Genomic DNA, 56829 nt, shown 5'->3' on the forward strand with positions numbered 1-56829 from the left:
GCGGCGGCGGGCTCGGCGTGCCGGGCGGCGCCGGACGGGGCGGGCAGCAGCGCCCAGCCGCCGAGGAGCCGCGCCAGCCGCGCCACGAGCGCGGCCGGGCCGGTGAGTGCGGCGCGGGTCAGCTCGCGCTGCGCCTGGAACGCGCGGGTGACGTCCTCGTACCACTCGGCGGCCAGCATCCGCGAGACCGCCTTGCCGATCGCGATGAACGGCGTCGGGCGCGGCACCTCCAGCAGCGCGAGGCCCCGGTCGCGGGCGGCGGCGAGCAGCTCGGGCGGGACGCCGGGGTGGATGACGCCGACCGCGAAGCCGAGCCCGGCGACGCCGCGCCCGACCAGCCGGTCGACGTAGCCGGCGGCGCCGCCGGGGGTGAGCCGCATACCGGTGGTGAGGACGAGCTCGCCGCCCTCCAGGAACGGGGTCGGGTCCTCCAGCTCGCTGACCGCCACCCACACGACGGGGGCGTCCGGGAGCGGGCCGGTCAGCGAGCGCAGACCGAGCTGGGGGAGGGCCGCCACGGCGGCCAGTGTCGGCGGCACGCGCACCCCCTTGTGTTCACCGCGTCCAGATCTTTGACCGGATTTCGCCGTCCCGTACGGTTCATCGTAGGGGGCGTTCGGCTTATGTTCGCGCCATGACCAGCCAAGATCTGAGCGGCGGCGAGCGCCTGCCGCAGGAACGACGCGTCGTGACCGAGATCCCGGGCCCGCGGTCCAGGGCGTTGCAGGAGCGCCGCACCGCGGCGGTGGCGCCCGGCGTCGGCAGCGTGCTGCCGGTGTACGTGACGGACGCGGGCGGCGGGGTGGTCGTCGACGCCGACGGCAACTCGCTGATCGACTTCGGCTCCGGCATCGCGGTGACGAGCGTCGGCAACGCCAACCTGCGGGTCGCCGCGCGGGTGAAGGAGCAGGCGGACCGGTTCACCCACACCTGCTTCATGGTCGCGCCCTACGAGTCGTACGTGGCGGTGTGCGAGAACCTGAACCGGATCACGCCGGGCGGCCACGAGAAGCGGTCGATCCTGGTCAACAGCGGCGCGGAGGCGGTGGAGAACGCCGTCAAGATCGCCCGGTACGCGACGGGGCGGCAGGCGGTCGTGGTGTTCGACCACGGCTACCACGGCCGGACGCTGCTGACGATGACGCTGACCGCGAAGAACATGCCCTACAAGCAGGGGTTCGGCCCGTACGCGCCCGAGGTGTACCGGATGCCGCTCGCCTACCCGTTCCGCTGGCCGACCGGGCCGGAGAACTGCGGCCCGGAGGCGGCGGCGCAGGCGATCGACCAGATCACCAAGCAGATCGGCGCCTCGAACGTGGCGGCGGTGGTCGTCGAGCCGATCCAGGGGGAGGGCGGGTTCATCGAGCCGGCGCCGGGGTTCCTGCCCGCGATCGCCGAGTTCTCCCGCGCGAACGGCATCCTGTTCATCGCCGACGAGGTGCAGACGGGGTTCGCGCGGACGGGCGACATGTTCGCCTGCGAGCACGAGGGCATCGTCCCCGACCTGGTCACGACGGCGAAGGGCATCGCGGGCGGGCTGCCGCTCGCGGGCGTCACCGGGCGCGCCGACATCATGGACAAGGTGCACGGCGGCGGGCTCGGCGGCACCTACGGCGGCAATCCCCTCGCCTGCGAGGCGGCGCTCGCCGTGCTGGAGGAGATCGAGGAGGGCAGGCTCACCGAGCGCGCCCGCCGGATCGGGGAGGTCATGCTGCCCCGGCTGCGCGCGCTCGCCGAGAAGCACGAGGCGATCGGGGACGTCCGGGGCCGCGGCGCGATGATCGCGATCGAGCTGGTCAGGCCCGGCACCAAGGACCCCGACCCCGAACTGACGGCGGAGATCGCGCGCCGCTGCCACGCCGAGGGCGTGCTGGTGCTGACCGCCGGGACGTACGGGAACGTGCTGCGCTTCCTGCCACCGCTGGTGATTCCCGAGCACCTGCTCAACGAGGGCCTGGACGTCATCGAGGAGGCGTTCGCGGGCTGACCCCTCCTGCCGGGAGACCGCCGGCGCCCGGTGCGGCGCCGGCGGTCTTCGCGTGCCCGCGTGCCCTGTGAGGCGGCTCACACCGTTACCCGCCCGTTATTGACCGCTCATCGTTTGGCCCCGTACGTTCACCAATACGTTTGGGCCCGAATGAAGAGGCGCACATGCACGCGAACCCCGATCCCCAGGCAACCCCCGACCTGGTGCTGCTGGACGGCGAGGTCCTCACCGCCGACGCCGCGTTCGGCACCGCCCGCGCGCTGGCCGTCACCGGCGGGACCGTCACCGCGGTCGGCGCGACCGACGCGGTCCGCGCGCTGGCCGGCCCGCGCACGCAGGTCGTCGGCCTGCGCGGCCGGACCGTCCTTCCCGGCATCAACGACTCGCACCTGCACGGCTGCGCGTTCGGCTCGACCCGCCCGCCCCTCGCGCTGGACGTCGGGTTCCCCGCCGTGCGCTCCATCGCCGGCATCCAGGCCGCCGTGCGGGACGCCGCGTCCCGCCTCCCCGACGGCGAATGGATCCGCGGCGGCGGCTGGGACACCGGATACCTCGCCGAATGCGCCGACGGGCGCCGGACCCCCGACCGCGCCGACCTCGACGCCGTCGCGCCGCGCCACCCCGTCTACCTCCAGGACTTCAGCGGCCATCTCACCTGGGCCAACTCCCGCGCCCTCGGCCTCGCCGGCGTCACCGCCGACACGCCCGTCCCCGAGGGCGGCGTCATCCACGTGGACGGCGCCGGAAACCCGACCGGCCTGCTCGCCGAGGGCGCGCAGGCCCTCGTCCAGCGGCACCTGCCCGCCTACACCCGCGACCAGATCGAACGCGCGATCCGGGAGGCCGTCGCGACGCTGCACCGCGAGGGCATCACCAGCTTCACCGAACCCGGCCTCGGCCCCGGCGGCAAGAGCCTGTTCGCGGGCGCGTCCGGACAGCTCACCCTGGACGTGTACGCCGACCTCGCCCGCGCCGGCGACCTCGGCGCCCGCGTCAGCGTCCTGCTGCTGCTCACCGGGATGGGCGGATCCGCCGCAGAGATCGCCGAAGGGCTGGCGAGCGCCGAGATCCCGGACGGCGTCGACCCGCACCTCCTGCGCGTCCTCGGCGTGAAGCTGTTCGCCGACGGCATCCCGCCCAACAAGACCGCCTGGATGAGCGAGGAGTACACCACCGGCGGCCACGGCTGCCTGTGCGTGCACGGCGCCGCCGACGCGCTGCGCACCCGCGAGCTGACCGAGATGATCCGGCTCGCGCACGCCGCCGGGCACCAGCTCGGCGTGCACGTCACCGGCGACCTCGCGATCGACGCCGTCGTCGACGCGTTCGAGGCCGCGCAGGCCGAGCACCCCCGCGACGACCCCCGGCACTACATCATCCACGCCGACCTCGTCGGCCGGCGCAGCCTGCGCAAGCTCGCCGCGCACGGGTTCGGCGCCAACATGAACCCGGCGATCAAATGGACGATCGCCGACATGATGGAGGAGATGCTCGGCCCCGACCGGGCCGCCTACCAGTGGCCGGTCCGGTCCGCGCTCGACGCGGGGATCCCCGTCACCGCCAGCTCCGACGCCCCCGTCACCTACCCGAACTGGCGGCAGGGCATTGCCGCGATGCTGCTGCGCGAGTCCAAGGCCAGCGGCCGCACGTACGGGCCGGAGGAGCGGGTCGGGCTGCCCGAGGCCGTCCGCGCCTACACCGCCAACGCCGCCTGGCAGGACTTCGCCGAGGACTGGAAGGGCACCCTCGAGCCCGGCAAGGCCGCCGACATCACCGTCCTCGACGGCACTCTCACTGGGATCGACCCGCACGACCTGCCCGACACGCCCGTCGCGATGACCGTGTTCGACGGCACCGTCGTCCACGCCGCCGAAGGCCTCTGAGATGCGCCTCGGCAAGCTCCTCACGGCGGCGTCCCTGCTCGTCGCGGCGACCGGCTGCGCGGCCGGCGCCGACGCGGGCACCGGGCCGATCCAGATCGGGTCGGTGTCGACGCTCAGCGGCCAGGTCACCTTCCCCGAGGCGTCGCAGGCCGCCCGCGCGGTGTTCGACGACGTCAACGCGCACGGCGGCATCCGCGGACGCAGGATCGTGTACACGGCCGGGGACGACAAGGGCGACCCGGCCACTGCCGCGCTCGCCGCCCGCGACGTCATCCAGAACAAGCGGGCCGTCGCCCTCGCCGGCGGCGCGAGCCTCGTCGACTGCCAGGTCAACGGCCCGCTCTACGACCGCTACGGGATCGCCGACGTCCAGGGCACCGGGGTCGACCCCGGCTGCTTCCGGTCGCCGACGATCTCGCCGACCAACGTCGGCCCGTTCCTCGGCACCACGCTGACGCTCTACTACGCGTCCGAGCATCTGAAGCTGAACCGGCTCTGCGCGTTCTTCTCCATCATCGGCAGTACCGGGCGCGCGTACCACGACGGCGTCGCCCGCTGGACGAGGCTCACCGGCAGGCGCCTGCTCATCGAGGACCGCAGCCTGTCCGCGCAGACCACCGACTACACCCCCTACATCCTGCGGGCCCGCGCGGCCGGCTGCCAGGCCGTGTTCTACAACGGCACCGAGCCGATGGACGTCGGCTGGATCAAGGCCGCGCACGCCCAGAACGTCACCGGCATCACCTGGCTGTTCCTCAGCTCGACCTACACCGACCAGGCGGCCAGGGCGTTCGGGCCCTCCGGCGCGGACGTGGTGGCGCTGTCGGAGTTCGAGCCCTACACCGACGTCCGCTCCCCGGCCAACCAGGACTGGAGGGCCACGATGACCAGGCACCATGTGCCGCTCACCTCGTTCGCCCAGGGCGGCTACCTCGCCGCGACCCATCTGGTCACCGTGCTGCGCGGGATCGAGGGCGGCATCACCCGGGCGTCCGTGCTGCGCGCCCTGCGGAACCTGCGCCCGCTCCCGACCGGCATGACCGGCGCCCCGTTCGCGTTCGGCCCGGGCGACCGGCACGCCTCCAACCTCGCGGGCAAGTTCGTCCGGCCGGACGGCGACGGCTGGCGCGTGCTCACCCCCGACTGGGTGAGGCTGCCCGATGCTTGAGGGAGCGATCGCCGGACTCGCCGGCGGCGGCGCCTACGCCGCGCTCGGGCTCTGCCTCACGCTGATGTTCCGGCTGGTGCGCGTCGTGAACTTCGCACAGGTCGCGATCGGCGTCATCGGCGTCTACACGATGGCCGTCGCCGCCGGGCACGGCTGGCCGTACGGGCTCGCTGCGCTCGCCGGGCTGCTCGCCGCCGCCCTCGTCGCCGCCGCTCTCGGCTGGGTGATGGGGAGGTGGTTCGGGGAGGCCGGCACCGACCAGCGTTCCGCGATCTCCATCGCGTTCCTCGTCGGCCTGCTCGCCGCCTCCTACCTGGCCTTCGGCACGCACCCGCGCCGCATGCCCGGCGAGTTCGGCGGCTCGCTGCTCACCGTCGACGGCATCACGGTCACGCAGGCGTCCGCCGTCTGCGTGCTCGGCTCGGCCGTCGTCGCGGGCGCGGCGTGGCTCGTGCTGGCCCGGACCGTCCTCGGGCTGCGGCTGCGCGCCCTGTCGGAGCGCCCGACGACCGCCGAGCTGCACGCCATCCCGAGCCGGCGCCTCGGCGTCGGCATGTGGGCGGTCACCGGGCTGCTGTCCGCCGCCGTCCTGCTCGTCATCGCGCCGCAGCAGACCAGCGACCAGACGTCGCTGGCGCTGATGGCGATCCCCGCCTGCACGGCGGCCCTGGTCGGCGGGTTCCGCAGCCTCGGCCTCACCGTCGCCGGCGGCCTCGGGCTCGGCGCGTTGCAGGGCGCGCTCGCCCACGTCGGCGAACTCGCGCAGTACCGGGACGCGGTGCCGTTCCTGGCGATCCTCGCCATCTTGATCTGGTCGCAGCGGCGGGAGGTGTGGGATGCGGCGCGTTGAGCCCTTCAAGCAGCCGCTGGCGGCGCTGGCCGTCATCGTGGTCGCGGCCGTGGCCGTCCCCGAGTACTGGCTGTTCCTGGCGACATCGGCGCTGGTGTCGGCGGTGGCGCTGCTCGGCCTCGGCGTCGTCGGGCGCGCCGGGATGAACTCGCTGTGCCAGCTGTCGTTCGCCGCCGTCGGCGCGTGGACGGTCGCGCGCCTCAGCGTGTGGGACGTCCCCGGCTCGATCATCGTCTGGGTGGTCGCCGGCGGGATCGCGGCGATGCCGTTCGGCATCGTCGTCGGGCTGCCGGCGCTGCGGCTGCGCGGCGTGCACCTCGCCGTCGTCACGCTCGGGTTCGCGGCGGCGGCCGACGTCGTGGTGTCCGCGGTCAACTTCCCCGGCGTCGACTCCTACCAGCAGGTCGGGCGGCCCGCGTTCCTCGCCACCGACCGGCAGTACTTCATCTGCGCGGGCCTGGTGTTCGTGGTCGCCGGCATCGGCGTGGAACTGCTCGGACGCACCCGGATGGGCGCGGCGTGGCGGGCCGTCCGGTTCTCCGAGCGCGCCACCGCCGCGTCCGGGACGAGCGTCGCCCGCGCGAAGCTGTCGGCGTTCGCCGTCAGCGCGTTCGCCGCCGGCGTCGCGGGCGGGCTGCTCGCCGGCCAGGTCGGCATGGTCACCGCGCAGAACTTCACCACGATCGGCTCGCTCGCCCTGTTCGTCGTCGCCGTCATGGCCGGCACCGAGTACGCCGCCGGCGCGCTGTTCGGCGGCGTGCTGATGACGTTCGTCCCGGAGGCGTTCCGCCGCGCCGGGATCTCCCAGGACTGGGCGAACGTCCTGTTCGGCGCGGGCGCCGTGCAGGCGCTGTCGCAGGGCAGCAGCGTCAGCGAGGGGCTCGCCCGCCGGCTGCGCGCCCGCCGTCCCGCGCCCGTCCCACCGCCGCGCGCCGGGACGTCCGGCGGCGAACCGCCGCTCGGCACGGAACCGCTTCTCGAAGTGCGCGGGCTCAGCGTCCGCTACGGGCAGGTCACCGCGCTGCAGGACGTCGACCTCGTCGTCCCCGAGGGCACCGTCATGGGGCTGATCGGCCCGAACGGCGCGGGCAAGTCCACCCTCACCGACGCGCTGTCCGGCTTCATCGCCTCCGCGACCGGCACCGTCACGCTCGCCGGGCGCCGCCTCGACGGGCTGCCCGTGCACCGCCGCGCCGCCGCGGGCCTGCGCCGCACGTTCCAGCAGGACCGCGTCCCGACCGGCCTCACCGTCGGCGCCTACCTGCGGTTCGCCGCGCACCGCCGGGTCGCCCCGGAGGAGCTGGACGAGGTCCGCGCGTTCCTCGGCTGCCCGCCGGACCGCGCGCACGTCGCCGACCTCGACGTCGGCAGCCGCCGCCTGCTGGAGGTCGCCGCGGCGCTGCTGGCCCGCCCCAGGGTCGTCGTCCTGGACGAGCCCGCCGCGGGCCTCGCGCACGCCGAGTCGCTCGCGCTCGCCGACCGGCTCGTGGAGGTGCCCGCCCGGTTCGGCGCGTCCGTCCTGCTCATCGAGCACGACCTGGACATGGTGCGGCGGGCGTGCGCGCGGGTCGTCGTCCTCGACTTCGGCGAGGTCATCGCGTCCGGCCCGCCCGCCGAGGTCCTCGCGCAACCGGACGTGGCCCGCGCCTACCTGGGAGACGAGGTGGCCCTGACATGAAGGAACTCGCACTCGACGGCGTGTCGGTGGGGCGGGGCGGCGCCCCGATCGTCCGGGACGTCAGCCTGACCGTCCCGGCGGGCGAGGTGACCGTGCTGCTCGGCCCGAACGGCGCCGGCAAGACGACGCTGCTGGAGGCCGTCGCAGGGGTACTGCCGATCGCGTCGGGGCGGCTCACCGGCGACGGCGGCGACATCGGCGGCCTCGACCGGGTGCGGCGCGCCAGGCGCGGGATCGCGCTGGTCGAGCAGGGCCGGACGGTGTTCGCGCAGCTGACCGTGGCCGAGAACCTGCGGGTCGTGCGCCGCGGCCCCGCGGCCGACCGCGCGCTCGAGCCGTTCCCCGAGCTGCGCAAGCGGCTGGACGTGCGGGCCGGGCTGCTGTCCGGCGGCGAGCAGCAGATGGTGGTGCTGGCGCGGGCCCTCGCGATGTCGCCGTCGGTACTGCTGATCGACGAGATGTCGCTCGGCCTCGCCCCGGTCATCGTGAAGCGGCTGCTGCCGGCCGTGCGGTCGCTGGCGGACGAGGGGGTCGCGGTGCTGCTGGTCGAGCAGTTCGCCACGCTGGCGCTGGAGATCGCCGACACGGCGCACGTGCTGGCCGGCGGCCGCCTCACCCACAGCGGTCCCGCCGCCCCCCTCCGCAAGACCCCGCAGAAACTGCAAGCCGCCTACCTCGGCGGAACCTGAACACGTCCACTTGCGGCGAGTCGTCGTTATGAGCAGCGTCATGACGACGACTCGCCGCAACTCAACGGAGGAAGCGCATGGGACGGGTTCTGATCGTCACGGGCGGAGGGAGCGGGATCGGCGCCGCCGTCGCCGAGCTGGCGGGGGAGCGGGGCGATACCGCCGTGATCTGCGGGCGGCGCAAGGACGCGCTGGAGCGGGTCGCCGCCGCGACCGGCGCCGAGCCGCGGGTCTGCGACGTGTCCGAGCCGGACGCGGTCGCCGAGCTGGTGGACGGCGTCGTCGCCGCGCACGGACGGCTCGACGGACTGGTCGCCAACGCCGGGGTGATGCGGGCCGGCGCCGTCCTCGACCTCAGCCCAGAGGACTGGGACGTCACCCTGCGCACCAACCTCACGTCGGTGTTCCTGCTGGCGAAGGCGGCGCTTCCGCACCTCATCGAGGCGAAGGGCGCGATGGTCGCGGTGTCGTCGGTCGCGGCGCTGCGCGCGCCGGCGGAGAGCGCCGCGTACGCCACGTCCAAGGCCGCGCTGACCATGCTCACGCAGACGATCGCCGCCGACTACGGGCCGCGCGGCGTCCGCGCGAACGTGGTGTGCCCCGGCTGGGTCCGCACGGAGATGGCCGACGCGGAGATGAGCGGGTTCGGCGGGCCGCTCGGCCTCGACCGCGAGGAGGCCTACGCGGAGATCACCCGGCTCGTCCCGCAGCGCCGCCCCGGCACCCCGGAGGAGGCCGCGGCGGCGGTGCTGTGGCTGCTCGGGCCCGAGGCGTCCTACGTCAACGGCGCGGTGCTGTCGGTGGACGGCGGCACCGCGCTGCCCGATCCCGGGACCGTTCCCTTCACCTTCGAGGTCAGAGAACGCTGACGGCGGGCGGCTCGACGGTCTTCAGGTCGTACAGCCCGGCGACGATCTCGTAGGAGCGGATCCGGTCGGCGTGGTCGAACACCTGCGTCATGACCATGACCTCGTTCACACCGGTCCTCTCGATCAGCGCGTCCATCTGCCGCCGGACCGTGTCCGGGCCGCCCATCACCTGGTCGCCGAGCCGCGCGTCGATCATCTGGCGCTCCAGCGGCGTGTACGGGTGCGCGGCGGTCTCCTCCGGCGTCGGCATCTTCCCGGGGCGGCCCTGCCGCAGCCGCAGGAACGCCAGCGCCTGCGGCGCCGCCAGCTCGCGGGCGCGCTCGTCGGACTCCGCCGCCGTCACCGACACGCCGATCATCGAGTACGGCTCGTCCAGCATCCCCGGGCGGAACGAGTCGCGGTAAAGCGCCAGCGCCGGGAGCGTGTTCTCCGCGCTGAAGTGGTGCGCGAACGCGAACGGCAGCCGAGCAGCCCGGCCAGCCGCGCGCTGTAGCCGCTGGACCCGAGCAGCCACACCGGCGGCTCGTTGCCCGCCGCCGGCGTGACCGTGCTGTCCTCGGCGAAGTAGTTCCGCAGCTCGATGACCTGCTCGGGAAAGTCGTCCACCGACAGCGCGTCCGGAGAGCGGCGCAGCGCCCGCGCGGTCGCCTGGTCGGTGCCGGGCGCCCGGCCGAGGCCGAGGTCGATGCGCCCGGGGAACAGCGCCTCCAGCGTCCCGAACTGCTCGGCGACCACCATCGGCGCGTGGTTCGGCAGCATCACCCCGCCCGACCCGACCCGCATCCGGGACGTGGCCGCCGCGACCTGGCCGATCAGCACCGAGGTCGCGGAGCTGGCGATGCCCGGCATCGTGTGGTGCTCGGCCAGCCAGTACCGGTGGAAGCCGAGCCCCTCGGCGCGCCGGGCCAGGTCGAGGGTGTTGCGCAGCGCGTCGCCGGACGTGGCGCCGCTCACCACGGGCGCCAGGTCGAGGACGGAGAAGGGAATGCTCATAGACAGTGCAAACCCGCAGGGCCCCCGCCCTCTTCCCGGGTCAGCCGGTCAGCGCCGCCACCGCCGCCCCGGCGGCGACCGCGAGGACGACGGGCACGGTGATGCTGACCCACGACCAGGTCACCAGCCGGCGCGCCCGGTCGGCGTCCGCCGGGAAGATCCCCTCGGCCTTGGTGTACAGCACGGCGCCGACCACGACGAGCGGCAGGAACGCGAACGTGGTGAGCAGGCCGAGGACGAACGCGACGGTCTGGCCGACCCGCGTGTAGGTCCCGTCGGGCCCGATGCCGAACGCCAGTCGGGGAGCTGCTTCGTTCATGCGCGCACCGATCACTAGAAGTGTGATCTGGATCATACGCTCGGTGAGCGGCGGCGCAAGGGGCCCGGACGTCTCGATTCGGACGCCCGGGCCCCGGGGTCTCAGCGCAGGCGCAGGCCGATCAGAACGGGGTCGTGGTCGGACGAGCGGAACGCGTCCGGGTGGTAGAAGCGCGGCTGGTTGTACTCGGTGTTGTAGTCGAGGAACGTCGGCTCGTCGCTGTTGACGTGCCAGATCGTCGCGCCCGTCACCCGCCGGGACAGCGCCGCGCCGGCCAGCACGTGGTCGAGCTCGCCCGACATGCCGTCGAAGACGTAGGAGTAGCGCTGCTCGGGCCGGACGAACCGCTCGGTCTGCCCGACCAGCCCGGCGCCGGTCAGCACCTTGATCGGGTCCTCGGCGGTGTAGCTGTTGAGGTCGCCGACGACGAGCGGGTTCTCCTCCTGCGCGGCGAGCGCGGCGATCGCCTTCGCCTGGGTGACGCGGCGGGCGTTGAAGCAGCTCTGCCCGTCGCCCTGGTCGGTGTCGGCGCCGGTCGCGCCGGTGCAGCCCTTCGACTTGAAGTGGTTGACGATCAGCGTGAACGCCGCGCCGCCGCCCGCCGGCCGGAACGCCTGGACGAGCGGCGGGCGCTCGAACACCGCCTGGCCGGAGGAGTGCGCCGCGCCGACCGGCGTCACCTTCGCCGGCTTGTAGATGATCGCCACGTGGATCGCGTCGGTGCCCGGGTTCGGGTTCTCGACCCAGGAGTAGGTCCCGGCGCCGACGGCCTCGTTCAGCCGGTCGACCAGCGCCTTCAGCGCGCCCGTGTCGCCGTTGTTCTCGACCTCCATCAGCCCCGCGACGTCCGGGTTCAGGCCCTTCAGCGCGGCGACCAGCTTGGCCAGCTGCCGCTCGCGCTCCTCGGCGGTGTTCGCGCCGCGCTCGTTCAGCGTGGTGAACCAGTTCAGCGTGTTGAAGCTCGCCACGCGGACGTCGCCGCCGACCGGCTGCGGCCTGTCCGGCTGCGGGTTGTCGTTGGCGAAGTGCGCCGACCTGGTCGGCTGCAGCGCGTAGGCGCCGAACTGGTAGGTGAGCACGCCGGTCAGCCCGGACGTGGTGTCGCCGGCCCGCAGGACGCGCGGGTCGGTGTAGGGGATCGTCGCCGGGTCCTGGACGTTCGACCCGTCGTCCACGAGGAGCTGCCGCGCGTCGTTGTCCGCCTGCGTCGAGCCATGCCCGTCAGTGGGCTGGAAGAGGCGGCCGCCGGCGGAGACGGTGATCTCGCCGTAGCGGCCGAGCTGGTAGGTCTCGGTGGCGGTGAGCTTCTGCGGGAAGCGGAGCAGCTCGCCCTCGTACTGCTCGAGGTTCGCACCGTCCTCCAGCGGCAGCCGGACGTTGTCGGGCTGGACCTTGCCCCGGCCGCACACGTCGACCGCGGTGACCGGCGACAGTTCGGTGAGCCCGTTGTACTCGGTGGCCTTGCCGGTGACGAGGACGCGGTCGCCCGGCTGCACCTCCTGGGTGGAGTAGACGAAGAGCCCGTCGGAGGTGCGCGCGTCGTCGTCCGGCGTCGGGTCCTGGACGAAGAAGCCCTTGAGCTGGTCGGCGCCCTGGAAGTCGCCGGTGACGACGCCCTCGACGCGGACGGTCTGCCCGCGCAGGGGCGAGGTGCCGCCCGTGCCCTGCACCTCGGCGATCTGTTGGGTGGCGGGAGTGGCGCAGGTCTGCGGCTCCGCCGCGGCGGCGGGGCCGGCCTCCTTGGCCTCAGCGGAGTCGTCGTCGTGCAGGCCCTTGGTCTCGGCCTTCAGGATGCGCGCCGACTTGCCCAGCGACCGCGCGAGCTGCGGCAGCTTCGCCGATCCGAACAGCAGCAGCACGACCACCAGGATGATCAGAATCTCGGGCGTACCCAGTCCAGCCATGACAATCCTCTTCAGCAGGGGTCCTCAGGACGATCGTACGCCGTCCCCGGGCGCTTGTGGCACTCGAGCGTCCTGGAGTTCGGACAGTTCATCGCGCAACGCCGACTGTTTGGGCGCCAGCCGCCGCCTCGTGCGCTCCAGTTCACGACCGAACCGCCGCACGCCCATGTACACGCGGAACGCGCACCAGGCGAGCACGGCCAGGCCGACGAAGCCCAGCGACACCGACACCCCAACCCACGCCACGCCCGCCACGGTAGCCGATCCCCCGGCCCGATGCCCCACCGGCACCGCGCCGGACGCGGCCGCCAAGGCCGCCGCCCCGTCGATCACGCCATCCCGTACAGCGCCAGCGCGCGGGACGCGTCGTCGCGGACGCCCTCGGCCAGCGACTCCGGCGCCACCACCCGGCCCTGGTCGCCCAGCCGCAGCGCCAGCCCCCGCACCCACCGGGTGTCGGGCGTGCGCAGCACCGCCCGCAGCCGCCCCTCCCCCAGCTCCTCCACGCTCTCGCACGGGTAGTAGTCGGCGACCCAGCGGCCCCGCGCGGTCAGCTCCAGCGTCACCGCCACGTCCTGCGGCGACGGCCGGAACAGCCCGGCGTCCACGTCGATCGGCTCGGCCTCGTCCGGGACCTCCGCCGGCACGTCCAGCACCGCCAGGTCCGAGATCCGGTCCAGCTTGAACAGCCGCACCGCCTCCGCGCGGCGGCACCACCCCTCCAGGTAGGTGTTGCCCTCCACCACCAGCAGCCGCATCGGGTCGACGTCCCGCTCGGTGTTCTCGTCCCGCGCCGGCACGTAGTACCGCAGGTGCACGCGGCGGCCCGCGGCGATCGCGTCCCGCAGCGTCCCGAGGCCCGTGCGCGCCGAGTCGGCCGACCCGCCGCGCGCGTCGACCTCCACCGCGACCTTGCTCGACACCGCCGCCGCGGCGCCCGCCGCCGACTCCAGCTTCGCGATCACCCGGGACAGCGCGTCCCGGTCGTGCAGGTCCGGGATGCCCGCCAGCATCCGCAGCGCCACCAGCAGCGCCGACGCCTCGTCCACCTTCAGCCGCAGCGGCCGCGCGATCGACTCCGCCTCCGCCACCGTGATCTCCCCGCCCTCGTAGGACAGGTCGATCGGGCAGTACGGGTCCGGCGCGCGCAACTCCACGCACCACAGCAGGTTCAGGTCGTCGATCAGCTGCTTCTCGGTCACCCCGAACGCCGCCGCCGCCTCGCCCAGCATCACCGAGTCCCGGTTCACCACGTACGGCACCAGCGCCAGCAGCCGCGCCAGGCGGTCGGTCGACGTCGTCGCCGACGCCTTCGCCGCCTTCCCGGCCGTCTTCCCCGGCTTGCCCGTCTTCCCGGTCTTCGTGTCGCCCATCGCCCCGCTCACCCCAGCACCGACTTCAACTGCTGGATGACCGCCTCGCGCAGGTCCGGCGGATCCAGCACCACCACGTCATCGGCGAACCGCGCCAGGTACGGCGCGAACCGGTCCACGTCGCGGAACGTCAGGACGGCCTCGTCCCACTCCCCGTCCGCGCCCTCACCGGCGACGGGCCGCACGTCCCGCGCCCACCGCCGCGGCCCCTGCGCCGCGCCGGCCCGCAGCCGCACCGTCGCCGGCCGCGGCTCGGTCACCGGGTCGCCCCAGTCGAACGCGATCTTCCGCACGTCCACCCCGTCCGGGACCGTCACCGACCCGTCCGGGCCGTCCGGCGCCACCTCGCCGACGATCCGGCTCAGCCGGAACACCCGCTCCTCCTCGCGGTCGCGGTCGAACCCCACCGCATACCAGCGGCCCCGCCGCGACACCACGCCCCACGGCTCCAGATGCCGCCGCGCCACCGACGTCCGCCCGATCCCCTGGTAGTCGAACGCCACCGGACGGCCGTCGCGGACCGCCTCCCACAGCGCCGGGAACGCCGGATCGCCGGTGTTCACCCGCGGCTCCACCCCCACCGCCGTGGCCACGTCCGTCTCCACCCCGGCCGCCCGCAGCTTCAGCAGCGCCCCGGAGGCGGCCTCCGCCATGCTCGCGCGCTGCCACACCCGCGCGGCCAGCCCCAGCACCGCCGCCTCGTCCGGCGTCAGATGGATGTCGGGCAGCTCGTAGGCCTGCGGCGGGATCCGGTACCCGGTCTCCTCGCCGCCGCCGCCCTGCTGATCGCTGCCCACCTCCAGCGGCACGCCCAGCTCGCGCAACTCCTCCTTGTCGCGCTCGAACATCCGCTTGAACGCCTCGTCGGAGTCCGGATAGCCCGGCACCGCCCGCCGGATCTGCTCGGCGGTCAGATAACGCCGGGTGGCGAGCAGGCAGACCACCAGATTCAGCAGGCGCTCGGTCTTGCGCCGCGACACTTCGCCACCAACCCTTCCGCGGAAGCCTGACGCCCCGCCCTGCGCTCCGGCGAACCCCCGGCGGCCCGGCCGGGCCGCCGGCCCGATCACGCCCCCGCTCCTCGCCCAGGACGCTACCGTTTCCCGGTGTGATCCGATGGCGCAAAGGCACAGTAGAGGGCATCCGCCGCGAATGGCCGGGGGCGGTCGAACTCGACGTCGTGATCGGGGGCGACGGCGCGCACCGCGCACTGGCCTACCCCGACCTGGTCGGACGCCCCGAACCCGGCGACACCGTCCTGCTCAACACTACGGCCTTGGCGATGGGTCTCGGCACCGGCGGCTACGCCATGGTCGTCGCGGTCCCCGACCGGCTCCCGCCCGACCCGTCCGGACCCGGCCACCTCGTCAAGGCCCGCTACACCCCGCTGCAGGCCACCGTCCTCGGCGCCGACGAGCAGGACTCCCCCCACCACGAGGCGCTCCGCGACGCCGACTCCCTGGACGGCATGCCCGTCGTCATCGCCGACCTGCACTCGGCGCTGCCGCCGATCCTCGCCGGAATCCTCGCCGAACGGCCCCGCGCCCGGATCGTCTACGTCATGCCGGACGGCGGCGCGCTGCCGTCCTGGTTCTCCATGTCCATCGGCCGCCTCAAGGACGCCGGCGCCCTCGCCGCCACCGTCACCGCCGGGCAGGCGTTCGGCGGCGACCTGGAGGCCGTCACCGTCCACACCGGCCTGCTCGCCGCCCGCCTCGTGCTGGACGCCGACGCCGTCGTCCTCGCCCAGGGGCCCGGCAACCTCGGCACCGGCACGAAATGGGGCTTCTCCGGCGTCTCGGCGGGCGAGGCCGTCAACGCCGCGTCCGTGCTGGAAGGGCGCCCCGTCGCGTCCCTGCGCGTCAGCGAGGGAGACAGACGCGAACGCCACATCGGCGTCTCCCACCACTCCCTCACCGCCTACGGCCGCGTCGCCCTCGCCCGGGCCGACGTCCCCGTCCCCGAGCTCGGCGGGGGGTTCGGCGCCCGCGTCGCCGCCGGGGCCGCCCCGCTCGGCGACCGCCACACCCTCGTCCCCGTCGCCGTCGACGGCCTCCACGACACGCTCAAGGCCGCCGAGAAGGACTGGGGCGTCCGCCTGTCCACCATGGGCCGCCGCCTCGACGAGGACCTCGCCTACTTCCTCACCGCCGCCGCCGCGGGCCGCCACACCGCCGCCCTCCTCGACTGACCCCGCCCGGGGCCCGGGACGGCAGCCCGGGCCCCTACGTCACAGCGCCGCGGGCTCGGCCCCGTCCACCATGGCACCCGCGGCCACGGCCTCCTCCGCCGTGTAGGACGCCGAGAACGTGAACGCGCGGGGCGACGGCCCCTGCGCGCGCAGCAGCTCCAACCGCTCCAGGCCCTCCTCCACCGTCGGGATGCGCCCGGCCGGGATCCACCACATCACCAGGTGCGCCTCCGCGTGCCGCTGGAACCACTCACGGCGCCGCCGCATCGCCGCCAGGTGCGTGCTGCGGTACACGAAGTCCCACAGCGCTTCCTTCGACTCCCACACCGAGAAGGTGACGATCACATCGTCGCCGGCGGGGCGCATCCGCGTCGCGTCCGCCTGCCCGTCCTCGACGAGCCGCCAGACGAACCCGGGCGCCCCGTCGGCGAGCGCGTTCACCGGATCGAGCTGCGCCACGAAGTCCGCGGTCCGCGGGTCGTCCAGCGGATAGTGGAGCGTGGCGACGTTGAACTGGGCGAGATGGAATCCGGCGCGGACGTCCTCGTGTGCGGTCATGGCGTCACTCCACCACGGCCGCCACTTCTATGTCAATCCTCATTGTTTTTAGAAGGTTCGGCCACCACGCAGCACCACCCCGGAAGCGGATCCATCCGCACCCGCACCCCGTCCGAACCCTCGACCAGCCCCTCCAGCAACGCCAGGTTCATCCCGCACACCAAAGGAGGGAACCGCTCCGCCAGCGCATGGAACGGGCAGTTGCGCATCCGCAGCACCGGCCCGCCGCCGTCCTCACCGTCCTCGTGGACCGGCTCATAGCCGCGGGCCTCCAGCACCTTCGCCAACGCGTCCAGATCACCGCACGGCTCCCCGGCCGCCGACGCGGCACCCTCACGGCGCGCCGCGTCCTGCACCTCCCGGTCCAGCCCCGCACGCTCCGCCGCCTCCGCCAGCAGATCCGCCACCGTCCGGTAGTCACGCGGCGGCAACGACACGCCGCGCTCCACCGCCGACCGCCGGTACACCTTCGCCGGACGCCCCGCCCCCGGCCCCGACCGCCCCGACAACCGCCGGCTCCCCGCCTCCAGCAGACCCGCGTCCACCAGCTTGTCCAGATGGAACGCCGCCAGCGTCCGCCCCACCCCCGCGGCCTCCGCCGCCTCGTTCCGCCCCACCTCGCGGCCCCGCGCGACCACGACCTCGTACAACCGCCGCCGCACCGGATCCTGCAGCAGCGCCACCGCCTCGATGTCCTCCACACCGCCATTCTAAGAACAGCGGAGATAGAACATAGAACGCCCGGCGGGCCCTAGTGGGCGCCCAGCAGATCCACCACGAACACCAGCGTGTCCGCCCCCCGGATCCCGTACTGCGCCAACCCCTTCGACCCGTACCCCAGCGACGGCGGAACCACCAGCAGCAACCGGCTCCCCACCCGCTGCCCCAGCAGCGCCTGGTCCCAGCCCTTCATCACCTGGCCCGTACCGACGACCACACCGAACGGATGCCCCGCCGACCACGACGAATTGAACACCCGCCCATCACGCCAGAAATACCCCGCATACTGCGTCGCCAGCAGCTGCCCCTTCCGCAGCACCGGCCCATCACCCCGCACCAGCGTCCGCACCTGCAACTTCTTCGGCGCCGCCACCTTCGGCACCGTCACCACCGGCGTCCGCCCCGCCGGCGCGTCCGCCACCTTCGGCAGCTTCGCATCGTCCAGCGGCGCCTGCTTCTGCCCGTGCGGCCCCGCCTTCCCCGAATACACCCCCAGCACGTCCAGCACGTACACCAGCGTGTCGCCCGGCCCCACCTGATGCCGCGCGTCACCCGACGCCCCGAACCCGTCCTTCGGCGGAATCCGCGCCACCACCCGCGACCCCGGCCGCGCCCCGTCCAACGCCTTCACCAAACCCGGCACCAGCTGCCACGTCGAGAAGAACCCCGGACGCCCGTCCGCGTAACTGCTCGCCACCAGCTTGCGACCCGACTTGTTCCAGCGGTACCCCACATAGTCCGCCATCACAAGATCACCCTTGCGGGCCGCCGTCCCCTTCCCCTCCTTCAGCGTCTTCACCGCCAGCGACCCCTCCGGACCGCCCTTCGGGAACGACACCTCCGGCAGACGCCCGAACGCGCCCTTCACCGACACCTTCACATCCGAACCACCCGAACACCCCGCCACCAGCGGCACGGCCAGCACGGCGACGGCGGGCAGGGCGAAGACACGACGGAGAACACGACGGCGCATACGGGTCCTTCGAGGGGTGATGAGCGCTGCTGCGCGCTCACCCTACCCCCCAAGTGACCAGCCGGTAGCGCACACCACGCGAGTCGCACCCACCACACCGGCCCCGAGCACCGCCGCCCCGCACGACGGCACCCGGCCCGTCCGTCACATCCCCGCGATCAGCTTGTCCACCCGCTCGTCCACCGACCGGAACGGGTCCTTGCACAACACCGTCCGCTGCGCCTGATCGTTCAACTTCAAATGCACCCAGTCCACCGTGAAATCACGCCGCTTCTCCTGCGCCTTCCGGATGAACTCCCCCCGCAACCGCGCCCGCGTCGTCTGCGGCGGCACCGACTTCGCCTCGAAGATGTCCAGATCCCGCGACACCCGCTCCACCGAACCCCGCTTCTCCAGCAGGTAGTACAACCCCCGGTCACGATGCACATCGTGATACGTCAGATCCAGCTGAGCCACCCGCGGCGACGACAACGGCAGATCGTACTTGCGCCGGTACCGCTCGATCAGCTTGTACTTCATCACCCAGTCGATCTCCCGCGACACCAGGTCCAGATCCCCCGTCTCCACCGCCCGCAACGTCCGCTCCCACAGATCCAGCACCCGCTTCGACGTCGCGTCCCCGCCCCGCGAATCCACGAAGTCCCGCGCCTTCCCGAAGTACTCCTTCTGGATCTCCAGCGAACTCGCCTCGCGCCCGTTCGCCAACCGCACCTTCCGCCGCCCCGTCATGTCGTGACTGACCTCCCGGATCGCCCGGATCGGGTTCTCCAGCGTCAGATCACGCATCACCACCCCCGCCTCCACCATCCGCAGCACCAGGTCGGTCGCCCCGACCTTCAGCAGCATCGTCGCCTCGCTCATGTTCGAGTCACCGACGATCACGTGCAGCCGCCGGAACCGCTCCGCGTCCGCATGCGGCTCGTCCCGCGTGTTGATGATCGGACGCGACCGCGTCGTCGCCGACGACACGCCCTCCCAGATGTGCTCCGCCCGCTGCGACACGCAGTACACCGCACCCCGCGGCGTCTGCAGCACCTTCCCCGCACCACAGATGATCTGCCGCGTCACCAGATACGGGATCAGCACGTCCGCCAGCCGCCCGAACTCCCCATGACGCCCCACGAGATAGTTCTCATGGCACCCGTACGAGTTCCCCGCCGAATCCGTGTTGTTCTTGAACAGGTAGATGTCGCCGGCGATCCCCTCCTCCCGCAACCGCCGCTCCGCATCCACCAGCAGACCCTCCAGGATCCGCTCCCCCGCCTTGTCATGCGTCACCAGGTCCACGACACTGTCGCACTCCGGCGTCGCGTACTCCGGATGACTCCCCACATCCAGATAGAGCCGCGCACCGTTGCGCAGGAACACGTTGCTGCTCCGCCCCCAGGACACCACCCTGCGGAACAGATAGCGCGCCACCTCGTCCGGTGACAACCGCCGCTGCCCCCGGAAGGTGCAAGTGACGCCGTACTCGTTCTCAAGCCCGAAGATGCGCCTGTCCACACCAAGACCCTATGCGGCCCGGCCCCCACTTGGCAGTCTCAAAAGCCCACCGTTTCCCGCATGAAACAAACCCGCCGCGGCCGGACGGCACCACACCACCCGGCCACGACGGGCCAAACTCACCCGGGCGCCACACTCACCAGACGCCCCCGGCAACGAATCAGTCCTTCTCGCCGTCCTCCAGCACATCGTCCACATCCGCCACCGACGGCCCGGACGACCCGGCCTCCCCGGACTCCGACGACCCCGAACCCGAACCGCCGGCACCCTCCGCCAGCAACTCCTCGATCCGCCGCGCCGGCAACCGCCGGAACAACCGGTGCTCCCGATTGCGGTCCAGCACCGCCACCTCCAGCGACTTCGCCTCCAGCCGCCGATCCGAGTCCTGCGCCTCCAGCGCCCGCACCGCCGTCCGCAACGCGGCCTCCAGCGACGCCCCCTCCTCGTACCCGTCCTTCAGCGCCTGCGCCACCGACTCCGTCTGACCGCCCATCGCCACGTAGCCGTGCTCATCGGCCACCGACCCGTCGAACGTCAACCGGTAGATCTGGTCCGTCTCCGCGTCCTCGCCCACCTCCGCGACGACCAGCTCCACCTCGTACGGCTTGTTCGTCTCCGTGAAGATCGTCCCCAGCGACTGCGCGTACACGTTCGCCAGCCCCCGCGCCGTCACATCACGACGGTCGTACTGGAACCCGTTGATGTCCGCGTACCGGACCCCGCCCAACCGCAGGTTCTCGAACTCGTTGTACTTCCCCACCGCCGCGAACGCGATCCGGTCATAGATCTCACTGATCTTGTGCAGCGCCCGCGACGGATTGTCCGCCACGAACAGGATGCCGTCGTCGTACTGCAGCACCACCACACTGCGGCCACGCGCGATCCCCTTACGCGCATAGTCCGCCTTGTCCTTCATCTGCTGTTCGGGCGACACATAGAACGGCATGGACACCGGTCGGCTCCCTTCTATCGCAGCGGGGCGGTCGGACCGCCCGGCGAGTCGTAACGTCCATCCACGACGGCCTGAGCCAACGCGCCCACCTCGTCCTCACCCAGCCGGCGGTACCCGTCCGACGTCACCGACGCCACCACCGGGAAGATCCGCCGCGCCAGATCCGGACCGCCCGTCGCCGAATCGTCGTCGGCCGCGTCGTACAGCGCCTGCACGCACACCAGCGCCGCGTCCTCCGCCGACAACTCCGCCCGGTACAGCTTCTTCAGCGCACCCCGCGCGAACACCGACCCCGAACCGATCGAGTGGAAGTCCCGCTCCTCGTACCGGCCGCCCGCCGGATCGTAGGAGAAGATCCGCCCCCCGTCCCGCTCCTCGTCATAGCCCGCGAACAGCGGCACCACCGCCAGCCCCTGCATCGCCATCGCCAGGTTCTGCCGCACCATCGTCGCCAGCCGGTTCGCCTTGCCCTCCACCGACAGCGTCCGGCCCTCACGCTTCTCGTAATGCTCCAGCTCCACCTGGAACAGCCGCACCATCTCGATCCCGATGCCGGCCGTCCCCGCGATCGCGATCGCCGAGAACTCGTCCGCCCGGAACACCTTCTCGATGTCCCGCTGCGCGATCACGTTCCCCGCCGTCGCCCGCCGGTCCCCCGCCATCACCACCCCGCCGGGGAAGCTCACCGCGACGATCGTCGTCCCATGCGGGATCTCGTCCCCCGCCCGCGACGCCGGCACCGCGCGCCGGCCCGGCAGCAACTCCGGCGAGTACACCCCCAGGAACTCCGTGAACGAAGACGTATCCGGGCTCATGAACAGCCCCGGCAGACGTCCGGTGTGCGAATCGTGGGACGCCACGCGACTCCCTTCCCTCCACCAGGCGCCGGTGCCCTCACATGCCCCACCGGCGCAGACCACTACGACCCTACTGTTCAACCCTCACCCGGCGCATGCCGCGTGATCCACCACCGCGTCAGCCCACGGCGAACCTTCCCCCGCGAAAGCCCCTCCACCCGCACAGAAGGAACGCGCACACGACGGGCCGGTCGTGTGCGCGTGTCGTCCCCGTCCAAGCTCCGAGAGCGGTCAGGAGTACACGAAGGCGCCGTCCTCGTCCGTCCCGACCCACGTCGGCATGTCGAGCTCCTCGTCGAACGGCAGCGTCTCCTTGCGGTAGCGGCCGTCCTCCTCCCAGAACTCCTTCCACCCGCCCTGCGGCACCGTCGCGGGGTCGACGTCCGGAACCGTCAGCGACAGCCGCGTCCCACCGTCAGGCGTCGGCACCGTCTGCACGAGCCGCCCCTCCACGTAGTCCGCCGCCCGCCGAAGGGCGATCGGGTCGTCCCTCAGCTGCCCCATGCCGCTGTTGCAGCCGGTGCAGGCAAGACCACGCACCGCACCGGTGTCATGGTCGTGGTCGACATGTTCCGCCGGGTGATCGGCGCAAATGGCACAGAGGCCGACCTGAACCTTCAGGAGCCACTTCGCGTCCTCGTCGTTGATCCCGTACTTCCGGCGCAGGTGGTAGTGCCGCGCCGATTGGAGACTGTCCCCGCGCGTCCTCCAGAACGGGTCCCACCGGACGCGGTCCGGCCCTCCGAAGACCGGAGCGCCCACCTCGATGCGCATCCTTCGCGCGTGCGAGCCGCGCAACTCGAGGTAGTCCGCCGCGAGGCGGAGCACGGCGGGGTCGTCGTGGAACTGGCCGAGCCCGCCGTTGCACTTGAAGCAGAGGATCCGGCGGACCAGGCCGGTGAGATGGCTGTGGTCGACGTGCTTCGCCGGCGCCCGGAGGCAGATGACGCAGACGCCGCCCTGCTCGGCGACCATCCGCTCGACCTCCTGCTCGGTCACCCCGTAGCGGAGCTTGAGCAGGAAGTTGCGTTCGCCGCCGTACTTCACCTGCTTATGCTCGGCGATCACCTGGTTATGACAAGGCTTGCAGTATGCGGAGAGACCGGACTTTCGGGAGCGATTACTCCCGAACTCACCGATCTCTTTGACCGTTTCGCACCGAGGGCAGTACTTCATCCCCTCCGGGAGTTCACGACGCCTCTGATAGGGCTTCATCGTCTTCCCGAGGCGCTCCTGCCTCCTTCGCTTCGATGCGGCGTTCCGCAGGCCGAAGCACTCCCTGCAGTACAGGGCCAGCCCGTCCGCGGACGCCGCTCGCTTGAAGAAGTCCGAAGCGGGCTTTGTCTGACCGCAATCACGGCACTTTTTACAAGACATGGGCGAGACTTTATCAGTCCGCCCACGCCTTTGCCGCCTTTGAAGTTATTTACAAGGAGAGGACTTCGCCATTCTCCTCAAATTCAGACATACCGGGATCATTCTCCGCCTTTTTGGACAAATCCCCTTACGAATTCCTCTGCGTTCTCTTCGAGGACTTCGTCAATTTCGTCGAGAATTGAATCGACGTCGTCGGTGAGCTTCTCCTGCCGCTCCTGGACGTCTTCGGTGGTCGTGGCCTCGGTCTCCTCGACCTCTTCCGTGCGCCGGGTGGTCTGCTTCTGACCGCCGGTGTCCTTCGTGGCCATTCCGTACCTCCGCTTCTGCCGGTACCCCGAGCCTATCTCCGATCTTCGTCGGCGAGCGGATCTCTCGGTCCGTTTCGCCCGGTCGTGGTAGGCGCCGGGGGGCCTGATCCGGTTATCGCCCGTCCGCAGACCTGTGAAACAGGCAAAGCGGTCACGAAACCGCGACATCGCCCGTCGCCGCAGGTCAGCGCGGGACGTCGCTCGATAGTGGCACTATCCAAAGGGCGCCGTCCAAGATCCGGACGGCGCCCGCGTGTCAGCCCCCGGAGGGGCTCCGGCTCAGCTCTGGCCGGTCAGCGTGGCCACCAGGTCGGCGGCGGTGCGGCAGCGGTCCAGCAGAGCGCCCACGTGCTGCTTGGTGCCGCGCAGCGGCTCCAGGGTCGGGACGCGCTGGAGCGACTCGCGGCCGGGGACGTCGAAGATGACCGAGTCCCAGGACGCCGCGGCGACGGAATCGGCGTACTGCCGCAGGCAGCGGCCGCGGAAGTAGGCGCGGGTGTCCTCGGGCGGGTCGTCGATGGCGTGCTCGACCTCGGCCTCGGTGATGAGGTGCTCGACGCGGTCGCGGGACGCCAGGCGGTTGTAGAGGCCCTTGTCGGGCCTGATGTCGGCGTACTGCAGGTCGACGAGCTGGAGGCGCGGGTGGGACCAGTCGATGCCGTCGCGGCTGCGGTAGCCCTCCAGGAGCGCGAGCTTGGCGACCCAGTCGAGTTCGCGGGACAGCTGCATGGGGTCGTCGCCGAGGCGGTGCAGGACGGACTCCCAGCGGTCCAGGACGTCCTTGGTCATCTCGTCGACGTCGGCGCCGTAGCGGTCCTCGACGTACTTGCGGGACTGCTCGAGGTACTCCATCTGGAGCTGGACGGCGGTCATCTTGCGGCCGTCGCGCAGGGTGAGCAGGTGCTTGCAGGACGGGTCGTGGGAGACGGCGCGCAGGGCGGCGACGGGCATGTCGACGGACAGGTCGACGGTGAGGAAGCCGTCCTCGATCATGGCGAGGACGAGGGAGGTGGTGCCGAGCTTGAGGTAGGTGGACAGCTCGGCCATGTTGGCGTCGCCGATGATGACGTGGAGGCGCCGGTACTTCTCGGGGTCGGCGTGGGGTTCGTCGCGGGTGTTGATGATCGGGCGCTTGAGGGTGGTCTCGAGACCGACCTCGACCTCGAAGAAGTCGGCGCGCTGGCTGATCTGGAAGCCGTCGCCGCGTCCGTCGACGCCGATGCCGACGCGGCCGGCGCCGCAGACGACCTGGCGGGAGACGAAGAAGGGGGTGAGGTGGCGGACGATGTCGGCGAAGGGGGTCTCGCGGCGCATGAGGTAGTTCTCATGGCAGCCGTAGGAGGCGCCCTTGTTGTCGGTGTTGTTCTTGTAGAGCTGGATGGGGTGGGTGCCGGGGACCATGGCGGCGCGGGCGGCGGCGTCGGCCATGACGCGTTCGCCGGCCTTGTCCCAGATGACGGCGTCGCGGGGGTTGGTGCACTCGGGTGCGGAGTACTCGGGGTGGGCGTGGTCGACGTAGAGCCGGGCGCCGTTGGTGAGGATGATGTTGGCGAGGCCGAGGTCCTCGTCGGTGAGCTGGGTGGGGTCGGCGACCTCGCGGGCGAGGTCGAAGCCGCGGGCGTCGCGGAGGGGGTTCTCCTCCTCGAAGTCCCATCGGGCCCTGCGGGCCCGTGCCGCCGATGCCGCGAGGTAGGCGTTGACGACCTGGCTGGAGGTCACCATCGCGTTGGCCCCTGGCTGTCCGGGTACGGAGATGCCGTACTCGGTCTCGATGCCCATCACCCGCCGAACACTCATATCGTCGAGCCTATCGGGGCCGGGAGGGTGGAGCCATGGGGCCGGTCCTTCCCGGGGCGTGTCGGGGGCCGCGGAGGGCGTTGAGACGGCGTGCGGCGGGCGCCCCGGTGGTGGGGCGGCCGCCGTATGGCCGTTCGTGTGGTGCGTGTTACAGGTATTGGCCGGTGTTGGCGACGGTGTCGATGGATCGGCCGGCTTCCGCGCCCTTGGTGCCGGAGACGAGGGTGCGGATGTAGACGATCCGCTCGCCCTTCTTTCCGGAGATGCGGGCCCAGTCGTCGGGGTTGGTGGTGTTGGGCAGGTCCTCGTTCTCGCTGAACTCGTCGACGCAGGCGGCGAGCAGGTGGTTGACCCGCAGGCCCTTCTGGCCGGTGTCGAGGAACTGCTTGATGGCCATCTTCTTGGCCCGGTCGACGATGTTCTGGATCATCGCGCCGGAGTTGAAGTCCTTGAAGAACAGGACTTCCTTGTCGCCGTTGGCGTAGGTGACCTCGAGGAAGCGGTTCTCCTCGGTCTCGGCGTACATCCGCTCGACGGTCCGCTGGATCATGGCCTCGACGGTGGCCTCTTCGGAGCTGCCGTGCTCCTTGAGGTCGTCGGGGTGCAGCGGGAGGCCGGTGAGAATGTACTTGGAGAAGATGTCCTTGGCCGCCTCGGCGTCCGGCCGTTCGATCTTGATCTTGACGTCCAGGCGGCCGGGCCGCAGGATCGCGGGGTCGATCATGTCCTCGCGGTTGGAGGCGCCGATGACGATGACGTTCTCCAGTCCCTCGACGCCGTCGATCTCGCTGAGCAGCTGCGGGACGATGGTGTTCTCGACGTCGGAGGAGACGCCGGATCCGCGGGTGCGGAAGATGGAGTCCATCTCGTCGAAGAAGACGATGACCGGGGTTCCGGCGGAGGCCTTCTCGCGGGCGCGCTGGAAGACCAGGCGGATGTGCCGCTCGGTCTCGCCGACGTACTTGTTGAGGAGCTCCGGTCCCTTGATGTTGAGGAAGAAGCTCTTGCCCTCCTTGCCGGTCTGCTCGGCGACCTTCTTGGCCAGGCTGTTGGCGACGGCCTTGGCGATGAGGGTCTTGCCGCATCCGGGCGGTCCGTAGAGCAGGACGCCCTTGGGCGGCCGCAGGTGGTGCTCGCGGAAGAGGTCGGCGTGCAGGTAGGGAAGTTCGACCGCGTCGCGGATCATTTCGATCTGCGAGCCGAGGCCGCCGATCTCCTCGTAGGAGATGTCGGGGACCTCTTCGAGGACGAGTTCCTCGACCTCGGCCTTGTGGATCTTCTCGTAGGCGTAGCCGGAACGGGGTTCGAGCATCAGGGAGTCGCCGGCGCGGAGCGGGACCCCGCGCAGTGGTTCGGCGAGCTTGATGACGCGTTCCTCGTCGGTGTGCCCGATCACGAGGGCGCGTTCGCCGTCGTCGAAGAGCTCCTTGAGCATGACGACTTCGCCCTGCTCCTCGAACTTGAGCGCTTCGACGACGTTGAGGGCCTCGTTGAGCATGACCTCCTGGCCGCGTTGGAGTTCGTCGAGTTCCACGGCGGGGCTGACGTTGACGCGCAGCTTGCGTCCGCCGGTGAAGATGTCGACGGTTCCGTCGTCGCGGGCTTCGAGGAAGACCCCGAATCCGGAGGGTGGTTGCGCGAGCCTGTCGACCTCCTCCTTGAGCGCCACGATCTGTTCGCGAGCCTCTTTGAGGGTCGCTACGAGTCGCTCGTTCTGGCCCGTCACTGCGGCCAGGTTCGCTTGTGCCTCATGGAGGCGTTCTTCTAGGACACGTACTTGGCGCGGGGATTCCGCGAGCTTGCGGCGCAGCACGGAGATCTCCTCCTCCAGGAAGGAGATCTGCGTTTGGAGGTCCTTGACCTCCTTGTCGTGCTGCGCCCTGCGCGCCCCAGCATCGTCACGAGCGGCCACGCCCCGTCACCTCCTCACGAAGAGAGCCGACGACCTACTGAGACCCTACCTATCTGGAGGGCTTCCGTAACCTGCCCATTCGGTACTCGTGTCGTGCGGGGGTGGTTCGGGTGGTGTTCGGGGGGCGGTGCGGGGGTGGTGTTGGTGGTGGTGTTGTGCTGGGCGGACCTGGGGTTTTGGGTGTGGGGGCGTGTCGGGGTGGAGGGTTTGTCGATTTCGGGGTGTGTGGGGTGGGACACGGGCGTGTCGCGGCGCGGCGGGTTGCCGGAGCTTGCCCGGAGACAGGGCGGTGTCCCGGTCTAGGGCTCGGTGGTGGGCGCGGGCGCGGCGTCGCCGGGTGCAGAGGCCCCTGCAGCGGGGGTGCCGGTCTCGGGGGCGGGGTGGGCGCCCTTGGCGGGGCGGCGGCGGCGGACGGGCGGGGTGACGCCGTCGGCGAGGCGGCGGGCGGTGACGAGGAAGCCGGTGTGGCCGACCATGCGGTGGTCGGGGCGGACGGCGAGGCCGTCGACGTGCCAGGAGCGCAGGAGGGTCTCGAAGGCGTAGGGCTCGGCGAAGGCGCCGTGGGCGCGCAGGTCCTCGACGACGCGGGACATCTGGGTGGTGGTGGCGATGTAGGCGCAGATCATGCCGCCGGGGATGAGGGCCTTGGCGACGGCGTCGAGGGTCTCCCAGGGGGCGAGCATGTCGAGGACGACGCGGTCGGCCTCGGTCTCGGTGAGGGCGTCCTCGAGGGAGCCGACGGTGAGGCGCCAGGAGGGGTGGGGGCCGCCGAAGAACTTCTCGACGTTGGCGCGGGCGATGTCGGCGAAGTCGGGGCGGCGCTCGTAGGAGGAGACGAGGCCGTGTTCGCCGACGGCGCGCAGGAGGAAGCAGCTGAGGGCGCCGGAGCCGGCGCCGGCCTCGATGACGCGGGCGCCGGGGAAGATGTCGGCCATGGCGACGATCTGGGCGGCGTCCTTGGGGTAGACGACGGCGGCGCCGCGGGGCATGCGGACGGCGAAGTCGGCGAGGAGGGGCCGGAAGGCGAGGTATTCGACGCCGCCGCTGGAGCGGTAGACGGTGCCTTCGGGGCTGCCGATGATGTCGTCGTGGGGGACGGAGCCCTTGTGGGAGTGGTAGAGCTTGCCGGGCTGGAGGGTGATGGTGTTGATGCGGCCCTTGGGGTCGGTGAGCTGAACCTGGTCGCCGGGCCGGAACGGGCCGTGCGGGATGCGGCCGGTGGCGGGTGCGGGCTCGGTGGGCTGGGGTTCGCTCATGGTGGTCAAGGCTAGCGGCGGGCGGCCGCGGCTCAGGCCGTCCGGGGCGGGGCCGGGCGTGGTGCGGAGGGCGGGCTAGACGCCGGCGAAGGCGCGGTCGACGTCGGCGACGGCGAGGACGCCGTAGACGCGGCCGTCGGGTTCGGTGAGGAGGTATTCGGGGGCGGGGTTGCGGCGCAGGGCGGTGATGAGGTCTTCGCCGGTGAGGTCGGCGGGGAGGGTGAGTTCGGGTTCGAGGCCGCGGGACAGTTCGCCGACGGTGATCCAGGGGCGGCGGTGCTCGGGGGTGGCGGTGACGGCCTTCTCGCTGACGAGGCCCTGGGGTCTGCCGTCGTGGTCGGCGACGACGAGGGCGCCGGCGTGGTCGGCGTGGGCGCGGCGGACGGCTTCGGCGAGGGGGGTGTCGGGGGTGACGAGGGTGGCGCGGCGGGCGAGGCGGCGGGCGGACAGGAGGGGGACGCGGTCGCGGAAGCGTTCGGCGCGGATGGCCTGGGTGGCGCCGACCCAGATGAAGGAGGCGACGAGGGCGGACCACAGGAGGGCGAGCCAGCCGAAGCCGCCGGTGCCGCCTTCGGTGCGGTAGGTGGCGAGGTAGGCGCCGGTGATGAGGCAGGCGATGGCGACGCCGCGGCCGACCCAGCCGGCGAAGATGGCGCCGTTGCGGCTGTGGCCGGTGGCCTTCCAGACGGCGGCGCGGACGAGGCGTCCGCCGTCGAGGGGGAGGCCGGGCAGGAGGTTGAAGACGCCGACGAGGAGGTTGGCGAAGGTGAGGGCGTCGACGAGGAGGAGGGCGACGTCGGGGAGGGGGAGGACGGCGTGGGCGAGGAGGCCGAGTCCGGCGAGGACGAGGTTGATGAGGGGGCCGGCGAAGGCGATGAGGAATTCGCGGCCGGGGGTGGCGGCCTCGCGTTCGATGGAGGTCTCGCCGCCGAGGATGTGGAGGGTGACGGAGCGGACGGGGAGGCCGAGGACGCGGGCGGTGACGGCGTGGCTGAGTTCGTGGACGAAGACCGAGCCGTAGAGCAGGACGGCGTAGGCGAAGGCGACGAGGTAGCTGGCGGGGCGGTCGATGACGCCGTTGACCTGGCCTTCGAACATGACGGTGACGAGGATGGCGACCAGGAACCAGCTGGGCGAGACGTAGACGGGGACGCCGAAGGGGCGGCCCATGTAGAGGCCGGGCCGGGCGTCGGGGCCGCCCTTGCGGGGGCCGGGGTCGCCGGCGGGCGTCTTGCCCTGGGTCGGGGGCGCGCTGTTGGTCACGTCTCCGATGCTACGGCCCCGTAGGGGCGGGTCGGCGTGCGGTGCGCGGTGATCTCGGCGGGTGGGGCGGGGGTGCGGGATTTCGTCGGGGGTGTCGCCTACGCTGCTGTGCCATGACGACGACCGAGGCCGGTGGTGAGGTGTCCGTTCCGTCTCCGCGGGGTGGCGGCGGGCCCGTGGTGGAGGGTCCTGCGGTGGTGGGGTCGCTGTCGCCGTCGCGGGCGGGTGATTTCATGACGTGTCCGCTGCTGTACCGGTTCCGGGTGATCGATCGGCTTCCGGAGCGGCCGAGTCCGGCGGCGGCGCGGGGGACGCTGGTGCATGCGGTGCTGGAGCGGCTGTACGACCTGCCGGCGGGCGGGCGGACGGTGGGGGCGGCGCTGGAGCTGCTGGGGCCGCAGTGGGAGCGGCTGCTGGCGGCGGAGCCGGAGCTGGCGGGGCTGTTCGAGGACGGCGAGGCCGGTGAGGCGGACCGGTCGGAGTGGCTGGGGCAGGCGCGGCGGATGGTGGAGCGGTACTTCACGTTGGAGGATCCGCGGCGGCTGGAGCCGGCTGAGCGGGAGCTGTTCGTGGAGACGGTGCTGGATTCGGGGTTGAAGCTGCGGGGGTACATCGACCGGGTGGATGTGGCGCCGAGCGGTGACGTGCGGATCGTGGACTACAAGACGGGGACGGCGCCGCGGGCGGATTTCGAGGCGCGGGCGCTGTTCCAGATGAAGTTCTACGCGCTGGTGCTGTGGCGGTTGCACGGGCGGGTGCCGCGGTTGTTGCAGTTGATGTATCTGGGGAACGGCGAGGTGCTGCGGTACGAGCCGGAGGAGCGGGATCTGCTGGCGACGGAGCGGAAGGTGGAGGCTCTGTGGCAGGCGATCCGGCGGGCGATGGATTCGGGTGAGTGGCGGCCGCGGACGAGCCGGTTGTGCGACTGGTGCGATCACAAGGAGCGGTGCCCGGAGTTCGGGGGTACTCCCCCGCCGCTGCCGGCGGTGCCGGTGCGGCGGCCGTCTCCGGCGGATCTGGAGGGGTCGGCGGTGGCGGCCGCGGCGCGTGAGCGCGACGACCTGTAGCGACGCGCGCGGGCCCGGCCCCGGGCGGCCGGGAGGCCCGCCGGGGGCGGGGCCGTCGCGGGTCGTAGGGGCGCCGGGCGGGGTCATCCTTGGGGAGGATCGCGGATCCGCGCGCAGGAGGGGTCGCGACCTGCCATGACCTCCTAGGGTGATAGTCGTGTCACCCCGCATCCGTGGTCTTCGTACCTTTCGTGCCTGGCTGCAGGCGCGTCCGCAGGCGGCGGACGCGTTGCTCGCGCTGGGGCTGCTGCTGGTGGGCCTGCCGCAGCTGTACCTGCAGGACTATCCGGACGGCGGTGACTACGGGGACTTCCGGGCGCCGGACGCGGCGGACGGGCTGATCGTCGTCGTGGTGACGATGGCGCTGACGTGGCGGCGGCGCCGTCCGCTGCCGGTGCTGCTGCTGATCGTGGCGGGCGAGCTGGCGCTGACGGTGCGGGGGTATCCGCCGTCGGTGCCGGACGTGATGGCGTTCCTGATCGCGATCTACAGCCTGTCGGCGCACCGGGGGCTGGCGCAGAGCGCGCTGGGCGGTGTGGCGGGGTTCGTGTCGTTCCTAGTGTCGCTGGTGATGATGCCGGTGGAGACGTCGCCGGTGGTGCTGGTGAGCGACTGCGCGCTGGTGGCGGGGGTGTGGGTGCTGGGCCGGAACCTGCGGCTGCGGCGGGCGTACTTCGCGGAGCTGGAGGACCGGGCGGCGCGGCTGGAGCGGGCGCGGGGCACCGACGCGCGGGCGGCGCGGATCGAGGAGCGGTCGCGGATCGCGCGGGAGCTGCACGATGTGGTGGCGCACCATGTGAGCGTGATGACGGTGCAGGCGGGGGCGGCGCGGCGGATCATCGACCGGGATCCGGGCAGCGCGCGGGAGGCGATGTCGACGATCGAGGAGGTCGGGCGGACGGCGCTGAGCGAGATGCGGCGGATCGTGGGGGTGCTGCGGACGGAGCGGGACGCCGAGCAGGCGGGGCGGGAGCTGGCGCCGCAGCCGGGTCTGGGGGATCTCGGGGAGCTGCTGGACCATGTGCGGGAGACGGGGCTGTCGGTGCAGCTGTGGATCGAGGGTGAGGCGCGGACGCCGTCGCCGGGGGTGGACGTGGCGGCGTTCCGGCTGATCCAGGAGGCGCTGACGAACACGTTGAAGCATGCGGGGGCGCAGGCGCGGGCGTGGGTGCGGCTGTACTACACGGAAGCGGATCTGACGGTGGAGATCGAGGACGACGGGCGGGGCACGGCGACGATCGTGGCGGACGGGACGGACAATCCGGGGCACGGGCTGGTGGGGATGTACGAGCGGGTGGCGTTGTACGGGGGTGAGCTGCGGATCGGGCCGCGGGTGGGCGGCGGGTTCGGGGTGCGGGCGCGGTTCCCGCTGGAGGCGTGAGGTGGCCGGGACGGAGCCGGGGACAGAGCCGGGGACAGAGCCCGGGAGCGGGCCCGGGGGCGGGGCGGGCAGGCCGCCGCGGAGGCGGGGAGGGCATAGGGTGACGTTGGCCGGGCCCGGGCGGGGCGCAGGCCGAGGAGCGGGCGAGGAGCGGGGACGATGGACGTGAGCGGGGTGGCGCGGTGAGCGCGGTGCGGGTGCTGCTCGTCGATGATCAGCCGTTGCTGCGCACGGGGTTCCGGCTGATCCTGGAGGCCGAGGCGGACATCGCGGTGGTCGGCGAGGCCGGAGACGGCGCGGCGGCGGTGGAGTTGACGCGGTCGCTGCTGCCGGACGTGGTGCTGATGGACATCCGGATGCCGGGCGTGGACGGGATCGAGGCGACCCGGCGGATCATCCGGGACGGTGCGGCGTCGCACGACCCGAAGGTGCTGATCCTGACGACGTTCGATCTGGACGAGTACGTGATCGAGGCGGTGCGGGCGGGGGCGAGCGGGTTCCTGCTGAAGGACTCGCCGCCGGAGGACCTGGTGCAGGCGATCCGGATCGTGGCGGAGGGCGACGCGATCGTGGCGCCGAGCGTGACGCGGCGGCTGCTGGACCGGTTCGCGACGCGGCTGCCGTCGGTGCGGGACGCGGCGCCGCCGCCGGGACTGGACACGCTGACCGCGCGGGAGCGCGAGGTGCTGGCGCATGTGGCGCGGGGCCAGTCGAACGCGGAGATCGCCGCGGAGCTCGTGGTGAGCGAGACGACGGTGAAGACGCACGTGGGGAACGTGCTGGCGAAGCTGGGGCTGCGGGACCGGGTGCAGGCCGTGGTGTACGCCTACGAGACCGGGTTGAGCCGCCCCGGCCAGAGCTGACCCCGGCCAAGGCCGGGCCCTCCAGGGGGTGACCTCGGCCAGGGGCGTCCCCGAGGCCGGTGAGGGCCGTCGGCGCTGGTGGGGCGGTGGTCCACGGGCCCGGCCTCAGGGGCGGGCCCTGAGCGGACCCATCTTTCGCCAGTGGCCCCCTACTCCGGTAGGACGACCCCGGCGCCGTCTCTCCTGCCAGGGATGGAGCGGTAAGTCCATTCCTGGGGTGCATCCCACGGGGCCGCCCGACTCCTACTGTTCTGAGGGACGGGCCGTCCGGGGGACGGAAGCGCGGCCCGCGGCACTTCCACCCTCATCCACTCACACAGGGGAGTTCACGTGACGAACACCGCCCCATCGACCGCTGACGCGCTCTACGCGCCCGGGGCGGGCGACTTCGCCGCACGGGCCCATCAGATCGCCAAGGTGTACGGGCGCGGCGACGCCCAGGTGGTCGCGCTCGACTCGGTGACCGTGGGGATCCCCCGCGGCCGGTTCACCGCGATCATGGGCCCGTCCGGTTCGGGGAAGTCGACCCTGATGCACTGCATGGCGGGGCTCGACTCGGTGGACTCCGGGCAGGTGTTCATTGGCGACACCGAGCTGACCGGGCTGAAGGACAAGCAGCTCACCCGGCTGCGCCGCGACAAGATCGGATTCATCTTCCAGGCGTTCAACCTGGTCCCGACGCTGACGGCGCTGGAGAACATCACGCTGCCGATGGACATCGCGGGCCGTAAGGCCGACAGGGCGTGGGTGGACGAGGTGATCGACACCGTGGGGCTGCGGCCGCGGCTGAAGCACCGCCCGTCGGAGCTGTCGGGCGGGCAGCAGCAGCGGGTGGCGTGCGCGCGGGCGCTGGCGTCCCGCCCGGAGATCATCTTCGCGGACGAGCCGACCGGGAACCTGGACTCGCGGTCCGGCGCGGAGGTGCTGTCGTTCCTGCAGGACTCGGTGCGGCGGATGGAGCAGACGATCGTGATGGTGACGCACGACCCGTCCGCGGCGGCGTACGCCGACCAGGTGCTGTTCCTGTCGGACGGGCAGATCGTCGACACGATGACCGGGCCGACGGCCGAGCGGGTGCTGGAGCGGATGAAGGGCTTCGACGCCGCCGGCGCTCCGGCGCCGCAGGGACCGGGGGTCGCGGCGCGATGATGGGCAAGGTCACGCTCCGCAACCTGGCGGCGCACAAGATCAGGCTGGTGCTGACGGCCGTCGCGGTGATCCTCGGCGTGGCGTTCGTGGCCGGCACGCTGATCTTCACCGACACGATGAACAAGCAGTTCGACGACCTGTTCAGCCGGGTCGGCAAGAACGTCGCCGTGGACGTGCGGGCGAAGAAGGTCGTGGGCGGCGACGATGACGGGCAGGCGGCCCAGCCGGTGCCCGCGTCGGTCCTCAGGGCGCTGAAGGGCGTCGACGGGGTGAAGGACCCGCAGGGCAACGTGAACGGCTACGCGGCCGTCGTGGGCCGCGACGGGAAGATCGTCGGGTCGGGCGGGCAGGGCCCGCCGCAGCTCGGCACGAACTGGAACACCGGCGGGTCGTTCGACCTGAAGTCGGGCCGGGCGCCGAGCGGCGCCGGCGAGGTGATCATCGACGCGGAGACCGCGAAGAAGGGGAAGCTGGCGGTCGGCGACACCGTCGGGGTCGTGTCGGCGGGGCCGGCGCAGCGGATGCGGATCGTCGGGCTGATCGACACCGGGAACCTGATGGGCGCGAGCGTCACCGCGTTCGACACCCCGACGGCGCAGCGGCTGATGCTGAAGCCCGGCTACTTCAGCGACATCGAGATGGGCACCGCGGGCCCGTCGGAGACGCAGCTGCGCGACCGGGTCGCCAAGGTGCTGCCGGGCGGCATGGAGGCCGTCACCGGCACGAAGATGCGCGACGAGAACAAGAGCGACGTCGCGCAGATCATGGGGTTCTTCCGCACGTTCCTGCTGGCGTTCGCGCTGATCTCGATCTTCGTCGGGGCGTTCATCATCTTCAACACGTTCTCGATGCTGGTGGCGCAGCGGACCCGGGAGCTGGCGCTGCTGCGGGCGATCGGCGCGGCCCGCCCGCAGGTGACGCGGGCGGTGATCGGTGAGGCGGTCGCGGTCGGGGTCGTCGGGTCGACGCTGGGCCTGGCGGCCGGCGCGGGCCTGGCGGCGCTGCTGCAGACGCAGATGGGCGACGCGGGGTCGGGCGGGCTGACGCTGACCGCGACGCCGGTGATCTGGTCGTACGTCGTCGGGATCGTGGTGACGGTGGTGTCGGCGTACTTCCCGGCGCGGCGCGCGGCGAAGATCCCGCCGGTCGCGGCGATGCGCGACGATGTGGCGCTGCCGCAGCGGACGCTGCGGATCCGGGTGGCGCTGGGGTCGCTGCTGACGCTGATCGGCGCGGGCCTCATCGCGGCGGGTCTGGCCGGGAACGGCGGGAACCCGGCGGTGCCGGTCGGGGCGGGCGCGTTCGCGGTGTTCGTCGGGGTGGCGATGCTCGCTCCGGTGATCAGCGTCCCGGTGGTGAAGGTGCTGGGGTGGCCGTTCGCGCGGCTGCTGGGCGCGCCGGGGCGGCTGGCGCGGCAGAACGCGCTGCGCAACCCGCGCCGCACCGCCGCGACCGCCGCCGCGCTGATGATCGGCCTGGCGCTGATCACGACGGTGAACGTGCTGGGCGCGACGATGCGGGCGTCGATCGAGGAGCAGGTGGACGCGCAGTTCGGCGCGGACTACCTGGTGCAGGCGACCGGCGGCGACATCACCGCCGACGCCGCGCAGAAGATCAAGGCGGCGCCCGGGGTGGAGTCGGCGTCGGCGACCTACGAGGGCACCGCGAAGATCGGCGGTGAGCGCGGCACGTACATGTCGGGCGACGTCGGCGTGATCGCCGAGGCGGCGCGGCTGAAGGTGGTGTCGGGCGGCGCGTCGATCGGCGCGGCCGGGCTGATGGTGAACGAGTCGACCGCGAAGGACAAGGGCTGGCACGTCGGGTCGACGGTGCCGGCGCTGTTCCCCGACGGGAAGACCGAGCAGCTGAAGGTGACCGGGATCTTCGCCAAGAGCGACCTGATCGGCAGCCGGATCATCTCCCAGCAGGTGTACCTGAAGCACACGGTGCGGCCGTCGGTGGACGCGGTGCTGGTGAACGCCGCGAAGACCGACGCGTCGACCAAGACGGCGATCGAGTCGTCGATCAAGGCGTACCCGAACCTGAAGGTGTCGGACCAGACGTCGCTGAAGAAGGACGCCCGCAAGCAGGTCGACGGGTTCGTGACGTTCCTGTCCATCCTGCTGGCGATGTCGGTCATCATCGCGGCGGTCGGGGTGGTCAACACCCTGGCGCTGTCGGTGATCGAGCGGACCCGGGAGATCGGGCTGCTGCGCGCGATCGGGATCTCCCGGCGGCAGCTGCGCCGGATGATCCGCGTCGAGTCGATCGTGATCGCGGTGTTCGGGGCGGTGCTCGGGATGGGCATCGGGGTGGCGTTCGGCGCGGCGCTGCAGAACGCGCTGAAGGACCAGGGCCTCGGGGTGCTGGCGGTGCCGTACGGGACGCTGGGCGTGTACCTGGTGGTCGCCGCGGTGATCGGTGTGCTGGCGGCGCTGTGGCCGGCGTGGCGCGCCGGGCGGATGGACGTGCTGAAGGCGATCTCGACCGAGTAGGGCCGGGCGCCCTGCGGCGCGGAACGGCGAAGCCCCGGTCCCCCTTCGCGGGGGCCGGGGCTTCGGCGTGCGGGAGGCACGCCCGGGGGCGGGTCCTCACCGGCGGCCCGGCGCCGTGAAGGCGCGGCCGGGCCGGCCGGATGCTAGTCGGTCGGTTCGCCGTCGGTCTCGGCGGCGGGCGCGGCGCCGGGCGCCACCGCGGCCTTGGCGACCTCGTCGGTGGCCGACACGGTGGTGTTCTCCGGGAAGTGGCAGGCGGCGTGGTGGCCGTGGCTGAGCTCGATCAGCGGCGGCTCGACCTGCTTGCAGATGTCCTGCGCCTTCCAGCAGCGGGTGTGGAACCGGCAGGCGGGCGGCGGGTCGAGGGGGCTCGGCACGTCGCCCTGCAGCCGGATCCGCTGCCGGTTCCCGCGCTCGGCCGGGTCGGGGATCGGCACCGCCGACAGCAGCGCGTTGGTGTAGGGGTGCATCGGCCGCTCGTACAGGTCGTTGCGGTCCGCGATCTCGACGATCTTGCCGAGGTACATGACGGCGACCCGGTCGGAGATGTGCCGGACGACCGACAGGTCGTGCGCGATCACCACGTAGGTGAGGTCGAGCTCGTCCTGCAGGTCCTCCAGCAGGTTGACGACCTGCGCCTGCACCGACACGTCCAGCGCCGACACCGGCTCGTCCGCGACGATCAGCTTCGGCTTGAGCGCCAGGGTGCGGGCGATGCCGATCCGCTGGCGCTGGCCGCCGGAGAACTCGTGCGGGTACCGGTTGTAGTGCTCGGGGTTGAGGCCGACCAGCTCCAGGATCTCCTGGACGGCCATCTTCACGCCGTTCTCGGTCTGGATGTTCTGCAGCCGGAACGGGGCCCCGACGATCGCGCCGACCGTCTTGCGCGGGTTCAGCGACGAGTACGGGTCCTGGAAGATCATCTGCAGGTCGCGGCGGAACGGCCGCATCCGCGCCTGCGACATCGAGGTGATGTCCTGGCCCTCGAACCGGATGGTGCCGAAGCTGGGGTCCAGCAGCCGCATGATCATCCGGCCGGTGGTGGACTTGCCGCAGCCCGACTCCCCCACCAGGCCGAGGGTCTCGCCCTTGCGGACGGAGAACGACACGCCGTCGACGGCCTTCACCGCCCCGACCTGCCGGCGCAGCAGCCCCGCGGTGACGGGGAAGTGCTTGCCGAGGCCGTCCACCTCCAGCAGCATCTCCCCGTCCCCGGCGGGACGGGCCGCTGCCGCGTCGGCGGAGGTCTCCGCGGCGCCGGGGACGGTGGTCCCCTGCGCGGCGGTGTCAGAAGTGCTCACAGTCTTGTTCCCCGTGCTCGTCACAGCTTCGGCCGGATCTCGGATTCCCAGATCTCCCGCTTCTTCTCCAGCGGGAGATGGCAGGCCACCTTGTGGCCCGGGACCGCCTCGACCAGGTCGGGCCGCACCGTCGTGGACTTGTCGCCGTTCAGGTCCCGGTAGGCGCAGCGCGGGTTGAACGCGCAGCCCTGCGGGACGTTGATCAGGCTCGGCGGGGTCCCCTTGATCGGCATCAGCCGCTCGGTGCGCTCGCGGTCCAGCCTCGGCATCGAGCCGAGCAGCCCCCAGGTGTAGGGGTGCAGCGGCTTGTGGAAGGCCTCCTCGACCGAGGCGTACTCCGCGCAGCGGCCCGCGTACATCACCAGGATGTCGTCCGACAGCTCCGCGACCACCCCGAGATCGTGGGTGATCATGATGACGGCGGAGTTGAACTCCTGCTGCAGGTCCCGGATCAGGTCCAGGATCTGCGCCTGGACGGTGACGTCCAGCGCCGTGGTCGGCTCGTCGGCGATCAGCAGCTCGGGGTCGCAGGACAGCGCCATCGCGATCATCGCGCGCTGCCGCATGCCGCCGGAGAACTGGTGCGGGTAGTCGTCGACCCGCTTGTCGGGCTTGGGGATGCCGACGCGGCCGAGCATGTCGATGGCGTGCTTGCGCGCCACCTGCTTGGACACGTCGTTGTGCACCCGGTAGGCCTCGATGATCTGGTGGCCGATCGTGTAGAAGGGGTGCATCGACGACAGCGGGTCCTGGAAGATCATCGCCATCTTGCGGCCGCGCATCCGGCGGACCTCGCCGCGGGGGGCGCCGACGAGCTCCTTGCCGTCCAGCCAGATCTCCCCCGACACGGTGGCGTTGTCGCGGTTGTGCAGGCCGAGGATGCCGAGGCTGGTGACGCTCTTGCCGGAGCCGGACTCGCCGACGATGCCGAGGGTGCGGCCGCGCTCCAGCTGGAACGACAGGCCGTCCACGGACCGGACCAGCCCGTCGTCGGTCGGGAAGTGGATCTTGAGGTCGCGGACCTCGAGGAACGCCGTGGGAGCTTGCCCCCCGGCGGCCGGCGCGGTGCCGGCCGGGGTGGTGTCGGTCATCAGGCCAGCCTCACTCTCGGGTCGACGACGGCGTACAGCAGGTCCACGATCAGGTTCATCAGCACGACGAACAGCGCCGTCGTGATCGTCACGCCGACGACGACGGGCAGGTCGCTCTGGTTCACCCCGTCCAGGGCCAGCCGTCCGAGCCCGGGAAGGCCGAAGGTCGCCTCGGTGATGATGGCCCCGCCCAGCAGGAGGCCGAAGTCCAGGCCGAACACGGTCAGGATCGGCGTCAGCGTGGCGCGCAGCGCGTGCTTGGTGACGACCGTGGACTCCCTGAGCCCCTTGGCCCTCGCCGTGCGGACGAAGTCCTCGTTCATGGTCTCCAGCATGCCCGCCCGTGTGAGCCGCGCGTACATCGCGGCGTACAGCAGCGCGAGGCTGATCCAGGGCAGGATCAGCGAGGTGAACCATTTCGCCGGATCCTGGCTCAGCGGCGTCCAGTTCACCTCGGGCAGGATGCCCCAGGCGTGGACGACGTAGGCCAGGCCCAGCAGGCCGGTGAAGAAGATCGGCAGGGAGACGCCGGCCAGCGCGATGATCATCGCGGCGCGGTCGAAGATGCTGCCCTTCTTCAGCGCCGACACGACGCCGGTCGCGACGCCCGCGAGGAGCCACAGCACGGCGGCGCCCACCGCGATGGACAGGGTCACCGGCGCGCGCTGCAGCAGCTGCGGCGTCACGGCCTGGTTGGTCCGGAAGGAGTAGCCCAGGCACGGCGCGGAGCAATGGACCGTCGACGTGCCGGTGTCGTAGTCGCCACCGGTGACGAGCGTCTTCATGAACTCGCCGTACTGCACGAAGAACGGCTTGTCGAGGCCGAACCGCTCCTTGATCGCCTCCAGCGTCGTAGCGTCGGGAGCCTTGCCGGCGAACCTCGCCGCCAGGTCGTCTGTGGACACACCGGCGAGCTTGGGCAGCAGGAAGAAGATCCCGTACGTCACGAGGCTGATCACGATCAGCAGCGCTACGGCGCCGAGCAGGCGGCGAACAAGAAATGCGATCACAGCGTCTGGCACGGGCGGCCGCCGGGGGATCGGCCCCGGCGGTCGCCCTCTGCCTTCACCTGCCTTCTATCGGGTAGTGCGGAAGGTGCCTGCTCAGCTGGTCACACCGAGGTTGGCGTAGTCGTACATGCCGTAGCCCGAGTGGACGTACACGTTGGTGAGCTTCGGCGACCTGTACAGCAGGGACTTGGCGTAGACGGTCGGGATGATCGCCGCCAGGTCGCGGACCCGCTGGTCGATCTGGTTGTAGATCTGCGCCCGCTGGTTCGGGTCGTTGACCTTGACGACGTCGTTCCACATCTTGTCGATCTGCGGGTCCTTCAACATGCTGATGTTGACGTTCCCGGTCTCCTGGATCGCCTTGCCGTCCGTGCCCGCCTGCAGGTAGCCGTAGCCGGTGGGCCAGTCGGGCGCCCAGCCGTAGGTGCCGAGACCCACGTTGTTCTTCTTGTTGAACGCCGGCGAGCCGAACTGCTCGTTGGTGTAGGTGCCGTGCGGGTAGCCCTTGAGCGTCAGCTTGATGCCGACGCGGCCGAGCGCCTGCTCCATCGCCTCGGCGGCGGCCTGCTCCTTCGGGCGGTCGCTGCGGAACAGCATCGTGACGGCGAAGCCGTTCGGCTTGCCGCACTTGGCCAGGGACTGCTTGGCGGCGTTCACGTCGCCGGTGTAGCCGACCTGGGCCTTGGTGTAGGCGTCGGTGCCCTTCTCGCGGCCCTGGATGTCGGCCGGCATGATCGAGGTGGCCATCTCGCCGCCCACGTCACCGCCGTAGGCGCGCCAGAGCGCGTCGCGGTTGGTCGCGTAGACGATCGCCTTGCGGCACTCGACGTTCGGCACGATCTCGGTGTTGATCGGCATGTACCAGTGGAAGCCGGCCAGCGGGTCGTCGGAGTTGGCCTTGAGCTTGGGGTCGCTCAGGATCTTCTGCCGGGCCGCGGCCTGCACGCCGGTGCCGGGCAGGTCGATCTGCACGGTGCCGTCGATCTCACGGTTGTCGATCTCGTCCGCCGACAGGCCGGACTGGACGACGACCTTGTCCGGGAGGGCCTTGCGGTTCGGGTCGGTCTTCGGGTCCCAGTAGGTGTTGCGGACCAGGGTGCCGCCCTGCTTCATCTTGTAGTCGGCCTGCCACTTGTACGGGCCCGAGGAGAACGGGTGCATGCCGTACTGGGTGCCGGTGTCCTTGGCCTGCGGGACCGGGACGGTCTGGCCGCTGAACATCACCAGCTGGTCCCACTCGGAGAACGGCGCCTTCAGGTGGAAGACGACGGTCGAGTCGTCGGGCGTCGTGACGCCCTTGAAGTGGTCGAGGTTCTTGTCCTTGAACGGGCCCTTGTAGTCGCCCGCCTCCAGCATCTGCGTGAAGTAGGACGGGCCGTTGCGCAGCACGCCGCGGTCGAAGGTGCGCGCGACCGCGTACTTGATGTCCTGGGCCTTGATGACGCTGCCGTCCTCGTACTTGAGGCCGGGCTTCAGCTTGTAGGTCCAGGTCTTGTTGCCGTCGGACGGCGTGCCGAGGCCCTGCGCGAGGTCCGGGGACGGCTTGGTGCCCTCCTCGCCCGGCTTGGAGGTGTAGGTCACCAGCGTCCGGGAGTAGAGCCGGAAGAAGTCCGAGCCGTAGGCGTAGTAGATGTTGGCGGGGTCGAGCGACTCGAAGTCGTCCGGCTGCGCCATCACCAGCGTGCCGCCCTTTTTGTCGGACGCGTTGACGATGCCCTTGGACCCGGCGTCGAACTTCGCCTTGCCGCCGCCGCCGTCGCCGGAGTCGTCGCCCCCGCCGCAGGCGCTGAGCCCGAGGCTGAGGACGACGGCTCCCGCCGCCGCCACGGAGATGACCTTGGAAGATCTCATTACTTCCCTTTCACTACTGCCGGCCAAGTGCCGGGGTCAACGGGACCGAGGGTCGAGAGCGTCGCGCAGACCGTCGCCGAACAGGTTGAAGGCGAGCACGGTGACGAAGATCGCCAGACCTGGGACGATGACGAAGTGCGGGGCGACGGAGTACAGCTCGGTGGCCTGGTTCAGCATCCCGCCCCAGGACGGCGCGGGCGGGTTGATGCCGACGCCCAGGAAGGACAGCGCCGCCTCGAACAGGATGTTCGTCGGGATCAGCAGCGTCGCGTAGACGGTGATCGGCGCGACGAGGTTCGGCAGCAGCTCCTTGAACAGGATGTAGGAGTTGCGCGCGCCCATGCTGCGGGCCGCGTCCACGAACTCCCGCTCCCGCAGCGACAGCGTCTGCCCGCGGATGATGCGGCCGATGTACGGCCAGGCGAAGAAGCCGATGACGAACACCAGGATCGCGATCCGCAGGTTGTTGCCCGACAGCCCCAGCATGCTGCTGGGCAGCACGCCCGACAGCGCGATCGCGAACATGATCAGCGGGAACGCCAGGAAGATGTCCATCAGCCGGGCGATCACCATGTCGACCCAGCCGCCGAAGAAGCCGGCCGCGACGCCGAGCAGCGTGCCGATGACCACCGACACCAGCGTGGCCAGCACGCCGATGATCAGCGAGACGCGCGCGCCGTACAGCACGCGGGCGAACAGGTCGCGGCCGTTGGTCGGCTCGATGCCGAAGATGTGGTGCCCGCTGACGCCGCCGAACTTGCCGTACGGGGTGCCGAGCGTCGGGTCCACGAGCGTCTGGTGGAACTTGTCGGGCGGGGACCCGAACCAGCTCACCAGCAGGTTGGTGACCCCGGGCAGAGCGGCGATGATCAGCAGGACGATGAACACGGCGCTGGCCATCGCGACCTTGTCCCGCTTGAGGCGGGTCCAGGCGATCTGGCCGAGCGAGCGCCCTTGGATCGCCGAGCGTTCAAGACCCGCGAGGACGGCGTCCGGCTGTGCTTCCGCCTCGGAACCGGAGACCTCGATCGGTGCCCCCACGCTTCATACCTCCTACCGTCCGGCCACAGGTTCGGCCATAGCCGCCGCCGGCGCGGTGACCGGCGGTCGCGGAGATCATCCGCTGACCCCGTGCCCGTTACGCCGCGTTTGCTGAAGGGAAAGGTAGCCCCTCGGCCACGACTGTCCATCCGTGAGACGGGCTGCGCCAGTACCCGTATCTGACTTGTGATCTCGTCGTCATCTCGGGCGGACGTGCTCACTCAACACGCTGGACAAACCGCCCGAATAGTACGTTCGCTTCCACCGTGCTCTGCAACACCAACGCGGTCTAGACCGGCAAGCTTTACCGTACTGAGTCCGTTCTGAGATTGATCGTCCGCAGGTCAGGGCCTCCGGACGCAGAAACGGCGGGCCCGGACGCCCCCCTCGCAGGGGACGTCCCGGCCCGCCGCCGGACCCGGACGGGCGTCCGGGAGACCCGGACGTCAGGAGATGCCGCGGTTCCGCAGGATCTTCTCGATCTCCGCCAGCTCGGGGTCGCCGGACGGCTGCGCGCCGCCCACCTCGCCCTTGGGCTTGCGCCCGGCGCGGCCCGCCGCCTTCGGCTCGCCCCCGCCGCGGGCCGCGGGCTTCCCGCCGGCGTCGTCGTCCCCGGCGCGGCGGCTCAGCATCGCGCCCGAGGTCAGGTAGAGCAGGACGGCCAGCCCCGCCACCCCGACCCCGGCCCACTTCACCGGGCTGAACGCCAGATCGACGAAGAACTCGGTCACCCCGGTCATCGCCGCGGCCAGCGGCACCAGCGACAGCGCGGCGCCGCGCATCCCCGACGCCGCCCCGCGGCGCCGGTAGACCCCCCAGCTGATGACCAGCCCGACCAGGGTCACCCCGAGGCTGATCAGATCGATCGCCGTATCGCTCATGCCGGCCCCTCACTCCGTACGGTGCTGCTGTACCGCTGTCCTTCCATCGTCACACGTCCGAGGGCCGATCCCGCTCCTCCCGGCGGACGGTTTGCGGACATTTCGGTCTCCTCCTCGGGCGTGACCCGCCCCCTAGGGGCCCCTGGCAGGGGCAACGGAGATCAACATCGCGCAACGGTTGGACGTCGAACCGGTCGAGCGGGCCCACTCCAGGCGCCGCCGAACCTCACCCCACCAGCGAGAACAGCCGTTCCATCGTCACCTCGCGCAGCGAACCGACCACGGTGCGGCCGGGCGCGGGCGGGATCGGCAGGAGGCACGGCACGGCGACGGTGACGCAGCCGGCCGCCTCCGCCGCGGCCACCCCGTTCGGGGAGTCCTCCAGCACCACGCAGCGGCCCGGGACGGCGCCGAGGCGCGCAACCGCGGTCAGGTACGGCTCCGGGTCGGGCTTGGTGCGCGCGACCTCGTCACCCGCGACGCTGAGCGCGAAGAACTCCCGTCCGACGGCGTCCAGCACCGGGTCGATGAGCCTGCGGTGGCTGGAGGACACCAGCGCCGTGGTGACGCCCGCGTCCTTCAGCTCCACCAGCAGCTCCTTGGCGCCCGGCATCAGCGGGACGCTCTCGCTCAGCCGCTCGTGCATGCCGTCCAGCATCCGCCGCCCGACCTCCTCGGGCGCGACGTCCGCCCCGGTCAGCCTCAGCATGTAGTCGACGCCGACGCTCAGCGAGCCGCCGACCAGCGACCGCTGGTGCTCCTCGCTCCACTCGCCGCCGAGCCAGGCCACGACCTGCTCCTCGACCTCGAGCCATACCCGCTCGGAGTCGACGAGCAGCCCGTCCATGTCGAACAGCACGGCCTGCAGGCCGCCGCGCCCGTCCCCCAAATCGTCCATCCTTCCTCGTTGCCGCGTCACGCGCCGGAGCACCGCCGCGGATCGAAATCCTCAGCGCCACCCCGATCCGGCCGGGATCCAGCAGCCGGACGAGCGTGCCAGTACTCGATCAGCGCTTCGTCATCGGCGAACAGCTCCCCGGTGGCCTCGGCGATCCTCGGGCCGAACCGCTCCCGCTGCGCCCCGTCCTCGTTGAGGACGACCAGGTCGTCGCCCTCCGACACGGCCGGAAAGTACCCGTACACGACTCCGGCCTCGATCAGGCCCTCGGTCTGGACACGGTCCAGCCACATCCGCAGCCGGGGCCGCCCCTCGGTCTCCACCAGCTCCTCGTAGGACGGGCCGTCGCCGCCACGGGACGGCTTGAGGCCCCACTGGCCCATGAAGGTAGCGCGCTCGTCCAGGAAGGCGGCGTAGTCGGCGAGGGCGACGCCCTTGACCACCCGGTCGCCCCAGAACGGCGGCTCGGTGACCTTGAAGGTCGCGCCCCGCCGCACCCTCCGCTCGTGCAGCGGCGGCAGGCTCGCGCCCTCCTCGCCGCGCTCGACGGCCATGAACGCGTTCATCAGCCGCAGGCCCTCGAACGCGTCGCGGGCGTAGCGGACCTCGCCGTCGTACAGGCCGGCGAGCAGCTCCTCCAGGTTTTCCTTCATCACCGCGGTGGACTGCAGCACGAACGGCAGCTGCATCTGCCCGGGCCCGAACAGCTCCCCGACGGTCTTCATCCCGTTCAGCAGCACGTCGTTGACGATCTCCCGGGTGGGGCCGGCGTCCTGGAGCATCGTCCCCATGCCCCCGTCGGCCACGACGGCGCGCTCCTTCAAGGCCTGACGCGGGGAGGGCGGAACGGGGGTGCTCATGGGGTCCCAGCTTATCGGCGGGTCCCCGGCGGCCTCCGCTCCGTCCACATGGCGGAACGGGACGGGCCGTGCAAGAAGACGGTGACGGATGGGTCACAGGACCGATAACGTGCCCCCAGTTACTACCAACGGGTAAGGAGCGGCATGAGCGCGTACCGCATGATCCTCGTCGGCACCGACGGCTCGGAGACCTCGTTCCGCGCGGTCGACCGGGCCGCGCAGCTGGCCGCCGCGACCGGCGCCACCCTGCTGCTCGCCTCCGCCTACAGCCCGATGCCCGAGCGCGAGCGCGCCAGCGCCGCCGACCGGCTCGGCGACCTGGCCTACAAGGTGCAGGGCTCCACGCCCGCCGACGACGCGCTGCGCGCCGCGCGCGAGCGGGCCGTGGCGGCGGGCGCCCGGGACATCCAGCAGGAGTCCGTCGAGGGCGACGCCGTCGACGTCATCAGCCGCGTCGCCAAGGAGCGCGGCGCCGAGCTGGTGGTGATCGGCAACCGCGGCCTCAACAGCCTCGCCGGCCGCATCCTCGGCTCCGTCCCGGCGAACCTGTCGCACCGGTCCCCGTGCGACGTGCTGATCGTGCACACCACCGACGGCAAGTGATGCGATCGTGACCTCCGTTCCGCCGCGGGCGTACAGGCCGGGGGTCTGGCGGCGGAACGGTGGGGTAGGTCACTGTCAGGACGTAGGCTGACAGCCACCGATCATGAGCGGGGCCCCCGACCCCGGGAATGAGACCCCCGCCGGTGACGCTGTACCCAGGCGTCGGAAGGAGGCAGCGCGTGATCGAGCTGGAGAGCGTGCCGGAGCTCGTCGAACCGGTGCTCGTGGCCGCCTTTGAGGGATGGAACGACGCCGGGGAGGCCGCCAGCGGGGTCATCCAGCACCTGGAGTCGAGCTGGGACGCGGTACCGGTCGCCGAGCTCGACCCCGACGACTACTACGACTTCCAGGTCACCCGCCCGATCGTGGAGATGGTCGACGGGGAGACCCGCGACATCACCTGGCCCACCACCCGGATCTCCTGGGCGCGGCTCCCCAACGGCAAGGACGTCGTGCTGATCCACGGCATCGAGCCGAACATGCGGTGGCGGTCGTTCTGCCGCGAGCTGGTCGGGCTGATGCTGGAGCTGGACGTGCGCAACGTGGTGCTGCTCGGCGCGCTGCTCGCCGACGCTCCGCACACCCGCCCCGTGCCGGTCACCGGCGCCGCGTCCGAGGCCGGGCTGGTCAGCACCCTGCACCTGGAGCCGGCCCGCTACCAGGGGCCCACCGGGATCCTCGGGGTACTGCAGGACGCCTGCGCCAAGGCCGACCTGGACACCGTGTCGCTGTGGGCGGCGGTCCCCCACTACGTCGCGCAGCCGCCGTCGCCGAAGGCGACGCTGGCGCTGCTGCGCCGCGTCGAGGACCTGCTGGACGTCACCGTCCCGCTGGGCGAGCTGCCCGAGGAGGCGCGGGCCTGGGAGAACGGCGTCAACGAGCTCGCCGAGGAGGACTCCGAGGTCGCCGAGTACGTGCGGACCCTGGAGGAGCAGAAGGACGCCACCGAGCTGCCCGAGGCCAGCGGCGACGCGATCGCCCGCGAGTTCGAACGCTACCTGCGGCGCCGCGACCCCGGCTGACCGGCGGCCGTCATTCCCCGGGTTCGTCCGGGCGCTTGATCGAGGCGAACACCACCAGCGCGACGAGGACGCCCGGCAGCATCAGCACGACCAGTTCCATGCGCATGCGGCGGACTCTACCGGGCTGCGCTCCCGTGGTTAAGAGACCCGCCGGTGATGGCCCCGCGCACGCCGACGAGTGCGCCCCACCCGCCCCACCATGACCATCAGCGACGTGAGGGGCCGGTGAGCCCGCGGCGGTCACAGGGTGATGCCGAGCAGGGCGTCGGTGAGGGCCCGGACCTGCGCGGGCGACGCCTCGTCGGTGCCCTCGGCGGCGGCCCACGCGTCGATCGCGGCGAGCGCGGCCGGGGTGTCCAGGTCGTCGGCGAGGCGCTCGCGGACGGTGTCGGCGACCGGCCCGGCCGACGGGCCGGCCGGGCGCGCGGCGGCGGCGCGCCAGCGGTCCAGGTGGCCGGCGGCCTCGCGCAGCTGCGCGCCGTCCACTCCCAGTCCGAGCGGTAGTGGTGGGCCAGCAGCGCCAGCCGGATCGCCATCGGGTCGACGCCCGCCTCGCGCAGCTTCGACACGAACACCAGGTTCCCGCGCGACTTGGACATCTTCTCGCCGTCCAGGCCGACCATCCCGGCGTGCACGTAGGCGCGGGCGTGCGGGCGCTCCCCCGTCGCGATCTGCGCGTGCGAGGCGCCCATCTCGTGGTGCGGGAACGCCAGGTCCGAGCCGCCGCCCTCGACGTCGAAGCCCATGCCGAGGTACTCGATGGAGATCGCCGAGCACTCCACGTGCCAGCCGGGGCGGCCCTCCCCGAACGGGGAGTCCCAGCCGGGCTCGCCGGGCCGCCGCGCCATCCACACCAGCGCGTCCAGCGGGTCGCGCTTGCCGGGCCGGTCCGGGTCGCCGCCGCGCTCGGCGAACAGCGGCCCCATCTCCTCCCGCGACAGTCGGCTGACCTGCCCGAACGCGGGGTCGGCGGCGACCGGGAAGTACACGTCGCCGTCGACCTCGTAGGTGGCGTCCCGGCCGCGCAGCTTCTCGATCATCTCGACGATCAGCGGGATCGACTCGACCGCGCCGACGTAGCGGTCCGGCGGCAGGATCCGCAGCGCCGCCATGTCGTCGCGGAACAGCTGGATCTCCCGGTCGGCCAGCTCCCGCCAGTCCTCCCCGGTCTGCTGGGCACGTTCCAGAAGCGGGTCGTCGACGTCGGTGGCGTTCTGGATGTAGTGCACGGTGTGCCCGAGGTCCCGCCACACCCGGTTGACGAGGTCGAACGCGAGATAGGTGTTGGCGTGGCCGAGGTGCGTCGCGTCGTAGGGGGTGATCCCGCAGACGTACATCCGCGCGGTGGCGCCGGGGGTCGTCGGCCGCACCGCGCCCGTTCCGGTGTCGTACAGGCTGAGCCGCCGCGCCGCGGCGGGCAGTCCCGCGTCGGTGAGGCTGGGGACGTCGGAAGCGGGCCACGATCGCATACGGAAAGCTTATCCATGCCCCTCTCGCGAAATTACTCCGAGATCGTGTTGACCGTCCCGAGTGTCCGCATCGTGACCCGCCCCGGGCGGCCCCCGTCCCCCGCGCGGGGGCGGGTCAGGACAGCCGCACGCGCGGGTCCAGGAACGAGTAGCCGATGTCCACCAGCAGGTTCGCCACGATGACGAAGAACGTCACCATCAGCGTCACCCCGATGATCACCGGGGTGTCGCCGAGCGCGATCGACTGGTAGACCAGCTGCCCCACCCCCTGCAGCCCGAACACCTTCTCGGTGACGATCGTGGAGCCGATCAGCGCGCCGAGGTCGATGCCGAACTGGGTGACGACCGGGGTCAGCGCCGCCCGCAGGCCGTGCTTGTAGACGACGCGGCGCTGCGACAGGCCCTTGGCGCGGGCCGTCCGGACGTAGTCCTCCCCCAGCACGTCCAGCATCGCGCCGCGCGTCAGCCGGGTGTAGGCCGCGACCATCAGGAACGCCAGCGCGATCCACGGCAGGATCATCCGGCGGAAGAAGTGCATCTGCAGCGGCGGGCCCGCCTCGAAGAAGTACACGCCCGCCTCGCTCAGCTTGGTGGCGAACAGGAACAGCAGCACCAGCGCCATCACGAACGGCGGCGTCGACAGCCCGACCAGCACGAACACCGTCACGACCCGGTCCCACAGGCTGCGCGCCCGGGTCGCCGACAGCACCCCGGTGACCACGCCGCCGACGAACCACAGGATGCCGGCGCCGAACACCAGCCACAGCGTGGTCGGCAGCCGGTCCCCGATCAGGGTCGTCACCGGCTCCCCGTTGATGTAGGAGTCGCCGAGGTTGGCGTGCAGCAGCCGGCCGAGGAACTGCCCGTACTGCACGATGACCGGCTGGTCCAGGCCAAGGTTGCGGCGGATCTGCTCGAGGGTGTCGGTGGTCGCGCGCGGCCCGCCGATGACCCGCTCCACCGGGACGGGCGAGACGTGCAGGAACACGAACACCAGCGTGGACACCAGCCACAGCACGATGATCGCGTACAGCAGGCGGCGGATGACGAAACGGATCATCGGCGCTCACTTCCCCCGGTCGCCCGGTCGCCGCGCGGGTCCAGGGCGTCCCGGATCCCGTCGCCGAGCAGGTTGAACGACAGTGTGGTCAGCAGCAGCAGGACGCCCGGCACCGCCAGCAGCCACCACGCGGTCTGGAACACGTCGCTGCCCTCGCCGAGCATCGACCCCCACGACGGCATCGGCAGCCGCACCCCGACGCCGAGGAACGACAGCGTCGCCTCGAACACGATCGACGTCGGGATCAGCAGCGAGGTCAGCACGGTGACCTGCGCGACCAGGTTCGGCAGGATGTCGACGAACATGATCCGCGCGTTCGAGGAGCCGAGCGAGCGGGCCGCCTCGATGAACTCCTTCTGCTTCAGCGACAGCACCTGGCCGCGGATGATGCGGCCGAACGCGGCGAACGAGAAGAACGCGATCACCAGGATCGTCAGCGTGAGGCTGGCGCCGACCGAGGAGATCTGGAACGTGGTCGCCAGCATGATCGCCACCAGCAGGTAGGGCAGCGCCAGCGTCATGTCCATCAACCGCGCCAGCAGCGTGTCCATCACCCCGCCGACGAACCCGGCCAGCACCCCGACCAGCGTCCCGACGATCGAGGCGAGCACCGCCGCCAGGATCCCCACCACCAGCGAGATCCGCGCCCCGTAGGCGGCGCGGACCAGCACGTCGCGGCCGAGCTGGTCGGCGCCGAGCCAGAACGTCCCGGACGGCCCGCGCGGCTGCCCGTTCACGTCCAGCCCGGTCTTGGGGAACGTCGCGTCGTAGGGGTGGCCGGTCAGGTGCGCCCACACCGGCGCGAGGATCGCGTACAGCGCGATCAGCACCAGCACGACGATCGACGCCACCGCCAGCCTGTCGCGCCGGAACCGGGCCCACGCCAGCTGGAAGGGGGTGCGGCCCTGCACCCGGGCGGGCCCGGTGCCCGCCTCCGGGTCCACCTCCTGCGCCTCGAGATCGGTGTAGCTGCTCATTCCTCGGCCTCCGGGAGTTCCGGCTGGGTGGAGACCTGCGCGATCGCCGCGTGCTTGTGCGCGAGGCTCTCGCCCGGCTCCACCGGGAAGTGGCAGGCGGTCACGTGGTCCGGCGGGTCGCCCTCGCGCGGGACGAGCGGCGGGTCCTCCCGGACGCACCGGTCCGCGGCCTTCGGGCAGCGCGGATGGAACCGGCAGCCCGGCGGCGGCTCGATCGGCGACGGGACGTCCCCGGTCAGCACGATCCGCTCGGCGCGCTCCGCCTCGTCCGGGTCGGCGATCGACGCCGCCGACAGCAGCGCCGCGGTGTAGGGGTGGCGGGGCCGCCCGTACAGCGTCTCCGCCTCGGCGGCCTCGCCGACCTTGCCGAGGTACATCACCGCGACCCGGTCGCTGACGTACCGGACGACCGACAGGTCGTGCGCGATGAACACGTACGTCAGGCCCATCTCGTCCTGCAGGTCCTTCAGCAGGTTGATGACCTGCGCCTGGATGGACACGTCCAGCGCCGACACCGGCTCGTCGCACACGATCAGCTTCGGCTTGAGCGCCAGCGCCCGCGCGACCCCGATCCGCTGCCGCTGCCCGCCGGAGAACTCGGCCGGGAACCGGTTGTAGTGCTCGGGGTTCAGCCCGACCAGCTCCATCAGCTCCTGCACCCGGCGCTTGCGCTCGGCGCCCGCCGCGATCGAGTGCACGGCGAACGGGTCGCCGATGATGGAGCCGACCCGGCGGCGCGGGTTCAGCGACCCGTACGGGTCCTGGAAGATCATCTGGACGTCGCGGCGGAACGCCTTCAGGCCCGCCCCGCCCAGCCGGGTGATGTCGTCGCCCTCGAACATGATCCGGCCCGCCGTCACCCGGTGCAGCCCGGTGATGCAGCGCGCCAGCGTCGACTTCCCGCAGCCGGACTCCCCGACGATCCCGAGGGTCTCGCCGAGGCGTACCTCCAGGTCGACGCCGTCGACCGCGTGCACGCGGCCGACCTCCTTCTTCAGGACGATCCCCTGCCTGCTCGGGAAGTGCTTGTGGACGCCGTCGACCGAGACCAGGACCTCGCCCTGCCCGGCGCCCCTCCCGCCGTTCCGCCCGCTCGCGTCGTGGTTCACCCGGCGCCCCCGTCCCCGCGCGTGCCGTCCCCGCGCGTGCCGTCGTCCTCGCCCGCGTCCGCACCGCCCCGCGGACCGCCGCCGCCCTCGCCTTCCGCGCCCGCCTCCGGCGCCTCCTTCTCCGGGGCCTCCGTCTCCGGGGCCTCCGTCCCCGGCGCGGCGGCGTCGACCGCACCGGACGCCTCGGGTGCGCCGCCGCGCGCGGCCGCCGCCGGGCGCGCCCGCACACGTCCCTCCTCGACCGCCCGGTGCCGCAGCCGCTCGGCGTCCTCGCCGAGCCCGACCGCCTCGTGCGGCAGCCAGCACGCCGACACGTGCGACGGGTCGTCGTCGCCGGTGACCGGGTCCAGGGCGGGCTCGTCGGTGACGCACCGGTCCATCGCGTACTCGCAGCGCGGATGGAACACGCACCCCGACGGGATGTTGATCAGGCTCGGCGGCTGACCGGGGATCGGCCGCAGCCGGTCCGCGCCGGCGGCCGCGGACGGCGTCGACTGCAGCAGACCCTTGGTGTAGGGGTGGTGCGACCGGTAGTACAGGGGGCGGCGCCGCGCCTTCTCGGCGGCCTTCCCGCCGTACATCACCAGCACGTCGTCGGCCATGTCGGCGATCACGCCGAGGTCATGGGTGATCATGATGAGGGCGGTGTCGTACTCGCGCTGCAGCCGCCGCATCAGGTCGAGGATCTGCGCCTGGACGGTCGCGTCCAGCGCGGTCGTCGGCTCGTCGGCGATGATCAGTTTCGGGTTCAGCGCCAGCGCCATCGCGATCATCGCGCGCTGCCGCATGCCGCCGGAGAACTGGTGCGGGTACTCCTCGGCGCGCTGCGCGGGCTGCGGGATGCCGACCGTGCCGAGCATCTCCACCGCGCGCTTGCGGGCCGCGCGGCGGTCGGTGTCCGGCTCGTGCGCGCGGATCATCTCCTCGATCTGCCGGCCCACCCTGTACAGCGGGTGCAGGCTGGACAGCGGGTCCTGGAAGATCATGGCGATCTCGGCGCCGCGGATCTGGCGCATCCGCCGCTCCCCCGCGGTGAGCAGGTCCGCGCCCTCGAACAGGGCCTGCCCGCTCACCCGCGCGCCCGGCGTCAGGCCCATGAGGGTCTGGGTGCTGACGCTCTTGCCCGAGCCCGACTCGCCGACGATGCCGAGCGTGCGGCCCCGGTCCACCTCGAACGAGACGCCGCGCACGGCGCGCACCACCCCGTCCGGCGTGCTGAAGGAGACCCGCAGGTCGGTCACCTCGAGAAGACTCATCGACGCCCCTTCGCGTCCGCGTTCGCCCGGCCGGCGGCCCGCGCCCGCACGGCGGGGACGGGCCGGTGCCCGGGCGCGGCGCCGCCGGCGGGCGCCCGGGCGCCGCCGGCTACGAGAGCTTCATCTGGTTGAGGTCGTACGCCTGGTACTGCGGCAGGTACAGCGCGTTCTTCACCCGCGACGAGTGGAAGATCGGGTACTTCTGGTTCATCAGCGGGACGACCGCGGCGTCCTGCATGATCTGCTTGTCGGCCTGCGCCCAGAACCCGGCGGCCGTGTTGACGTCCCTGGCCTTCAGCGCCTGGTCGATGAGCGTGTTGACCTTCGGGTTGTCGTAGTCGCCGTAGTTGGTGGAGTTCGGCCCGTACTGGCGGCCGTCGAACAGCGGCACGATGTTGGTGCGGCCGTTGTTGCCGTACCAGTCGGGCACCCAGCCGGGGCCGGCGATGTCCCACTTGCCGGCCTTGGCGTCGGCGGGGGTCACCAGCGTGGTGTTGTAGAAGGTGCCGTTGGTGTCGGGCGTGAGGTTGGCGGTGATCCCGCACGCCTTCAGGTTGGCCTGCACCGACTGCGCGACCTTCGGGTGGTTGCTGGAGACCCGGTAGGGGAACTTCAGCGTCAGCCCGTTCGGGTACCCGGCCTGCGCGAGCAGCTGCTTGCACTTGTTCGGGTCGCCGGCGTTGCCGGGCGTCGGGTACAGGTTGAACGGCTGGTAGCCGACGCTGCGCGGCGGGATGACCTGGTTGAGCACCTCGCTGACGTCCGGCCCGCCGTAGATCTGGATCAGCGCGGTCTTGTCGATCGCGTAGTTGATCGCCTGCCTGACCTGCGCCTTGCCGAGCGCCTTGCCGTTGTTCGGGCTGAGGGTGTTGAAGACGATGTAGGGGTTGCTGGACGACCCCTCCATGATCTTGAAGTTCGGGTTGGACTTCAGGCTCGGGATCCGGGAGGTCGGCACCGGCTGGTCCCAGGCGAGGTCGGCGGAGCCCTGCTCCATCTGCTGCTGGACGACGTCGGGCGAGTCCTGGCCCATGGTGACCTGGATCCGGTCGGGGTTCTGCGCCCGCGTCGGGTCGGAGGCGGCCTTCCAGTTCTTGTTGCGGTCGAGGACGTACTGCTTGTTCGGCGTGTAGGAGACGATCTGGTACGGGCCGTCGGAGACCGTGTGCTGGCGGAACTGCGGGCTGTCGGGGATGTACCGGTCGTACTCGGCCGGGGCCGCGGCCGCGAACTGCAGCGCGAGGATGTTGGTGAAGTCGCTCGCGGGCTGGACCAGCTTGACGACGAGGGTCTTGTCGTCCTTGGCCGTCAGCCCGGCCACGTTGTGGCCGTTCTGGTAGGAGGCCAAGGCGGAGGCGTTCTTCGGGTCGACGTCCCCGTAGGCCTTGCAGAACGCGCTCATCCCGACGATGGTCTCGGTGTAGTACGCCTTGCCGCCCGACGGCTTGGCCGGGTTGCAGACCCGCTTGATGCCGCGGATGAAGTCCTGCGCGGTGACCTCGCGGGGCGGGTCGGTGTTCCACAGCACGCCGGTGCGCAGCTTGATGGTGTAGGTCTTGCCGTCCTGGCTGAGGCCCCCGTTCTGCGCGCTGGGGATCTCGGCCGCGACGTCCGGCTGCACCTTGATGGCGTTGTCGAAGTCGTTGGCGGCCTTGAACCCGAACAGTGTCCGGGCGAACTGGCGGGCCAGCATGTTGCCCCAGGTCGTGTAGACGCTGGAGGTGTCGAGGTGGTCCACGTCGGAGGACCCGACGACCTTCAGCGTGCCGCCGGCGCTCCCGCCGCCTCCGCCCCCGCCGCCACCGCAGGCCGCCAGGCCGAGCACGGCCGCGCCGAGCCCGGCGGTGACCGCCGCCCCCCGTCTCCCTGCTGTCATCTGCGCACTCCCCCGTCTGCTGATGACCGACTGCCAGGGCGATCCGCGAGCGGGGCCGGCGCGGCCCCGCGACGAAGATCGCATTAGGTAGTCAAATTAGCACTCAGCGTCATGATCGCGGGGGCACGGGGAGGAAAACGCGGCGGCGCGGCGGGGCGGAGGCGGCGGGTCGGAGGCGGCGGGTCAGAGCACGCGCGACCAGGCCGCCCCGTCACCGGGGGCGGCGGAGAAGTCGTAGCGGACGCCGCCCGGCGTGAGCGCCGCCAGGCTGACGGAGGTGGTGCCCCACACGCGGCCCTCGCCCATGTCCAGCAGCGGCAGCAGCGCGCGGTGGTCGGCGCGGGGCAGGCCGTCGCCCTCCAGCAGGGGCAGCCACGCTCCCCATGCCGTCCGGACGTCCTCGGTCGCGCCTGGCGCGGGCCGTGGTGCGGCGGCCAGCCGCGGCCGGAAATGGGAGAGCCGCGCCCCCATGTAGGCGTCCTCGGTCCCGCCCTCCTGCTGCCCCTCGCCCTCGAGTCCGCTGTTGACGATCATGTGCAGGCCGCGGCCGAGGACGCGCTCGACGAGCTCGGCGCCGTCCCAGCTCCACAGCCGCACCCGGTCGGGCTCGGCGCCGACGAGGTGGAAGGGGTCGAACGCGGCGAGCCCGAGCTCGCCGAGCTTGCCGTCGGCGGCCATCCGCAGCGGCAGTTCGCCGCGCGTGGCGCGGCCGTCCTCGGGGGCCATCCGGCCGCGCCCGTTCAGCACCAGCCCGACGCGCGGCGCCGCGGGGTCCACGGCGAACCAGGTGCCGCCGGCCCGCAGGTCGCGCCCGCCGACCAGGCCGGGCCGGTCCGGCCAGTGCCGGCCCGGCGGCTCCCACTCCCGCGCGACGAACTCGTCCCGGACGCCCGCGAGGAGCACCGGGACGGCGGCGGAGGGGTCGACACTGATGATCGCCGTACACATGCCCCCAATTGGAGCACTCCGCCCGAACCCACCCGAACGCCGGGGGTCCGGGACCTACAGCGGCGGCCAGGGGATGGCGGGCCAGTCCTCGGGCGGGTAGGGGTGGATGCGGTGCTTGAGCATGAGCTCGACGCGGCGGCGGGTGGCGTCGACCTCGTCGGCGGTCAGCAGTTCGGCGAGGCGGGCGGCCAGGGGGCCGCCGCGCAGGGCGCGGTCGACGCGGGTGAGGGCCTCGACGGCCTCGGGGGTGAGCGGCTTGCCGCGCCACTGCCACAGCACCGTCCGCAGCTTGTACTCCACGGAGAAGCAGACGCCGTGGTCGCAGCCGTAGACGTGGCCGTCGCCGGGCGGCAGCAGGTGCCCGATCTTGCGGTCGGCGTTGTTGACGACGGCGTCGAACACCGCCATGCGGCGGATCGCCTCGTCGTCGGAGCGCGACAGCTCGACCAGGTCGACGTCGGGGTCGGGTTCCACCCACAGCTGGACCATGCCGGGGCCGTAGGGGCCGTCGCGGTGGACGGTCGGCGGGATGGTGCCCCAGCCCATCGCCTTGGAGACCTCGTAGGCGGCCACCTCCCGCTCGGCGAGGGTGCCGTCGGGGAAGTCCCACAGCGGCCGCTCGCCCGCGACGGGCTTGTAGACGCAGGCGGCGCTGACGCCGTCGTGCTCGATGGTGCAGTACAGGGTGGCGTTGGACGCCTGGACGAGGCGGCCCTCGATCGCCAGCCGGCCGCCGAGCAGCAGCCGCTCGGCGGCGGGGACGTCGCGGGGGGAGACCCGGTCGCCGGACGGGTCTTCGGCGGGGGCACGGTCCCGGGAGGACTGCGTCATGCGCTCATTCTCCCGGCCGCCCCGCCGGTGATCCAGTGCGGGTCCCGGTCCGCGGACGCGGCCGGGCCCGGCGTGCCGACCTCGCCCATCTCAGCCCAGGTATCCGTTCTGGCGGGGGCAGACGTGGCCCTCGGTGTCCAGCGGCAGGCCGCACAGCGGGCACGGGGGCCGCCCGGCGGCGACGACCTGCAGGGCGCGCTCGGCGAACGCGCGGGCCTGCGCGGCGCTGATCCGCACCCGCAGCACGGCGATGGCCGGGTCGTCCTCGCCGACCTCGGCGTCCTCCTCGGCCTCGGTGACCTCCTGCGCCTCGATGACGACCCGCTCGTCGTCGGGGTCCCAGGCCAGCGCCATGGTGCCGACCTTGAACTCCTCCTCGACCGGCTGCTCCAGGGGGGCGTCGTCGCGCA

General features: G+C 71.8%; 50 protein-coding genes and 2 pseudogenes (1 of these 52 only partly in view). 15 read left to right on the forward strand and 37 right to left on the reverse strand.

Annotated features, from left to right (window positions below; translation table 11 throughout):
• The coding region (locus ABD296_RS30405) for a PucR family transcriptional regulator ligand-binding domain-containing protein (RefSeq protein ID WP_344274789.1) at positions 1–539 on the reverse strand (539 nt) is incomplete at its 3' end.
• A gap of 95 nt (positions 540–634) precedes the next feature.
• On the opposite strand from ABD296_RS30405, the gene gabT reads away from it, so the two are divergent.
• From gabT to ABD296_RS30440, 7 genes are all read left to right on the forward strand, one after another.
• Positions 635–1987 (forward strand): 4-aminobutyrate--2-oxoglutarate transaminase, encoded by a 1353-nt coding sequence (gabT, locus tag ABD296_RS30410; RefSeq protein WP_344274792.1) that lies wholly within the window; start codon positions 635–637, stop codon positions 1985–1987.
• A 164-nt stretch (positions 1988–2151) separates the two neighbouring features.
• On the forward strand, positions 2152–3870 hold the full coding sequence (locus ABD296_RS30415; protein ID WP_344274794.1) for an amidohydrolase: 1719 nt from the start codon (positions 2152–2154) through the stop codon (positions 3868–3870).
• 1 nt (position 3871) lies between these two features.
• The gene (locus ABD296_RS30420; protein ID WP_344274796.1) at positions 3872–5038 is read left to right on the forward strand and encodes an ABC transporter substrate-binding protein; all 1167 of its coding nucleotides are present in this window, start codon (positions 3872–3874) and stop codon (positions 5036–5038) included.
• Positions 5031–5888, forward strand: coding sequence for a branched-chain amino acid ABC transporter permease (locus ABD296_RS30425; protein WP_344274799.1), 858 nt, complete (start codon positions 5031–5033; stop codon positions 5886–5888). The genes ABD296_RS30420 and ABD296_RS30425 overlap by 8 nt, the downstream gene beginning before the upstream one ends.
• A complete protein-coding gene (locus tag ABD296_RS30430; RefSeq protein ID WP_344274802.1) occupies positions 5875–7566 on the forward strand; it encodes a branched-chain amino acid ABC transporter ATP-binding protein/permease in 1692 nt (563 codons plus the stop codon). Before ABD296_RS30425 ends, ABD296_RS30430 begins: the two co-directional genes overlap by 14 nt.
• Positions 7563–8255: an ABC transporter ATP-binding protein gene (locus ABD296_RS30435; RefSeq protein ID WP_344274805.1), complete on the forward strand. Its 693-nt coding sequence runs from the start codon at positions 7563–7565 to the stop codon at positions 8253–8255. Before ABD296_RS30430 ends, ABD296_RS30435 begins: the two co-directional genes overlap by 4 nt.
• Positions 8256–8332: 77 nt before the next feature.
• Complete coding sequence (locus tag ABD296_RS30440) at positions 8333–9124, forward strand: SDR family NAD(P)-dependent oxidoreductase (protein WP_344274808.1); 792 nt, start codon at positions 8333–8335, stop codon at positions 9122–9124.
• Here ABD296_RS30440 and ABD296_RS30445 read toward each other — a convergent pair.
• From ABD296_RS30445 to ABD296_RS30475, 7 genes are all read right to left on the reverse strand, one after another.
• Positions 9111–9503: an LLM class oxidoreductase gene (locus tag ABD296_RS30445; RefSeq protein WP_344274811.1), complete on the reverse strand. Its 393-nt coding sequence runs from the start codon at positions 9501–9503 to the stop codon at positions 9111–9113. The genes ABD296_RS30440 and ABD296_RS30445 overlap by 14 nt on opposite strands.
• Complete coding sequence (locus tag ABD296_RS30450) at positions 9479–10117, reverse strand: MsnO8 family LLM class oxidoreductase (protein WP_344274814.1); 639 nt, start codon at positions 10115–10117, stop codon at positions 9479–9481. The genes ABD296_RS30445 and ABD296_RS30450 overlap by 25 nt, the downstream gene beginning before the upstream one ends.
• Before the next feature lie 40 nt (positions 10118–10157).
• Positions 10158–10436, reverse strand: coding sequence for a hypothetical protein (locus ABD296_RS30455; protein ID WP_344274817.1), 279 nt, complete (start codon positions 10434–10436; stop codon positions 10158–10160).
• A 101-nt stretch (positions 10437–10537) separates the two neighbouring features.
• Positions 10538–12340, reverse strand: a complete 1803-nt coding sequence (gene tatA / locus ABD296_RS30460; RefSeq protein WP_344274822.1) for a Sec-independent protein translocase subunit TatA — start codon at positions 12338–12340, stop codon at positions 10538–10540.
• 24 nt (positions 12341–12364) lie between these two features.
• The gene (locus ABD296_RS30465) at positions 12365–12586 is read right to left on the reverse strand and encodes a hypothetical protein (RefSeq protein ID WP_344274825.1); all 222 of its coding nucleotides are present in this window, start codon (positions 12584–12586) and stop codon (positions 12365–12367) included.
• Between the two features lie 83 nt (positions 12587–12669).
• Positions 12670–13713 carry a helix-turn-helix transcriptional regulator gene (locus tag ABD296_RS30470; protein ID WP_344274828.1) on the reverse strand — a complete coding sequence of 348 codons (1044 nt, stop codon included), beginning with the start codon at positions 13711–13713 and terminating at the stop codon, positions 12670–12672.
• Between the two features lie 8 nt (positions 13714–13721).
• Positions 13722–14693: a helix-turn-helix transcriptional regulator gene (locus ABD296_RS30475; protein ID WP_344274832.1), complete on the reverse strand. Its 972-nt coding sequence runs from the start codon at positions 14691–14693 to the stop codon at positions 13722–13724.
• Positions 14694–14821: 128 nt separating this feature from the next.
• Here ABD296_RS30475 and ABD296_RS30480 point away from each other — a divergent pair, with 128 nt between their 5' ends.
• The gene (locus tag ABD296_RS30480) at positions 14822–15904 is read left to right on the forward strand and encodes a DUF3866 family protein (protein ID WP_344274835.1); all 1083 of its coding nucleotides are present in this window, start codon (positions 14822–14824) and stop codon (positions 15902–15904) included.
• Between the two features lie 39 nt (positions 15905–15943).
• Here ABD296_RS30480 and ABD296_RS30485 read toward each other — a convergent pair whose 3' ends face one another.
• The 12 genes from ABD296_RS30485 to ABD296_RS30540 all read right to left on the reverse strand — a co-directional run bounded on the left by ABD296_RS30485 (position 15944) and on the right by ABD296_RS30540 (position 29380).
• Positions 15944–16462, reverse strand: coding sequence for a DUF3291 domain-containing protein (locus tag ABD296_RS30485; RefSeq protein WP_344274838.1), 519 nt, complete (start codon positions 16460–16462; stop codon positions 15944–15946).
• 32 nt (positions 16463–16494) lie between these two features.
• Positions 16495–17163, reverse strand: a complete 669-nt coding sequence (locus ABD296_RS30490) for a helix-turn-helix transcriptional regulator (protein WP_344274841.1) — start codon at positions 17161–17163, stop codon at positions 16495–16497.
• A gap of 50 nt (positions 17164–17213) precedes the next feature.
• Positions 17214–18155, reverse strand: a complete 942-nt coding sequence (locus tag ABD296_RS30495; RefSeq protein WP_344274844.1) for an FKBP-type peptidyl-prolyl cis-trans isomerase — start codon at positions 18153–18155, stop codon at positions 17214–17216.
• Between the two features lie 144 nt (positions 18156–18299).
• Positions 18300–19658 carry a Pup--protein ligase gene (pafA, locus tag ABD296_RS30500; RefSeq protein ID WP_285921179.1) on the reverse strand — a complete coding sequence of 453 codons (1359 nt, stop codon included), beginning with the start codon at positions 19656–19658 and terminating at the stop codon, positions 18300–18302.
• Between the two features lie 160 nt (positions 19659–19818).
• Entirely contained in the window at positions 19819–20604 is a 786-nt protein-coding gene (prcA, locus tag ABD296_RS30505; RefSeq protein WP_344274939.1) for a proteasome subunit alpha, read from the reverse strand.
• 20 nt (positions 20605–20624) lie between these two features.
• Positions 20625–21425, reverse strand: a complete 801-nt coding sequence (prcB, locus tag ABD296_RS30510) for a proteasome subunit beta (protein ID WP_344274941.1) — start codon at positions 21423–21425, stop codon at positions 20625–20627.
• Positions 21426–21698: 273 nt separating this feature from the next.
• Positions 21699–22535, reverse strand: a complete 837-nt coding sequence (locus tag ABD296_RS30515; protein ID WP_344274850.1) for an endonuclease VII domain-containing protein — start codon at positions 22533–22535, stop codon at positions 21699–21701.
• 407 nt (positions 22536–22942) lie between these two features.
• Positions 22943–23152: a ubiquitin-like protein Pup gene (locus ABD296_RS30520; protein WP_344274853.1), complete on the reverse strand. Its 210-nt coding sequence runs from the start codon at positions 23150–23152 to the stop codon at positions 22943–22945.
• Positions 23153–23431: 279 nt separating this feature from the next.
• Entirely contained in the window at positions 23432–24949 is a 1518-nt protein-coding gene (dop, locus tag ABD296_RS30525) for a depupylase/deamidase Dop (protein WP_285921176.1), read from the reverse strand.
• A gap of 148 nt (positions 24950–25097) precedes the next feature.
• Entirely contained in the window at positions 25098–26861 is a 1764-nt protein-coding gene (gene arc / locus ABD296_RS30530; protein WP_344274857.1) for a proteasome ATPase, read from the reverse strand.
• Between the two features lie 299 nt (positions 26862–27160).
• Positions 27161–28117: a tRNA (adenine-N1)-methyltransferase gene (locus ABD296_RS30535; RefSeq protein WP_344274860.1), complete on the reverse strand. Its 957-nt coding sequence runs from the start codon at positions 28115–28117 to the stop codon at positions 27161–27163.
• Positions 28118–28192: 75 nt separating this feature from the next.
• Positions 28193–29380 (reverse strand): site-2 protease family protein, encoded by a 1188-nt coding sequence (locus ABD296_RS30540; protein ID WP_344274863.1) that lies wholly within the window; start codon positions 29378–29380, stop codon positions 28193–28195.
• A 113-nt stretch (positions 29381–29493) separates the two neighbouring features.
• On the opposite strand from ABD296_RS30540, the gene ABD296_RS30545 reads away from it, so the two are divergent.
• From ABD296_RS30545 to ABD296_RS30565, 5 genes are all read left to right on the forward strand, one after another.
• Positions 29494–30447 carry a RecB family exonuclease gene (locus tag ABD296_RS30545; protein WP_344274866.1) on the forward strand — a complete coding sequence of 318 codons (954 nt, stop codon included), beginning with the start codon at positions 29494–29496 and terminating at the stop codon, positions 30445–30447.
• Positions 30448–30604: 157 nt separating this feature from the next.
• A complete protein-coding gene (locus ABD296_RS30550; protein WP_344274869.1) occupies positions 30605–31828 on the forward strand; it encodes a sensor histidine kinase in 1224 nt (407 codons plus the stop codon).
• 182 nt (positions 31829–32010) lie between these two features.
• The gene (locus ABD296_RS30555; protein WP_344274872.1) at positions 32011–32691 is read left to right on the forward strand and encodes a response regulator transcription factor; all 681 of its coding nucleotides are present in this window, start codon (positions 32011–32013) and stop codon (positions 32689–32691) included.
• A 330-nt stretch (positions 32692–33021) separates the two neighbouring features.
• Positions 33022–33840, forward strand: a complete 819-nt coding sequence (locus ABD296_RS30560; protein ID WP_344274876.1) for an ABC transporter ATP-binding protein — start codon at positions 33022–33024, stop codon at positions 33838–33840.
• Positions 33837–36335: an ABC transporter permease gene (locus ABD296_RS30565; protein WP_344274879.1), complete on the forward strand. Its 2499-nt coding sequence runs from the start codon at positions 33837–33839 to the stop codon at positions 36333–36335. The genes ABD296_RS30560 and ABD296_RS30565 overlap by 4 nt, the downstream gene beginning before the upstream one ends.
• A 143-nt stretch (positions 36336–36478) precedes the next feature.
• On the opposite strand, the gene ABD296_RS30570 is transcribed toward ABD296_RS30565, so the two are convergent.
• The 8 genes and pseudogenes from ABD296_RS30570 to ABD296_RS30605 form a co-directional block, all read right to left on the reverse strand.
• Positions 36479–37537, reverse strand: coding sequence for an ABC transporter ATP-binding protein (locus ABD296_RS30570; RefSeq protein WP_344274944.1), 1059 nt, complete (start codon positions 37535–37537; stop codon positions 36479–36481).
• Between the two features lie 119 nt (positions 37538–37656).
• On the reverse strand, positions 37657–38727 hold the full coding sequence (locus tag ABD296_RS30575; RefSeq protein WP_344274882.1) for an ABC transporter ATP-binding protein: 1071 nt from the start codon (positions 38725–38727) through the stop codon (positions 37657–37659).
• Positions 38727–39737 (reverse strand): ABC transporter permease, encoded by a 1011-nt coding sequence (locus ABD296_RS30580; protein ID WP_344274947.1) that lies wholly within the window; start codon positions 39735–39737, stop codon positions 38727–38729. Before ABD296_RS30580 ends, ABD296_RS30575 begins: the two co-directional genes overlap by 1 nt.
• Before the next feature lie 93 nt (positions 39738–39830).
• Positions 39831–41588, reverse strand: coding sequence for an ABC transporter substrate-binding protein (locus ABD296_RS30585; RefSeq protein WP_344274885.1), 1758 nt, complete (start codon positions 41586–41588; stop codon positions 39831–39833).
• A 36-nt stretch (positions 41589–41624) separates the two neighbouring features.
• Positions 41625–42629, reverse strand: a complete 1005-nt coding sequence (locus ABD296_RS30590) for an ABC transporter permease (protein WP_344274888.1) — start codon at positions 42627–42629, stop codon at positions 41625–41627.
• A gap of 446 nt (positions 42630–43075) precedes the next feature.
• Positions 43076–43510, reverse strand: coding sequence for a hypothetical protein (locus tag ABD296_RS30595; protein ID WP_344274891.1), 435 nt, complete (start codon positions 43508–43510; stop codon positions 43076–43078).
• Positions 43511–43736: 226 nt separating this feature from the next.
• On the reverse strand, positions 43737–44408 hold the full coding sequence (locus tag ABD296_RS30600) for an HAD family hydrolase (RefSeq protein WP_344274894.1): 672 nt from the start codon (positions 44406–44408) through the stop codon (positions 43737–43739).
• A gap of 80 nt (positions 44409–44488) precedes the next feature.
• Positions 44489–45181, reverse strand: a pseudogene (locus tag ABD296_RS30605) (B12-binding domain-containing protein); the annotation flags it as partial.
• Between the two features lie 231 nt (positions 45182–45412).
• Between ABD296_RS30605 and ABD296_RS30610 the strand changes: the two are divergent.
• Positions 45413–45871 (forward strand): universal stress protein, encoded by a 459-nt coding sequence (locus ABD296_RS30610; RefSeq protein WP_344274897.1) that lies wholly within the window; start codon positions 45413–45415, stop codon positions 45869–45871.
• A 179-nt stretch (positions 45872–46050) separates the two neighbouring features.
• Entirely contained in the window at positions 46051–46893 is an 843-nt protein-coding gene (locus ABD296_RS30615; RefSeq protein WP_173093413.1) for a PAC2 family protein, read from the forward strand.
• 240 nt (positions 46894–47133) lie between these two features.
• On the opposite strand, the pseudogene mshC reads toward ABD296_RS30615, so the two are convergent.
• The 9 genes and pseudogenes from mshC to ABD296_RS30660 form a co-directional block, all read right to left on the reverse strand.
• Positions 47134–48362, reverse strand: a pseudogene (gene mshC / locus ABD296_RS30620) (cysteine--1-D-myo-inosityl 2-amino-2-deoxy-alpha-D-glucopyranoside ligase).
• A gap of 115 nt (positions 48363–48477) precedes the next feature.
• The gene (locus ABD296_RS30625; protein ID WP_344274905.1) at positions 48478–49422 is read right to left on the reverse strand and encodes an ABC transporter permease; all 945 of its coding nucleotides are present in this window, start codon (positions 49420–49422) and stop codon (positions 48478–48480) included.
• Positions 49419–50399, reverse strand: a complete 981-nt coding sequence (locus tag ABD296_RS30630) for an ABC transporter permease (RefSeq protein ID WP_344274907.1) — start codon at positions 50397–50399, stop codon at positions 49419–49421. The genes ABD296_RS30625 and ABD296_RS30630 overlap by 4 nt, the downstream gene beginning before the upstream one ends.
• Complete coding sequence (locus ABD296_RS30635) at positions 50396–51508, reverse strand: ABC transporter ATP-binding protein (RefSeq protein ID WP_344274909.1); 1113 nt, start codon at positions 51506–51508, stop codon at positions 50396–50398. The genes ABD296_RS30630 and ABD296_RS30635 overlap by 4 nt, the downstream gene beginning before the upstream one ends.
• A complete protein-coding gene (locus tag ABD296_RS30640; protein WP_344274911.1) occupies positions 51505–52764 on the reverse strand; it encodes an ABC transporter ATP-binding protein in 1260 nt (419 codons plus the stop codon). The genes ABD296_RS30635 and ABD296_RS30640 overlap by 4 nt, the downstream gene beginning before the upstream one ends.
• A gap of 109 nt (positions 52765–52873) precedes the next feature.
• Complete coding sequence (locus tag ABD296_RS30645) at positions 52874–54640, reverse strand: ABC transporter substrate-binding protein (RefSeq protein ID WP_344274914.1); 1767 nt, start codon at positions 54638–54640, stop codon at positions 52874–52876.
• A 183-nt stretch (positions 54641–54823) separates the two neighbouring features.
• The gene (locus ABD296_RS30650; RefSeq protein ID WP_344274917.1) at positions 54824–55588 is read right to left on the reverse strand and encodes an NRDE family protein; all 765 of its coding nucleotides are present in this window, start codon (positions 55586–55588) and stop codon (positions 54824–54826) included.
• Positions 55589–55642: 54 nt separating this feature from the next.
• A complete protein-coding gene (locus tag ABD296_RS30655; protein ID WP_344274920.1) occupies positions 55643–56419 on the reverse strand; it encodes an SCO1664 family protein in 777 nt (258 codons plus the stop codon).
• A 90-nt stretch (positions 56420–56509) separates the two neighbouring features.
• Positions 56510–56829, reverse strand: partial view of a DUF3090 domain-containing protein gene (locus ABD296_RS30660; RefSeq protein ID WP_344274923.1) — the 3' portion only. Its footprint extends 229 nt past the window's final position; only the last 320 of its 549 coding nucleotides appear in the window; the start codon falls outside the window, past its right edge; its stop codon occupies positions 56510–56512.

Origin of the sequence: Actinomadura napierensis, assembly GCF_039529375.1 — a bacterium.
In the GTDB taxonomy this organism is placed as follows: domain Bacteria; phylum Actinomycetota; class Actinomycetes; order Streptosporangiales; family Streptosporangiaceae; genus Spirillospora; species Spirillospora napierensis.

What these genes read in the sequence shown, in the direction of transcription:
- ABD296_RS30430 (WP_344274802.1), top strand. Translation starts at nt 5,875, where the DNA reads ATGCGGCGCGTTGAGCCCTTCAAGCAGCCGCTGGCGGCGCTGGCCGTC.
- ABD296_RS30425 (WP_344274799.1), top strand. Translation starts at nt 5,031, where the DNA reads ATGCTTGAGGGAGCGATCGCCGGACTCGCCGGCGGCGGCGCCTACGCC.
- ABD296_RS30445 (WP_344274811.1), bottom strand. Translation starts at nt 9,503, where the DNA reads ATGCTGGACGAGCCGTACTCGATGATCGGCGTGTCGGTGACGGCGGCG.
- ABD296_RS30470 (WP_344274828.1), bottom strand. Translation starts at nt 13,713, where the DNA reads ATGGGCGACACGAAGACCGGGAAGACGGGCAAGCCGGGGAAGACGGCC.
- ABD296_RS30455 (WP_344274817.1), bottom strand. Translation starts at nt 10,436, where the DNA reads ATGAACGAAGCAGCTCCCCGACTGGCGTTCGGCATCGGGCCCGACGGG.
- ABD296_RS30655 (WP_344274920.1), bottom strand. Translation starts at nt 56,419, where the DNA reads ATGACGCAGTCCTCCCGGGACCGTGCCCCCGCCGAAGACCCGTCCGGC.
- ABD296_RS30440 (WP_344274808.1), top strand. Translation starts at nt 8,333, where the DNA reads ATGGGACGGGTTCTGATCGTCACGGGCGGAGGGAGCGGGATCGGCGCC.
- tatA (WP_344274822.1), bottom strand. Translation starts at nt 12,340, where the DNA reads ATGGCTGGACTGGGTACGCCCGAGATTCTGATCATCCTGGTGGTCGTG.
- ABD296_RS30485 (WP_344274838.1), bottom strand. Translation starts at nt 16,462, where the DNA reads ATGACCGCACACGAGGACGTCCGCGCCGGATTCCATCTCGCCCAGTTC.
- ABD296_RS30645 (WP_344274914.1), bottom strand. Translation starts at nt 54,640, where the DNA reads ATGACAGCAGGGAGACGGGGGGCGGCGGTCACCGCCGGGCTCGGCGCG.
- ABD296_RS30570 (WP_344274944.1), bottom strand. Translation starts at nt 37,537, where the DNA reads ATGCTGCTGGAGGTGGACGGCCTCGGCAAGCACTTCCCCGTCACCGCG.
- ABD296_RS30435 (WP_344274805.1), top strand. Translation starts at nt 7,563, where the DNA reads ATGAAGGAACTCGCACTCGACGGCGTGTCGGTGGGGCGGGGCGGCGCC.
- ABD296_RS30420 (WP_344274796.1), top strand. Translation starts at nt 3,872, where the DNA reads ATGCGCCTCGGCAAGCTCCTCACGGCGGCGTCCCTGCTCGTCGCGGCG.
- ABD296_RS30535 (WP_344274860.1), bottom strand. Translation starts at nt 28,117, where the DNA reads ATGAGCGAACCCCAGCCCACCGAGCCCGCACCCGCCACCGGCCGCATC.
- ABD296_RS30610 (WP_344274897.1), top strand. Translation starts at nt 45,413, where the DNA reads ATGAGCGCGTACCGCATGATCCTCGTCGGCACCGACGGCTCGGAGACC.
- ABD296_RS30630 (WP_344274907.1), bottom strand. Translation starts at nt 50,399, where the DNA reads ATGAGCAGCTACACCGATCTCGAGGCGCAGGAGGTGGACCCGGAGGCG.
- ABD296_RS30595 (WP_344274891.1), bottom strand. Translation starts at nt 43,510, where the DNA reads ATGAGCGATACGGCGATCGATCTGATCAGCCTCGGGGTGACCCTGGTC.
- gabT (WP_344274792.1), top strand. Translation starts at nt 635, where the DNA reads ATGACCAGCCAAGATCTGAGCGGCGGCGAGCGCCTGCCGCAGGAACGA.
- ABD296_RS30495 (WP_344274844.1), bottom strand. Translation starts at nt 18,155, where the DNA reads ATGCGCCGTCGTGTTCTCCGTCGTGTCTTCGCCCTGCCCGCCGTCGCC.
- prcB (WP_344274941.1), bottom strand. Translation starts at nt 21,425, where the DNA reads ATGAGCCCGGATACGTCTTCGTTCACGGAGTTCCTGGGGGTGTACTCG.
- ABD296_RS30545 (WP_344274866.1), top strand. Translation starts at nt 29,494, where the DNA reads ATGACGACGACCGAGGCCGGTGGTGAGGTGTCCGTTCCGTCTCCGCGG.
- ABD296_RS30520 (WP_344274853.1), bottom strand. Translation starts at nt 23,152, where the DNA reads ATGGCCACGAAGGACACCGGCGGTCAGAAGCAGACCACCCGGCGCACG.
- ABD296_RS30650 (WP_344274917.1), bottom strand. Translation starts at nt 55,588, where the DNA reads ATGTGTACGGCGATCATCAGTGTCGACCCCTCCGCCGCCGTCCCGGTG.
- ABD296_RS30625 (WP_344274905.1), bottom strand. Translation starts at nt 49,422, where the DNA reads ATGATCCGTTTCGTCATCCGCCGCCTGCTGTACGCGATCATCGTGCTG.
- ABD296_RS30600 (WP_344274894.1), bottom strand. Translation starts at nt 44,408, where the DNA reads ATGGACGATTTGGGGGACGGGCGCGGCGGCCTGCAGGCCGTGCTGTTC.
- ABD296_RS30585 (WP_344274885.1), bottom strand. Translation starts at nt 41,588, where the DNA reads ATGAGATCTTCCAAGGTCATCTCCGTGGCGGCGGCGGGAGCCGTCGTC.
- ABD296_RS30640 (WP_344274911.1), bottom strand. Translation starts at nt 52,764, where the DNA reads ATGAGTCTTCTCGAGGTGACCGACCTGCGGGTCTCCTTCAGCACGCCG.
- ABD296_RS30415 (WP_344274794.1), top strand. Translation starts at nt 2,152, where the DNA reads ATGCACGCGAACCCCGATCCCCAGGCAACCCCCGACCTGGTGCTGCTG.
- ABD296_RS30575 (WP_344274882.1), bottom strand. Translation starts at nt 38,727, where the DNA reads ATGACCGACACCACCCCGGCCGGCACCGCGCCGGCCGCCGGGGGGCAA.
- prcA (WP_344274939.1), bottom strand. Translation starts at nt 20,604, where the DNA reads ATGCCGTTCTATGTGTCGCCCGAACAGCAGATGAAGGACAAGGCGGAC.
- dop (WP_285921176.1), bottom strand. Translation starts at nt 24,949, where the DNA reads ATGAGTGTTCGGCGGGTGATGGGCATCGAGACCGAGTACGGCATCTCC.
- ABD296_RS30450 (WP_344274814.1), bottom strand. Translation starts at nt 10,117, where the DNA reads ATGAGCATTCCCTTCTCCGTCCTCGACCTGGCGCCCGTGGTGAGCGGC.
- ABD296_RS30565 (WP_344274879.1), top strand. Translation starts at nt 33,837, where the DNA reads ATGATGGGCAAGGTCACGCTCCGCAACCTGGCGGCGCACAAGATCAGG.